Genomic DNA, 55860 nt, shown 5'->3' on the forward strand with positions numbered 1-55860 from the left:
CTCACAGGCGTCGAACATCGTCTCTCACAGCGCGATCCGAAAGGTGGCGTCAGAACACCGCTTACAACTCCTCGCTTACGGGCGAGGTGGTCCTAAATCCGGGCATGGCTCAGGTGCCGAAGCCGGAATCGCCTTCTACGAGTGCGCCTGTCGAGACCGAGACTGCAGTCGAAATCGCCTATTGGGAGACCATCAAGGACTCGGCGAACAAGAATTTCTTTCAGGCATATCTCGAGCGATATCCAAATGGTGCATTCGCGGCGCTTGCGAAGTTAAAGATCGAAGCCCTGGACGAGGAAAAAGGTCGCTTGCAAGAGGGGGCAGCAGCAAGGCTGTCAGATGACGCCAAGGCTATGAGCAGACGTGACGATGAGGGCTTTGGAGATCTGGCGCTTTCCACCCAGAGAGAGTTGTCACGTGTCGGCTGCCTTGTCGGCCAAATCGATGGAAAGTGGGGCCTTGCCAGCAAGAAGGCGTTGCAAGATTTTGCGCGACGCCGAGGAATTAACCTCGCGTCGGCCGAGCCCACACCGGATCTTCTCAAAGGGCTAAAGGGAGTTCGAGAAACAGTCTGCCCACTTTCCTGTCCTGACGGAATGGAGGCGCAAGAGGGTCGTTGCCAGAGTGCAGTTGCTGGATTCGATGGAATGTGGGCTTTGACGAGACGTGCCACGAATCCGTCGTGCGGATGGCGTGAGCTCACATCAAACATTTTGATTACAGACGGTCAAATCCTCTCCCCTACCTGGGAGGGAAAGGTCGCGGGCGATGGCGCCTCGACAATAATACTTAGATTTGTCCACGAAGGTCGAAATGAAAGGAATATCTTGTATGTAAGGCTAAACGGCAAAAGAGGGTCTGGAAAATTCTATCACGTGGGTGGCGAATGCGCGGGAGTCGTTGAATTGCGAAAACTGTAGCTAGCTCTGGGTGCCCCCCTGTGGTCATGATCTGACCTGTCTCCAGTCGAATGAGTTTGGGCAGTGCCGCGGCTATCCGGTTCTTCGTTCCCTGTTAGACCGCGATCATTTCCCTGTTAGCCCGCGTAGGGAACCTTTCACTAAGACATTGAATCTGCCGCAGGATTTTAGACCAGAATTGACCCAGGCGCACAGAATCACCGGAAATTCGCTGTTTTTCGGCCCTTAACAGGGATTTCGGGCAGAGACTGGTTCGCTGGAGACTGCCAGCACCACCGAAACACGTCTAATATATTGATTTCTTTATATTTTTATCAACGGGCCCAAAACGTGGACTCGAACCCCCTTCCGGAAAAGCAAACAGAGCACCACATTCCCCCTACCAAGCCGGCGATGAAGCGGGCTGCCAGAGGCTGCCTTTTCGGATGTCAAGGCGATCCATCACTCGGCGTCCTCACTGCCGAAACGGCTCAGCGGGGTCGCGTAAGTGCGCTTGGATTGCGTACTTTGTCGGTCGCAGCCGACAGAGTAGTCCTATTCGTAGATGAGGCCCTTGCGTCGCAGGCGCTCACGCATATCGTTGACATCGAGGCTCAACTTGCCGGCGGCGTAGAGGCTTCGCTTTTCTTCTTCCATCGCCTCGCGCTTGCGGGCGATTTCGAGGACCTTTGCAGCGGTTTCGCGTGGCACGACGCACACGCCGTCGTCGTCGGCCACGATTACGTCGCCGGGCCGGATGTGGGCGCCGGCGCAGACGATCGGGATCTGGACGTTGCCCAGCGTCTCCTTGACGGTCCCCTGTACGCTGATTGCCTTCGACCAGACCGGAAAAGCCATGGAGCGCAGCGTCGAGACATCGCGCACGCCCGCGTCGATGATCAGGCCCCTGATGCCTTGCGCCTTGGCCGACTCGGCCAGCAGGTCACCAAAATAGCCATCCTCGCAAGGCGAGGTCGGGGTAACGACCAGGATGTCTCCTGGCCGCGCCTGTTCCAGCGCGACATGGATCATCCAGTTGTCGCCCGGCGCGACTTCGCAAGTCAGCGCGTTGCCTCCGATCCTGGCGCCATCGTAGATGGGCCGCAGGCGTGTGGCGAGCAGGCCTGTCCGTCCCTGCGCCTCGTGAACCGTGGCCACGCCAAGCTGGCCAAGAGCCTCGCAGGTCTCGATCGGCGTGCGCTCGGTCTTCGTGACGACTCTGGCCATCGGTGTTCTCCTGGAAAGATGAGGCGCGGCGTCTGGCCCGCGCCCGAATGGTGCTCATTGGTGGCCTAGCGCCCTTGCGCCTTCAGCCGCGTATCAAGCCTCGGAAAGACCTTGCGGGCATTGCCTTCGAACACGGCCCGCCGCTCGGTCTCGCCGAGCGAAAGCGCGTCGATGTAGCGCCGCGTGTCGTCGAAGTCGAAGCCGGTCTCCGGGTCGATGGCCTTGACCGCTCCGAGCAGTTCGGACCCGAACAAGATGTTGGCCGGACCAACGACGCGGAACAGCGTGTCGATGCCCGCCTGATGATAGACGCAGCTGTCGAAGAACACGTTGCGGAGCAGGTGCTCGCCCAGTGCGGGCCTGTCCAGCATCATCGCCAGGCCGCGATAGCGTCCCCAGTGATAGGGCGCCGCGCCGCCACCGTGTGGGATGATCAGCTTGAGATCGGGAAACGCACTGAACAGGTCGCCCTGGATCAGCTGCATGAAGACCGCGGTATCGGCATTGATGTAGTGCGCGCCGGTCGTATGCAGGCATGCGCTGCAGGAGCCGGAGACATGGATCATGGCCGGCACCTGCAGCTCGACCAGCTTTTCGAAGAGCGGATACCAGTAGCGGTCGTGGATCGGCGGCGCCGACCAGAAGCCGCCGGACGGATCGGGATTGAGGTTGCAGCCGACGAAGCCGAGTTCGACGACGCAGCGCTCGAGCTCGGCAAGGACCGGCTTCAGGTCGCCGCTCATCGATTGCGGCAGCTGGCATACGCCGGCGAAGTTGGCCGGGAACATGTCGACGATGCGGGCGATCAAGTCGTTGGAGATGCGCGACCACTCGGCATTGGTCTCGGCGCTGCCGATATGATGGCCCATGCCCGAAGCCCGTGGCGACAGGATGGTCACGTCCGAGCCTCGCTCGCGCTGCAGGCGCAGTTGGTTCTGTTCGATCGTTGCCCTCAGCACATCGTCTGCAATGCCGGGATAGGCGGGCCTTGCGTCGCGCGTGCCCTCGACGAACTCGACCTGGGCCTTGCGAAAGGCATGATGGTCCTGCGGTTCGCTCGTGTAGTGGCCGTGGCAGTCAATGATCATTTCGATTCTCTTCGCGGCGCGATCCGGCAAGCGGCGGACGCTGAGGTCCGCCGATGACGATTGTTGCGACTACGGTTCGAGCACGTAGTTGGTGAAGCCGCCGTCACCGGAAGCGACCCCGTTGATGGCCTCGTTGATCCGCTCGAGCGGATACGTCCTGGCCTCCAGCACCGAGAGATCGATCGTGCCGGAGCGAACCATCTCGGCGATCTCCATGCCCTCGGCGGTGGTCAGCCAGGCCGAGCCGATCAACTCCATCGAATTGTCCATCCACCACTTGGTGTTGAACAGCATGTCGCTGCCTGTGCCGCCGATGTTGACGATGCGGCCGCCTCGCCTGACCCCCATCATGGCGTCCTTCATGGCATTGACGTCGGCGACTGCGCCGAGGCAGTCGAGCATGAAGTCGGCTCCAATACCGTTGGTCTGCGAGCGGACCCAGTCGGCGACCTGGCCGTCCTGGTTGGAGAAGGTCTGGACCCGGTTCGGGGCAAGCTGCTTCAGCCGCTCGAGCAGGGGCTTGCCACGGGCCACGGCATAGACCGTCGAGACCCCCATGGCGAGCGCGAAGAGAGTGGCGCCGACGCCCAGCGTGCCCGTCGCGCCGTTGATGATCAGCGACTTGCCGGTCGGTACGCCGAACTTCTTGATCGCGGAATAGGATGTACCGAGGTAACCCATGCGGGCGGCCTGAGGAAAGGTCATGGTGTCGGGAATCTTGACGATCGCATTCTGGGGCGCACACATGAACTGGGCGAAGCCGCCTTCCGGATAGCGCTTGTAGATCTCCAGGCTGTTCTTGTTGAAGCCGAAATAGCCATTGAATGTGAAGTACTCGCACTTCGCCTGATGGCCGCTGACGCAGGCATGGCATGCACCGCAGGAGCGTAGCGGATTGACGTAGACGCGGTCGCCAGGCCTGATCGCCACGACTTGGTTGCCGACCTGGTGCACGATGCCCGCGGGGTCGAGGCCGAAGATCGCCGGCTTCATTGGCAGCGGCTGATGAGGGTACCAGGTTTCCCAGTTGTTCAGCACGTTCGCGAGGTTGGGCACCATCCCGCAGGCCTTGACCTCGACGACCACATCCGTGCCGGACGCCACCGGCTTCGCCACTTGCTCGACACGCATCGGCTCGTTCACGGCATGCAGCCGTGCCGCTCGCATCATGATCGTCATCGTCTGTTCCTCCCAATATGTCGGTTCGCGGAGATGCCTCATTGACATTCTCATCGGACTGCAGATACCGTACAGTATCTGGATTGAGTGACGCAAGAGCCGATTTCCTCTGACGACAGCATTTGCAGGAGATCTCGGCGTATGCCGTGCCGGTTGCGGCCCGGCGACGAACGCTTTCGCCGCGAACGTCGCTCGCTGAATGAGAGAACGTCGCGCCATCCAGGCAACAAGGACAGATGAGGGGCATCGAAGGCCCGTTCACCGTCCTACACGGAGGGATCAGTGCCGGAGTTTACGCTAACGCCAATCGATCTGCTGCGCATTCTGTGCGGACTCTGGTTCCTTCCGCATCTCGTCGGAAAGATCAGGAACTTCGAAAAGGCGACGAAGACGTTCGAGGCCGCCGGACTGAAGCCTGGAAAGCCCTTCATCGTGTTGACGATAGTGCTGGAGGTTCTTGCCGCCGTTGGAATGGTGTTCAACATTCATCCGCGATGGGCGGCCGCGTGCGCTGTGGCTGTCTTGCTGGGGGCGGCCTATGCGGTGGTGCGTATCAATGGCCCGCACTGGCGCTGGCAGCTGATGGGCCCCGAATACCCGATTTTCTGGGCGCTTGCCTGTATTGTTTCGGCCCTCTAACCTTCGGTCGATTCGGATACCAAAGGTATCCAGATAATGGGCTGGAAGGACAGAAGATGGCACGACTGACACGCGAACAGAGCCAGGCTCTGACCCGCGAGAAGCTTTTGCTGTCGGCGAGCGAGGTCGTGGCCCGCGACGGCTACTCCGGCGCGACCATCGAACGCATCGCGGAAGAGGCCGGATATTCGAAGGGCGCCTTCTATTCGAACTTCGCCACAAAGGAAGAGATATTCCTTCAACTGCTTGAGCGCCATGCCGGCGGCGACGTGGTCGAACTCACCGGCCTGCTCGACGGCTACGATGACCCAAAAGCGATCATCGACGCGATGTGCGATTGGGCCAACCAGCGGGCGAAGGACAAGCGGTGGGGAACGCTTGCCATCGACCTGCTGCGGATCGCCCGCCGGGACAACACACTGGAAGAGCGGCATCTGCGCCTGTTCAAGGACCAGTGGGTGGGTCTGGGCAAGTTGCTGTCCGGAAAGCTTTTCCCCTACGGCGGTTCCGATATCGAACCACTCTATGTGGGCGGCGTCGTTCTCGAACTCATCTACGGCGGCCTCTCCAGCTTCATGAAGGACGACTCGCCGGGCGAAATGGTCAGGGCCACGCTCACCTCGATGCACGAGGCGCATCTCTACAGGCACATGAAGCGGCCGGCCGCCCGCGTATAGGGCGCGCCGCTTCCGAGGCGCACCGGCCGGTCCTGGCCTCGCACCCGAGGTCGGCACGGCGCTCACGACGCGTGAACAGTCATTGGTCGGTCGCTGCCAGCATCGTCTGCAATTGATGAACGAGTTGCTCGGCCTCCCTTGATTCCGCGGCCGTGCCGAAAACCACATGGTCGGGCCGCACCAGGACGGCGCGTGCACGCTTCGACGTCAACCAGTCCGCCAGCACGCGGTCTTCTTCCACCAGAAGCGAAGGATAGGATCTCTCCTGCGCCACGCGATGCACGGCAACGCCCGCCTCGCGCGACTTGTCCAAAAGCCTGGGCGAGGGGTCCATTTCACCGGCGATGAGAGGCTGGAATCCGGGTGGCAAAGCGTCGTCGAGCCGCATCCGGTCGAAAGGCCCGACGACCCACGGCTGTGGACAGGGCTCGCCGGCTCCGGCTGTCGACCACCCGTCAACGCCACTGGCGACAAGTCCATGACGGATGGGCGGAAAGAGGTTCTGCCGGACCTGAACGCCCTGGCCCGCGTGCATGGCCGCTACCATCTCGGCATTGCGGGCGCGGGCCTTGCCGGGATCCAGCTCGCAGATGACTCTTCCCAGCCGCTTCGTGATCTCGATAACCTCACGTATGAATGGCCTGCGCTCGGCCTGGTAGGTGTCGAGCAGGCGCTCCGATCCCCCGCCGATCACATAGGCCAGCTTCCACGCAAGATTGGCTGCATCCTTGATGCCCTGCACCATCCCCTGCGCGAGAAATGGCGGGGTCATGTGGCAGGCATCGCCGGCAAGAAAGACGCTGTCGACCCGCCACTGCTGCGCAACAAGAGCGTGGAAATTGTAGGTCGCCGAGCGCCAAAGCCTGGCCTGGTCCGGCCGAAGCCAAGGCGAAAGCAGCTGCCGGATCCGTTCCGGTCGATTGATCTCCGCCGGATTTTCACCCGGCAGGATCATGAACTCCCAGCGTCGCAGTCGATTGGGCCCGCGCACATATGTATGCGGGCGCGCGGGATCGCAGAACTGGACGTTGGTCTCCGGCAGCGCGACGTGCCCGTCCTCCAATATCATGTCCACCACGAGCCAGGGTTCGTCGAAGTCGAGGTCTTCCAGCGCGACGCCCAGCCTGCGCCTGACGAAGCTCGCTGCGCCGTCGCAACCGACGACATAGCGCGGGGTGCGCTTTGAGCGTTCGCCGCTCACCTTGTCGTGCAAGGTCAGGACCGGTCTATCGGGGTTCTCGAGGTCGACAAGCTCCGTTGCGGTGCGTAGCGTGAGGTTGGGGAACTTCTTGCCGTTGGCGCGCAGAGCCCGTTCGAGCTCCGGCTGAAGGAAAGTCATATAGGGCGGCCAGGTAAGCGGGTAGGGCTCGGAAGGGGACTCGAACCGGCGCAATAACACGCCGTCGGCGGATCTGTATTCCGATGGGCGATATTCCCCGGTCGCCGCGGCAACGGCGTCGGCCGCGCCTATGTTCTGGAAGACCCGCATCACCTCGTGGTCCATGCCGATCGCGCGAGGCAGTGCGTAGACGTCGTCAGCGGCGTCAATGCCCTCCACCCGAACTCCTGCTGCCGCAAGAAGATTGCACAAGGTGATGCCGACCGGGCCGAGCCCGACCACCACGACGTCCGCCTCATCTTGCGTCATCTAGGAATACCCTCTGGCCGGCTTCGGTGCGGCTGCCGCGCGGCATCACTGCAGGAAAGCCGGCACCGCAAGCCCCAGCCGTGCGGCTACATCGGCGAGGTTCCTGGCGGTGCCCTTCGCCAGAGGGATGCCGTTGGCGATGCGCTCCCGCCCGGTCTGGAAGCCGCGTTCGCCTGGTAGTTTCACGCCATCGGAGCCAGCTGCCGGATCGAGCGCATGGATCGCGCCGGCGAGGCTGTCCACCGAGGCGAGAAAGGACGATGTGTCGCCGAAGGCCGCCGGATTGATGGCAAGCAGAAGGCCATTGAAGCCGCCTTTCTTCTCGCCGCGCAGGAACGGCGCGATGACAGCGTTGCCCACCAGCACGCTCGACAGAATTTCGATCATCAACGACAGGCCGGATCCCTTTGGGCCGGCCATGGGCAGTATGGCTGCCACCGCATGCGGGTCTTGCGTTTCGGTGCCGCTGGCGTCGATCGCCCAGCCCTTGGGGATCGGGCTGCCCGAATCCTTCGCCGCCATGATCTTGCCGAGCGCGACGGCGGCTGTGGACATGTCGAGTACGATCGGATCGGCGCCACCGGGCCGCGGAACGGCGATCGACAGGGGGTTCGTCGACAGCGCCTCGCCCTTTGCGCCGAAGTAGCTCATGAGCGGCCTCGACGCGGTCATGGCGATACCGATGAGGCCGCGGCCGGCCAGTTGGGTCGTGAAGTAGCCGATTGCGCCGGCATGCGATATGGCGCGGGCGCCGCACCAACCGATGCCGAACTTCTCCGCCAGATCGCCGGCCCTGCCGGCCGCGTGCATCATGGCGCCGGCGCCCGGCGCCTTTGCGTAGTCGAAGACGCAGGTCGCTCCGAATTCCCGGATCAGCTTCGGCTGTTGCCCGGTGCGGACGACGGCGGTCTTGATCATCTCGATGTAGCGCGGGATCCTGAGAACACCGTGCGAATCCGCGCCGCGCAGATTCGCCCATACCAGCAGCCGCGCGGTCTGTTCCGCCTCTTCCGGCGTATAACCGGCCGCATGCAGGAGCGCAGTCGCAAAATCGGTCAGTTCGGTTTCCTGGACGACGGGCATGCCGAATCTCTCCTGGTCTGGCTGTGCTGACCTCAAGCGACCGGCGTTGCCGGGAAGAATTTGTCGAGCCAGCCCTTGATCATCATCCTGGTGCGCGGCGCGTCCTCCGGGGCGAGCGGGAAATGGGCGGTTCCCGTGATCAGCATCAGCTCGGCTGGCTGCCCGGCCTTCTCGAACAGGCGGATGGATTGCTCGGTCGGCGTGATGATGTCGTCGGCGGTGTGGAAGAACAGGGCCGGCCGCGGCGCGATGTTGGCCACCACGTCATCCGCCCTGAAGTTCATCATGCTCCATGCGGTCTCGGTCGGGATTTCCATGATCGCCTTGGGCGACAGGTTCTTGCGCAATTTTTCCGGGATCGGCACGGCGTCGAAGCGCGAGATCCACATGCTCTCGCCCGTCGCGCGCTTGTGCTCGCGCCCCTTCTCGAGCAGGCCCATGAAACGCTCCCAGGCCTCCGGCGTCGGGTGCTGGCCGCGGAACTTCCGCTCGCCGTGACCCCAGCCGCATGAGGAGATGACGCAGGCGAACCGCTCGTCGACCCCTGCTGTATAGACCGAAACCGCGGCACCGAAGCTGTGACCGGTGATGCCAATTCGCTTCGGGTCGATCTCGGGGCGCCCGGCGAGGAAGGTCAGCGCGTTCTTCGCGTCAGCGACCTGATCGAAGCAGCGCACCTGGGCGCGCTCGCCCTCGCTCTCGCCGCAGCAGCGGAAGTCGAAGCGCAGCGCGGCATAGCCGAATGCTTCCATCATCTCCGCCTGGATCTGGGCGTGCGACTCGTCCTTGGAACCGACGAAGCCGTGGCAGACGATGAACGCCGGCAGCTTCTGTCCCGGACGGTGGCTGTCGGGAATGTGCAGAATCGCCGACAGTTTCAGGCCGTCGGACAAGAACGTCAGTTTTTCCTGCATGGCAGTCTCCTATCGGAAGCGGCGCCCCACCCGGTCGAGCCGCTTCGCTTGGTTCCTTGTACGGTGTGCCGAAGCGCGGCCGGCCGCCGCGCCTTCCCGATCAGTCGACCCTGGCGAATGGAAAATGGTGCTCGCGCCATTCCTGGGGGGCGGGCGAACCCCAGACATTCATCTGGCGGACGTTTCCAGGGCGCTCCAGGTTGGTGATGACGTTCGGCACGAAGTGGGCGTCGTCGGCTACCGTGTGCATGGCGCCGGAGCACTCGACGATCGATCCGCTGGCATCCAGGTAATAGGCGTAGGTGTTGTCGCCTGGACGATGGCGGCCCGGCCCCCAAAGGACTTGGCGGTCGAACCCGTCGAGAATGTCGCCGAGCCGGCAGTAGTCGCTGAAGTGGCTGAATTCGAAGGAATAGTGGTGAAGCCCGATCGGGCCCTTCACCAGACCCAGAATGTGATGCTGGCGGTTGCCGCCATGCATCCAGCTCAGAGCCTCGTTGACCATGCGCTCGGTGAGCTGCATGCCGCAGATTTCGGAGAGCTGCCGCCTTGTGGCGACCGGGTCGGGCGTGATGAGATTGATGTGATCGAGCCGACGCGGCTTGATGCCGTTGGTAGGATAGCGCGGATTGTACATGTCGTCGCGCGCCGGGGTGTGAACCTCGAAGCGCAGCCCTTCCGGCGTTGCGAAGGTCACGCCGGCATCGCAGCAGGCCAGACTGGGTTCGCGCGAGAGGACACGGCAGCCGGCACCGTCCACACGCGAGGCGGCTTCCGCGACAGCCTCGGCGGTCAGGGCTTCGAGCCCGATCGTGTGGCAGGAATTCTCATCGGATTGGAGAAGCACGAGCTCGGCCTTGCGGCCGTTCGAGCTCAGCCATGTCTCGCCCGCCGCCTGTTTGGTGACGCGCAGCCCGAGAATCTCCGTCGAGTCATGGATCATGGCCTCCACGTCGCGGACATTCAGCTTTATGTGACCGACCCCAAACACCAGGTGCATCACCATTCTCCTCCTGCGGCCCCTGCTTGGCCCTGGCAACCTGCTTAGATCAAACAAAGTCAGATGGCAACAAATTTCGAAAATAATATGTTATTACGAAATATTAGGAGTCGGAGCGGTCTTCTGCCACCGTGTTGCGCAGGGTTCCAATGCCTTGGATTTCGATTTCGACCTCATCGCCGGGGAAAAGAAACTCCGGCGGGTTGCGGCTGGCGCCGAAGCCCGAGGGGGTGCCAGTAACGATGACATCGCCGGGGTCGAGCGGAGCAAAGGTCGAGATGTAGGAAATCAGCCAGGGGATGTCGAAGATCATGCGGTCGATCGCGATCGACTGTCTGGTCACGCTATTGACCCGGCTCTCCAGGAGGAGCCGCGCCGGGTCCGGGATCTCGCGCGTACAGACCATCCAGGGGCCGAACGCGCCGCTTTGATAGAAGTTCTTGCCGGGCGTGAACTGGCTCGAGTGTTTCTGCCAGTCGCGTACGCTCCCCTCGTTGAAGCATGCATAGCCGGCGACGTACGCCATCGCTTCGGCGCGCGCGATCTTGTGGGCACGGCGGCCGATGATCACCGCCAGCTCGCCCTCGAAATCCAGCTTGTCGGAAGCCGCCGGCTTCAGAATCGCGCCTCCATGGCCGGTCTGTGCTTCCGCGTGACGCATGAACAGCAGCGGGAACTGCGGCGCCGTCTTGCCATCCTCGTGGAAGTTGGTGGCGACGCAGAAGATCTTGCCTGGGTTGGGAATCGGAGGGAGCAGGCTGACTTCGGCCAGTCGCACGACTTCGAGACCGCGTTCGCCAGATGCGAGATCGGGAAACCGGCTGCCGAGATAGGCTTTGAGATCCGGAGGCGCGCCGGGATCGGAATCCAGGCGCAGGATCGTTTCACCTTCGACGATTCCATAGCCGGCACCGGACCGATCAACGAAAGAAGCGAATTTCACAGGCTCACCCATTTGGGACGTGCGATGAAGGCAGGTACCTCTTGCTCGGAGTAAATCGGATTTTCGAAAATATGCAAGTCGTCGGAAGGAAGCGGCAAAGCGCCGATCTCGAGCCGAAAATGGCCTGATTGCCGATTGGGCGTGCTGCCGATTTTGTTCGTCACGATAAAGTTACGAAAAAAGATTGATATTTCGAAAAAAATGTGCGACCACCGATCTGGCCTCGGGAGGAGGCCCATGTGCGCGACGAGAAACTCGGCATGCACTGGTTTGAGCGAACGGGAGGTATCGACGTGACAGCAATTCCGCAGACGATGAAGGCCGCGCGCATGCACGAGATCGGCGGCCAGCTGAGGATCGAGGACGTGCCGGTCCCGAAGCTTGGGTCGATGGACGTGCTCGTTCGCGTCAGATCGTGCGGCATCGTGCCGAACCTCGCCAACATCCTGGCGATGTGGCCGACCTGGTTCCCCCACATGCCGCAGCCGCCGCTGCCAGCGATCTTCGGTCTTGACCCGACCGGCGAGATCGCTGCGGTCGGCAGCCAGGTCCACAATCTGAAGCCCGGGGATCGCGTCTACGTTAATCCGGGGCGCTCCTGCGGCTCTTGCCGTCATTGCCGGCGCGGCGACACGATCTCCTGCCGCCATTATGCCTTCCAGGGCTATTTCGGCTTCAGCCACGACGCGCTGCAGACATTTGAAGATTACCCGGTCGGCGGCATTTCCGAGTACATGGCCGCGCCGGCATCGGCGATCGTGGCGCTTCCCGACAACATGACCTTCGATCAGGCAGCGCGGCTCGGCTACATGGGCACCGGCTATTCCGCTCTGAAGAAGGCGCAGATCGGCCCCGGCGACACGGTCCTTGTCAACGGCATTTCCGGCACGCTCGGCATATCGATCGCGGTGTTCGGTCCGTCGTTCGGAGTCAAGAAGATTCTCGGCACCGGTCGCGACAGGAAGTTGCTGAAGCAGATCGAAGCGCTTGCTCCCGGCATTATCGAGACGCATTCGCTGGACGAGGGATCGCCCGACGAATGGGCCCGTTCCAGGACGGCGCATGGCGAAGGGGTCGACGCCTTCATCGACTGCAACGGGCCGGGCACGCCGCAAGAACCTTTCCTGGCGGGTCTCAGGGCGCTGCGCCGCGGCGGTATTGCCGTCGACATCGGTGCTGTGATGGGCGCGGTTCCCATCGACGTGCACATGATGATGGACCGCAACCAGCGTCTTATCGGTTCGGCATGGTTGACGACATCCGAGGGCCAGGAAATGGCCGACCTCGTCGGGATCGGCAAGGTCAGCTTCGACCTCCTGGAAACCCATGCGACGCCCATGAGCAAGGTCAATGAGGCCATTTCGGGCATCGCCCAGCGCCATGGCGGGTTCTCGAATTTTGTGATCCATCCGTAATTGCGTACTTTAAGGTATGCTGATACCGGATGGTATCCACATTGCTCTGGGAGGATCAAGACATGAACATTCGCCGCATCGTCACCGGAAAGAACGCCACAGGAAAATCGGTATTCATCAGCGACGGCTCTTCGCCGCGCGAGATGGCGCTGCAGCACACCCCCGGTTTCGTTTCGTCCCCGCAGTGGAAGATCGATGGGACACCGGATCTGGCCAAACGGGACAGCGCCGATCCGATGGCGGGCGAGAGCACGATGCTCGCTTCGGTCGGGGGCTCGGTGTTCTGGATGATCACCTTTCCCCCGGACAGCGTGATGATGTCGCCCGACTGGAAGCCCGAGCTTGCGGGTCCGGAGCACCTGAAGGCCGCGCCCGGCATCGCCGAGCGTTTCGAGATGGACAATCCCGGCATGCACCAGACGCCGACGGTCGACTATGTGACCGTCGTCGAGGGCCGGCTTGTCCTCGAACTCGACGATGGCAAGACCGTTGAGCTGAAGCAGGGTGATACGGTCGTGCAGCAGGGCGCGCGCCATGCTTGGCGCAATCCTTTCGACGAGCCCGTGACGGTCTCGGTCGTCATGCTCGGTGCGACGACGGCATAGGCCGCGTCGCATGCCCCGCCCGCCGGCACTCCGATGGCGGCGCCGACCTTTGTCTCTCCGGGCCTACTGTCGGCCCGGTAGGCGGTCGCCTCTTCCTGCCTCGCGCGCGTCCCCGCCACCGAGATTCTTCTCGGCGACCTCGGCCAGTATCTGGCGGGCCCAGCGGTGCAGGCCTGAGTGGTGCGTACGCTCGGTCCAGTAGATGTCGACCTGGATGAAGACGTCCATCGGGAAAGGCCGCAAGGCGAGCCTGTCCGACAGGCGACGCGCCAGCCGATACGGAATCGTCGCCACCAACTCCGAGCCTGGAATAAGCCGCTCCAAAATGTCGTGGCTCGACACGGTGACCTCCGGCTCCATCTCGACGCCCGTTGCGCGTAGCGCGGCGAAATAGAGGGCCTCCCAGCGTCCGTTATGCGTGACCGCGACATGCCGCGAGGCGCAATAGCGGTCGAGCGTCAGCGTTCCCCGCGCCAGCGGGTGCGCGGGGTCCATGACACAGGCGTAGTGATCGGTGAACAGTTTCCTGCGGTAGTAGATGTCACCGAGGATCGCGACCGGTCCCAGCACGATGTCGCATGTGTTCTGCTTCAACTGCTGCTTGCCGTCGACGGCAGACTCGAAGATGTGGATCGTCGCTTTCGGCGCCTCCTTCTGCGCCCGGCGCACGAAGTCGGGAATGACGAACATGCGCTCGTGGTGGTTACAGGAGACCGTCACGCTTCCTTCGGCCGCGGCTGCGTCAAAACCCGACGGCGAAGAAAGCGCGGCCATCTGCTCAAGGATGCCGCGCGCCTGCTGGGCGAGCTGTTCGCCCTTGTCGGTTGCCACGATCGAATTGCCCTGGCGGACGAACAGCGGATCGTTGAAGGCCTTTCGCAGCCTCTTGATGGCGTAGCTTATGGTGGACTGGTTGACGCCGAGAAGCAGGGAGGCATCGGAAAACGAGGCGCGGTCCTGGACAGCAACAAGCGTCTGCAAGGCCGCGAGATCTACACTGGCAAGCTCGTCGGGCAGCACGGCCATTCTCCTCCATGCAAATTTTCGATGACCTCTATCTAACTCATCGCATTGCTGAATACACGCGGATTTCGTACCCCGTCTCCGACAGGGAGGAAACCATGTCCGAAGCCGTGAAAGTGATCGACGACGTCTCGTTCGGAGACCTGCTTGCCAATCCGTATCCGATCTTCAAACGCGTCCGAGATCTCGGGCCGGTCGTCAAGGTCGAGGCGGCGAACATCATGATGGTCACGCGCTTCGACGACGTCATGGCCATCGAACGCGATCCCGTGACGTTTTCCTCGATCAATCCGCAGTCACTGCTGAACACGGTGATCGGGCCGAACCTGATGCGCAAGGACGGCGAGGACCATGCCCGCGAAAGGGCGGCGATGGATCCGAGCCTGCGTCCCGGCGTCGTCAAGCGCTGCTGGGCCGACCCCATGCGGGCCATCTGCGACGACGTCATTTCGCAGATCGAGCACAAGGGTGAGGCCGAGCTTTTCGAGGAACTCGCAGCGCCGATCGCGGCGCGCGCGCTGGCCGACATATTGGGCTTCGACGGCGTCGACTGGCGGACGATGGCGCTGTGGTCGCAGTCGCTGATCGACGGTTCCGGCAACTACTCGCACGACGCGGAGATCGCGCGAAAGGCGAGGGAGGCAGCCAGCGGCGTCGAGAGCGCCGTCGACAGGATGCTTTCCCATCATCGGGACAATCCAAATCCTTCGATGCTGTCTTCGATGCTCCAGGCCGATCCTGCGCAGACGGTCGAGCAGATCTACGCCAACATCAAGGTGGCGATCGGCGGCGGGCTGAACGAGACACGCGACTCGATCCTGACGCTGATCCTGGGGCTGTTGCAGAACCCGGATCAACTCGCTCGCGTTCGCGCCGAGCCTTCACTCTGGGGGCAGGCTTTCGAAGAAGCGGTGCGCTGGATCTCGCCGATAGGCATGTATCCTCGCCGCTTGGCCCGCGACGCCGAGATTTCGGGCACGCTGGTCCGCAAGGGCGAGCAGGTGGGTCTGTGCGTCGGCGCTGCCAACCACGACGACCGCCGTTTCAGCGATCCGGAGAAGTTCGATGTCTTCCGGGAAAAGAAGTCCCACCTGGCGTTCGGCGCCGGATCGCATTTCTGCGCCGGCACCTGGGTGTCGCGCGCGCTGGTGAGCCAGATCGCCGTGCCGATGGTGTTCGAGCGGCTGCGCAATCTTCGGCTCAAGGATCCGGAACTCGTCCGCATCCGCGGCTGGGTGTTTCGTGGCCCCACGCACATGCCCGTTGTCTGGGACGCTTGAGGGAGAGAGTCATGCCAACGATCAGGTTCCTGCTCACGGACGGCGCGGAGCTCGCCGTCGAGGCCCAGAACGGCCGCAGCTTGATGGAAACCGCGCTTGAACACAGCGTTCCCGGCATCATCGCCGAATGCAATGGCTCGGCGGCGTGCGCCACATGCCATGTCGTGCTTCCGGAGGAAATACTGTTGGCGCTCGAACCGATCAGCGAGCATGAAAACGACATGCTGGACTTCGCCGAGGCGCCGCGCGAATCCGGAAGCCGGCTGAGCTGCCAGATCAAGGTCAGCGACGCGCTGGACAATATTTCCGTCCGCATTCCGGCCGCCTAGCGGTTGAGGCCGATCATGTCCCTTGATGCCGATCATCCCGCCGCGGCCAAGCCTGGCGACGAAAGCAGCATCGTCATCGTCGGTGCCGGACAGGCCGGCCTGTCCACGACCGAAAAGCTGCGGGTGAATGGCTTCGCGGGTTCGATCACCCTGATCGGGGAGGAACCGGATGCTCCCTACCAGCGTCCCCCGCTGTCGAAGGCCTATCTTCTGGGCGAACTTGAACGCGACCGCCTGAAGCTGAAAGCGGAGGACTGGTACGCAAAGAACCGCATCGCGTTGCGACTGGGAATGCGCGTTGCATCGATCGACCGTGCGCGGCGGCGCGTCTGTCTGGCCGATGGCGCCATGCTTGACTACGATCGTCTGGTGCTCGCAACCGGGGCGACCGCCCGAAAGTTGCCGCAGGCGATCTCGCGCGGCCTTGCGGGCATCTTCACCATCCGCACGCTCGCCGACATCGATGCGTTGCGGCCGGCGCTTGAAATGCACGGCAAGCTCCTCGTCATCGGCGGCGGATATATCGGGCTCGAGATTGCCGCCGTCGCACGCGGGCTCGGCATGACGGTGGATGTGGTGGAAGCCGCCGATCGCCCGCTCGCGCGGGTGGCCTCGGCGCAAACCGCCACGGCGGTCGAGGCGCTCCACCGCTCCAGGGGCGTGACGTTTCATCTCGGCAAGGCGGTGAGTGAGTTGCTAGGCGCGGACCGGGTTGCCGGTGCCAGGCTCAGCGACGGGACGATCGTCGCCGCCGACGTCGTCGTGGCAGGAATCGGCGGCATGCCGGAAACGTCGTTGGCGGCTGAGGCGGGTCTCGCCATCGACAACGGCATCACCGCCGACGCGTACGGGCGCACGGACGACCCGTTCATCTGGGCCGCTGGCGACTGCGCCAACTTCTCCTTGCCCGAAGGCGGGCTGCGGATGGAGAGCGTCGGCAACGCGATCGACAGCGCCGACGTGGTCGCCCGCAACATCATGGGCGCGCGCCAGCCCTACAGACCGAAACCGTGGTTCTGGTCGGATCAGTTCGATCTCAAGCTGCAGATCGCCGGCCTGTCCCGACCGGACGATACGGTGGTTGTCAGGCAGGGCGCGGGACCGGGACGGTCGCACTGGTACTACCGCGAAGGGCAGCTCGTCGCGGTCGATGGGCTGAATGCGCCGCGCGACTATCTGATCGGTAAGCGCCTCCTTGCCATGTCGGCCAGCCCCGATCCCGCTCAGGTCGCGGATCCGGTGCTGGCACTCGAGGTCTTGGCGAGTGCCGCGAAATGAGGCGGCGCCCGGGCGAGGCAAAGGCGTTCCGTGTCGCCTGCGGCGGACAAATGGGACGAGCCGGCAGACTTCTCGGCATTGACATTCGTAGGCGTATCTGCATACTATAAAGTATCTTAAATGATGCAGTGCGGAACCGGTTTTCCGCAGTGCAACCAAATCAGCAACGATCGGGGCCAACGGCGGCACCACGGGGCGACAGGAAATATCGTCACTTGGAGAAAATAACGAAAATATGTAAGTTTACGAAATTTGCTGGATCGTCGGAGGAAAATGGCCTAAGCAATTTCGCTAGGGGATCGGTCGACCAACTCGCTGGGAGGCGAGGGGAGGCCAACACAACCAGAACTGGGAGGAATTTCGATGTTGCGACGCAGTTTCAACGTACTCATGCTTTCGGCGGCCCTGGCGGCCGGCACGTTCAGCGCGGCCTTTGCGCAGGATCCGGTCAGAATCGGCGTCAGCGCATCCAAGACCGGTCCGCTTGCGGGCGGCGCGTCAGGTGTGCTTTGGCCGAACATCAAGCTGTGGGCCGAGAAGGTGAACAAGGCCGGTGGCCTCAAGGTCGGCGATCAGATGCGGCCGATCGAGATCGTCGAATATGACGACAAGTCGTCGCCGGAAGAGGCGGTCAAGAACATCCAGCGTCTCGCCACCCAGGACCAGGTCGACCTGATCATCCCGCCGTATTCGACAGGCCTCAATCTCGCGACCGCTCCGCTGATCGCGAAATATGGCTACCCGCAGATCGTCTCCACCGGCAATGCCAACGATCTCGATCAATTCGTCAAGCGCTGGCCGAACACCTTCTGGCTGCTCGGCCCGGCGCAGGGCATCGCCGACGGCATCGTCGGCACGCTCAAGGATCTCCGCGACGCCGGCAAGATCGGCAACCGTGTCGCGGTGGTCAACGTTTCCGATGCCTTCGGCCTCGAGATGATCAAGACCGGCAAGCCCGCGCTCAAGGAGGCCGGCTTCGATATCGTCTACGAAACCTCCTATCCGCTCGGCAATCAGGATGTCGCTCCCGTAATCGCCAGCGCCAAGGCGGCCGACCCCGACGCCTTCATCGCCTATTCCTATCCGCCGGACAGCTTCGCTCTCACCGAGCAGGCGCAACTGCAGAAGTTCGACGTCAAAGCGTTCTTCGTCAGCGTCGGCGGCAATCTCGACGGATACGGAAAGCGCTTTGGCGGCGCTGCCAACGGCATCCTGATCATGGGCGGCGTCAATGCGAGCGACCCCGTCTTCCAGGCCTATCGCAAGGAGCACCTCGCGGTGACCGGTCAGGAAGCCGACTGGTGGGCGAGCCCGGTGGCCTATGCCAGCCTGGAGATCCTGCAGCAGGCCGTCGAGCACGTCGGCAGCCTGGACAAGCAGGCGCTCAACAAGGAAATCCAGTCAGGCACGTTCAAGACCGTCATCGGCGATGTCCACTTCGACAACAACATCAACAACAACAACTGGACGGTCGGCCAGTGGAGCGATGGCGTCGTGCAAGGCGTCAGGGCGACCGGCAACCTCCAGGGCGCACAGCCGCCGGTGCTCAAGCCCGCCTGGCGCAGCAACTGATCCGATCCTCCCCAGGGGCCTGGCGTCCTCGTGACGCCGGGCCCGTGACTGCGAGAGTACAATGCTCATCCTGCTGACAGGCCTACTCCTTGGGGGCACCTATACGCTCATCGCGCTCGGGCTCACGCTCCAGTACGGCGTGGCGCGGATCATGAACCTCGCCAATGGCGAGACGCTCGTTGCCGCGTGCTTCGTCACCTTCTGGCTGTATACAGGCTTCGGGATCAATCCGCTGCTGGGCCTGCTGGTGATCGGCCCCGTCGCCTTCGTCGTCAACTGGCTGATCTACACCTGGCTGATGCAGCCACTGGTGAAGCGGGCCAGGAATCGCGGCATGCTCGAGGTCGATTCCATCCTGGCGACCTTCGGACTGCTGTTCCTGTTCCAGGGGCTGATGCTGCAGGCATTCGGCGGGTCCTACTTCAACTACGAGTTCCTCGCCCGGCCATTCTCGATCATGGGCAACTCGTTCGGCCTGAACCGCGTCGTGGCCTTTGTCGCCGCCGCCGTGATCGCAGTGGCTCTCTACCTCTTCCTCTACCATACCGACCGTGGCACGGCGGTTCGCGCCGTCGCCGTCGATCCGCGCGCGGCAAGGCTCGTGGCGATCGACGTGCGCAAGACCGCGGCCTTCGCCTTTGCGCTCGGAGGAGCGATCACGGCCTGCGCCGGCACGCTGCTGTCGACCTTCTACACGTTCAACACGTCGATGGGCGTGATCTTCACCATGAAGGCGCTGATCATCGTGATCATGGGCGGCGTCGGCGACGTGCGCGGCGCTGTTCTTGCGGCCCTCGTCCTCGGCGTGACCGAGACGCTCGTCGCCAGCCTGCTGGATCCCGGACTGACGCTGGCGGCCAACTACACCCTCTTCATCGTCGTTCTGCTGTTCCGGCCGCAGGGCATCTTCGGAAAGCGGCCGGCATGATGAACATCCCGCGCAACGAACTCCTGGCTCTTGGCGCCGGCCTTGCGGGCGCGGCCGTGCTGGCCTTCCTCCCCCTGGTGACCGAGGGGTTCTGGCTGTCGCTCAGCGTCAACATCATGCTCTATGCCGCCATATGCACGGCCTGGGCGCTCTTTTCCGGGCCAACGCACCTTGTCTCGCTGGCGAGCGCCGCCTTCTTCGGGGTCGGAACCTATTCGGTCGCGATCTTTATCGACGTCCTGCCTTTCCCTGCTCTTATCCTCATCGCGGTCGTCGCCGGCGCCTTGCTGGCCACACTGGTCGGATTGGCGACCCTCAGGCTCTCAGGGGTCTATTTCGTGATCTTCACCCTCGGCCTTGCCGAACTCCTCGGCCAGATCGTGACCTGGGTGCAGACCAATTTCGGCGGCGCGATCGGACTCTACGTCTTTACCGATTTCACCGAGACGCATCTCTACTGGATGCTGCTTGCGCTGACGGTAGTCGTCTTTCTGACCGGGTGGCTCATTAACAGATCCAGGCTCGGCTTGGCCTTGCGCATCATCGGCAATGACGAAGCCGTGGCGCGCCATGTCGGCGTCGATACCGCTCGCGCAAGGATCATCCTCTTCGCCGTTTCAGGGGCCTTCATTGCCGTGGCCGGCGCGATCATGGCGCCCCGCTACAGCTACATCACACCAGATGCGGCGTTCAACCCGATGACGTCGTTCCTCGTGGTCATCATGGCACTGCTCGGCGGCACACGCCGGCTTTGGGGACCCCTGGTCGGCGTTGTTCCTTTCACCGTGGTGATGGACTTCATCTCGGGCCACTTCCCGAACCAGACGGCGGTGATCATGGGACTCGCATTTCTGGCGATCGTCTATGTGCTTCCCGACGGCGTCACGGGACAGCTGGAAAGCCTGTTCCGCCGTCGCCCAACCGACAAAAGCTTGCTGACGACAACTGTCGAGGAGGGCAGATGAGCGTTCCTCTACTGACCATCAATCGGGTACGCAAAGCCTTCGGCGGTCTTGTCGCCGTCAACGATGTGAGTTTCGCAGTCGCCAAGGGCGAACTGTTGGGACTGATCGGCCCGAACGGCTCGGGCAAGACCACGATGCTCAACCTTATATCGGGAGCGCTATCGCCGACGTCGGGCAATATCTTGCTGTCCGGTCAACCCATCGCCGGACGTCCGGCCCACAAGATCGCCCGCATTGGGGTCGCCCGAACCTTCCAGCTGGTGCGCGTCCTGCCGTCGATGAGCGCGCTGGAGAACGTCGTCGCCGGCGCTGTCTTCGGGCACAACAGGCTCTGGGGCGCCGAGGCGCTTGCGCTCGCCCGCGATCTGCTGGAGCGGGTCGGGTTGAAAGGCCGCGAGGAGGTTCCCGTCGCGGCGATGACCTACATCGACCAGAAGAGGATCGAGCTCGCCCGTGCGCTTGCGGGAAACCCTCATGTCCTGCTGCTCGACGAATGGCTCGCCGGCCTCAACCCGAGCGAGTTGAGGGTCGGCATAGAACTCATCCGCGAGATCAGCGCGCAGGGTCGGACGATCATCATGGTCGAGCACGTGATGGATGCCATCCGTTCGCTTTGTTCACGCTGCGTGGTCATGAATTCCGGCACGAAGATCGCCGATGGCAGGTCGGCCGATGTCCTGGCCGACCCGGAGGTCGTCCGTGCCTATCTGGGAGACGACGATGCTTGAGGTCTCCAATCTCGGTGTCCGCTACGGACGGCACGTCGCGCTCGAAGGTGTTTCCGCGTGCGTTTCCAAGGGCGAGATCTGCGTTGTCCTGGGCGCCAATGGCGCTGGAAAGTCCAGCTTCCTCGGCGCGGTTGCAGGGCTTGTCGGGACGGAGCCCGGCACCAGCATCGTCATGAACGGCAAGGATGTCACGAAACTCGACGCCCATCTGATGGTGGAGGAGGGGATCGCGCTCGTTCCGGAAGGCCGCGGCATCTTTGGCGAACTCACTGTGGCGGAGAACCTGTGGCTTGGAAGCCATGCCAGGCGCGCGAAAGCCGATGCGGGCAAGATGCTTGATTTCGTCTACGGCCTGTTCCCCCGGCTTGCCGAACGCCCTCGCCAACTGGCGCAGACCATGTCCGGCGGCGAACAGCAGATGGTCGCGATCGGCAGGGCGCTGATGTCGAAGCCGGACATCCTGATGCTGGACGAGCCCTCGCTCGGACTGTCGCCGCTACTTTCCAAAGAGCTGTTCAAATCACTGGCCACCATCGCCGGCGAAGGCTTCGGCATCCTGCTTGTCGAGCAGAACGCGCGGCTGAGCCTGAAGACCGCCGATCGCGGTTACCTGATCGAGACCGGAAGGATCGTCGGCGAGGACACGGCGCCGAATTTGCTCAACGACCCAAAGGTCATGAGCGCCTATCTCGGCGCCGTCGCGCATTAGCGCGCTGCCGCACCCCAAACACAAATCTAGTCCACGAATGAGGATGCTCCATGCGCTTGCTTGAAACCGAGATCGTCATCGACGCGTCGCCACAGACTGTGTGGGCCGTGCTGGACGACATCGGGCGTTACCCCGAATGGAATCCAGCCTTGCCGGCGCTGCGCGGACGCACGACGGTTGGACAGCGCGTCGTCGGAACGCTGCGCCAGCCCAATGTCCCCGAGCGCGAGGTCACGCCGACCATCACCCGCATCGTGGGGGCGCGGGAACTTCGCTGGCTGAGCCAGGCGCCCGGCGGCGTGTTCAGCGCGGAACACATTTTCATCCTGGAGCCGACTGAGAATGGCGGCACGCGGGTGCGCCACAACGAGATCTTCGAGGGTCCGATGGCTGACGAGCGCTGGCCCAGCATCGATACCAACCTGCGAACGGCCTATCACGACTTGAACCGCGCGCTGAAGGCACGCGCGGAAGCTTTGCGTGGCGAGACCGTCGAGCTGCACCCGGCCGTCGAGCGGGATATATCGGCTTCGCTGGTCGGCGCGTTCACCGCGCGCTGCAAATGTGCCAGCGAGCCGGTGGAGATCGCGGTGGATCAGGCCGTGACGCACAATCATCTGTGCGGCTGTTCGAAATGCTGGAAGCCTGCCGGTGCCGCCTTCGCGCAGATCGCGGTCGTGCCGGCGGGCTGCGTCGAGGTGAAGGCGCATGGCGACAAGCTCGAGGCCGTGGACGCCACGCAGAAAATCGAACGCCACCGCTGCAGGTCCTGCGGGACGCATATGGTCGGCAAGGTGTCCGATCCGGATCACCATTTCTACGGCCTCGAATTCGTGCATCCCGAACTGGCGACGGATGAGCGCCAGCCGAAGATCGAGTTCGCGGCCTTTGTGTCTTCGCTCGTCGAGACCGGGATGCCGGCGACCAGCATGGCTAGCGTGCGCGGCGCGCTGGCCCAGGCGGAGATTCCCGCCTATGACGCGTTCTCGCCGGAACTGATGGACATCATCGCCTGGCACAAGGTGAAGCTCGCGCAGGCGGCAGGCTAACGGCCACCGTGCCGCATTGGCCTGTCGTCGGCAGGCCGGAATCGATCGAAATTGGAGAATGCACATGAAAACGCGCGCCGCAGTCGCTGTTGCCGCCGGAAAGCCGCTGGAGATCATGGAGGTCGACCTCGATGGTCCGCGCGACGGCGAGGTGCTGGTCGAGATCAAGGCGACCGGCATCTGTCACACCGATGAGTTCACGCTGTCGGGCGCTGATCCCGAGGGCCTGTTTCCAGCCATCCTCGGCCATGAGGGCGCCGGCATCGTCGTCGATGTCGGCAAGGGCGTCACCTCGGTCAAGAAGGGCGACCACGTCATTCCGCTCTATACGCCCGAATGCCGGCAATGCCCGTCCTGCCTGTCGCGCAAGACCAATCTGTGCACCGCCATCCGCGCCACGCAGGGACAAGGGCTGATGCCGGACGGCTCGTCGCGCTTCTCGATCGGCAAGGACAAGCTCTTCCACTATATGGGTTGCTCGACCTTCTCCAACTTCACCGTGCTGCCCGAGATCGCGCTGGCCAAGGTCAACCCCGACGCCCCCTTCGACAAGATCTGCTACATCGGCTGTGGCGTCACCACCGGCATCGGGGCGGTGATCAACACGGCCAAGGTCGAGCAAGGTGCGACGGCCGTCGTCTTCGGCCTCGGCGGCATTGGCCTCAACGTCATCCAGGGCCTGAAGCTCGCCGGCGCCGACATGATCATCGGCGTCGACTTGAACAACGACAAGAAGCCGTGGGGCGAGAAGTTCGGTATGACGCACTTCGTCAATCCGAAGGAGATCGACGGCGACATCGTCCCGCATTTGGTCAACATGACCAAGCGCGGCGCCGACCAGATCGGCGGCGCCGACTACACCTTCGACTGCACCGGCAGCACCAAGGTGATGCGCCAGGCGCTGGAAGCCTCGCATCGCGGCTGGGGCAAGTCGGTCGTCATCGGCGTTGCCGGCGCCGGCCAGGAGATCTCGACCAGGCCGTTCCAGCTGGTCACCGGGCGCACCTGGATGGGCACCGCCTTCGGCGGCGCGCGCGGCCGCACCGACGTGCCGAGGATCGTCGACTGGTACATGGACGGCAAGATCCAGATCGACCCGATGATCACCCACACGCTGAAGCTCGAAGACATCAACAAGGGCTTTGACCTCATGCATGCCGGTGAGAGCATTCGCAGCGTCGTGGTCTATTGATCGGTATGAGCCACACGCCGCGCTGAAAGCTCTATGTTGCAAAATACGGTGCTTCTCCAGGACTGGCGGAAGCCGCACGGCCATTCCGGACGATCCGTTGGTCGATCCACCAAGCTTGCTGCAATCACGAACGCTGCGGTAGATACCCCGGCCAGGGTTGGCGTTTGGCGGAGAAGGAACACATGCCACAACAGATGAAGCTGATTTCCGCCGCCAAATCACATGGCGGTATCCAGGGGGTCTATTCCCACGCTTCGGATGCCTGCGCCTGCGAAATGACGTTTGCCGTTTTCGTGCCCCCTCAGGCAGCGCAAGGTCCGCTGCCGGTCGTCTGGTACCTGTCAGGCTTGACCTGCACCCATGCCAACGTAATGGACAAGGGCGAGTACAGGCGCATGGCCGCCGAACTCGGCCTGATCGTCGTTTGCCCTGATACCAGTCCGCGCGGGGCCGATGTTCCGGATGAAAAAGACAACTGGCAGTTCGGCTGCGGCGCAGGCTTCTATCTCGATGCGACGCAAGAACCCTACGCCGGGAACTATCGCATGTATTCCTATGTCACCGAGGAATTGCCGGCGTTGATCGCATGGGAATTTCCCGCCGACATGACGCGCCAGGCGATCTTCGGCCATTCGATGGGCGGGCATGGCGCGCTGACGATTGCGTTGAAGAATCCCCAGCGCTTCAAGAGCTGCTCGGCGTTTGCGCCGATCGTGCAGCCAACCACCGCCGGCTGGTCGCGGCCAGCATTCGAAAAATATCTCGGCGGCGACGAGGCGGCATGGCGCGGGCACGACGCCTGCGCGCTTGTCGAGGACGGCGCGCGCTTCCCGGAATTCCTGGTCGACCAAGGTACGGCCGATGGGTTTCTCCAGGACGGTCTGCGGCCGTGGCTGTTCCAGGAGGCGTGCGACCGGGCGGGCATCAGGCTCGTCCTGCGCATGCAGGAGGGCTACGATCACTCCTACTTCTTCATTTCGACCTTCATGGACGATCATCTGCGCTGGCATGCCGAGAGGCTGTTGTCCGACCGCTAAGTTCAATACGCCCTGTTCTTCCCCGTCGGCCGGCGGGTACCCGCGCGCAAAGGGCGACAGGTTTGATTATTTCGAAAATCCGCAGTAATCTCCGCGCTAATTCAACGCGGAGTCGTATGCATGAGCACTACCCTCAAGCCCGCCGGAGAGACACGCGCCGGGGACGTGTTGGCGCGCATGCGGAGCGACATCATCAGCTGCGCCTTGAAGCCGGGAACCAAGCTGCGCTTCGAAACGCTGAAGGAACTGTATGAAGTAAGCTTCTCCACTCTGCGCGAGGCCCTCTCGCGGCTGGTGGCCGAAGGTCTGGTTGTCGCGGAGGGGCAGCGCGGTTTCCTGGTCGCGCCGGTCTCGCTCTTTGACCTCAACGATCTGACGGATGTCCGCGTGCTCATCGAACGGCAGTGCATCAAGCTGGCGATCGATTGTGGCGACGATCGCTGGGAGGCGGACATTATGGCCAATTTCCATCGGATGGATCGCCTGCAAAGCCGGCTTGGCGCCAGCTACTACCTTTCCGACGAATGGGCTTCGCTGCACGGTGCGTTCCACCTTTCCCTCGTCGCGGCGTGCGGCTCGCCGAACCTGCTTGAAATCCGGCAGAAGCTGTTCGAGCGTGCGCATCGCTACCGCAGGATGTCCTCGCAGTTTCGCCCGCAATGGCGGGCAAAGGACGTCGAGCACAAGATGATCATGGATCGGGTCATCGCGCGCGACACGGCCACGGCCCAGGATTTGGTCGACCGGCATATCCGCGAGACGACCGAGAATGTCATCGCCCATGCAAGCCACCTTTTCGCGCAAGGCGGCATGGGCGATTCTTTCAGGCGTAAAGATCCCGTGGCGGCGGAATAGGCCACGGCAAGTCTCACCGACGCAATCCGCCGACGAGAGTTTCTCAATCGGCCGGAAGGAGGCGGACCGCGCCGATGCGCTCCGCTTCACGCCATTGCGCAGAATCGAGGTTCCCGGCAGGCCCGTTGCCTGCCGGAAAGTCGCCGCTGTTTACGAACGGGCGCGCCCTTCGACCTGAATAACGAGGCTCACATCGTCGCCGATCATTCCGAGTGCGGCTTTCATGCCGAAGTCGCTGCGTTTGATCGAAGTGCGCGCGCTGAAGCCGACGACGTGGCTCTTGTCCCACGGGTTTTGGCCTTCCTTGTTGAAGGTGACGTCCAGCGTGACGGGTTTGGTGACGCCGGCGATCGTTAGATCGCCGGCGATCGTGCCGGACTTGGCGTCGGCCGCCTTGAATTCATGCCCGACAAAAGTGATCTGCGGGAACTCCGTTGCATTGAACCAGTCCGCGCCCTGGATGTCGCTATCTCGCTGGCTATTGTTGGTCGAGATCCCTGCTACTTTCACCGCAACATCGAGGCTGCTTTCCGCCGGGCGGGCGGGGTCGAACTGGAACGAGCCCGAGAATTCCTTCGCGATTCCGATCACCTGCGAGAAGCCAAGATGATCGATGAAGAAAGCAATCCCTGAATGCACTGGATCGATATCGAAGGTCCCGGCCGCTGCCCTTTCGGCGGTCAGCGGCAGCCAGGCGATAGTGGCGGCAAGCAAAGTGGTGCGCAGTAAGTTCGACATGGTTGTAGTTCCTCCCTGTTGATGGTTCCGACAGTCCTCTCCCGGCTCATACCGGGAAGCTTGAGCCGTATCGCGCGATCACAGTCGCCAGGGATGCGCCGACAGGCAGCAGGCACATCCCGACAAAAGTGGCGATTCGAACGGCCTTGTTCGTGGCGCGGACCCGGCGCAGGACCGGATCGACGACAAAAGGCGTGACAAAGACCAAGGTGAACACGGCCAGCGCCAGCATGTCGGTCTTGCGCGTGATGAGCGTGACGGTCTGTGCGACCGCGATCATGCCTCCTGCTCCGCCAAGGAGGGATGCGGAGCGAAATCCGAAGTCCGGATTTGAAATATTGGCGGCGACAATGGCAGCGATGGTGGTTGCAAAAAGCAGGCTGAGCTGGAAGCTCGAGGACGATGCTCCCAACAGCGCGATCGGCGCGAATCCGGCGCATGCAATGCCGAGCAGGGTGGCGCGCCTCGTGCCGGATTCGTCCTCGGACTGACCTGTTCCACAGGAAAGGCCATGCATCACCAGCAGGCCCCAAAGTGCTGCCGCCGCCACTTCCGGGAGTGCATCGGGCAGGCGGGCCGTTCCAATATAGGCGGCGGACGCGATCGGCTGGGCAAGGACAAGCGCGCGACCCAGCCCGCTACGGCCCGTGGCCTCGATCAGGACACCGAGTGCTGTTCCGATCACGGCCACGAAGAAGATCTTGTTGACCGCGCCCACAGGCGGGAAAGACGGCACCTTGTTGTAGGTGAGCCAGTAGGCGACAAGGAAGCAGGCCGGCACCAGGAGGTCCGTCCAGATCCGCCCGGCGCGCAGCCAGCGCAGCAGCCCGGCAGCGACAAGCGCCAGCAAACCCACGGTCACCATGCCCAGGATCATCGCTTCCTGTGGCGATCGCGCCAGGCCGCTCATGTCAGCAATCCCGCAGTGCTTGGGACTGTTGTTCAGGGATATCGGCGAAACTCATGGTGGTGCGCATACGTCCTCCCTTCGGCTTGATCTTGCATCCAGCCGGCTCCCTTATTCGATATGTTGACATACCGATTGTTTTTTAGATACTTATTGGTATCTCAAATTATCATGCCTCTGTCAACATCGGTGGCTCCAACTGCGCGGGACCGAGCCGCATCTCGCCAGACAGAGGACCAAGTCGTTGCTGCGCTGGAAGTTTCAAGGGAGGATATCGTCATGACCGATCTGGAACCTGCCGGCCTCGCCGATCTTCGGCTCGCCGGCGGCGCGCAGGGGTTCAACTGGCTTCCCGTCTTCGTTGCCGAGGAGCAGGGCCTTTTCGAAAAGCACAGCGTGCGGATCGTCTACAAGCGCATGGGCAGCGTCGAAAAGGCCACCACGGCCGTTCTCGAGGGCGAAGCGGACCTGGCGATCACGCCACCGGAAGGCGCCGTTGCCGACTTCGTCAGGGGAGGGGAACTGCGCATCGTCGCCGCCAACGCCGTGCGCCTGCCAATGTCCATCGTGGCGCGCCCGGGCATCAACTCGCTCGCCGAGCTGAGAGGTAAAAGGATCGGCACCTCCTCGCTGACGGAGGGGACTGCGATCTACACGCAGATCATGCTGGCTGCGGAAGGGTTGCACTATCCCGGCGACTATGAATTTGCCTTGGCCGGCATTCATACGAAGCGGTGGGAGGCGCTGCAGGCGGGCGACATCGACTGCGCCCCGCAGCCTGCGCCGTGGAACTTCCTCGCCCAGGACCAGGGCTACAGCCTGCTCGGGGAGGTCTGCGCCGCGATCCCCGAGATCCTCTTCACCGCCATCATCGGAAAGGCTTCCTGGCTCGGCGCGAACCGGGACGTCGTCACCCGCTTCCTCAAGGCGCTGATCGAAGCGCATGCGCTCACCAACGAGGCGGCCAACCAAGGCATTGCCCTGCCGATCTTCCAGCGTATCACCACACCCGACAGTGAACCCCTGGCGCGACGGGGGTTGGAATACATGCGCGGCATGGGCATGTGGCCGGACGGCCTTGCCGTACCAGACAAGGCGCTCAGGGCAACGATCGACCTGATGGTCAGGGCCAACCTGCTCGACAAGTCGAAACGCGACGCGGCTGAAGGCGTCTTCGACAGGCGCTATCTGGACGGCGCCGCCTGATCAGCAGCGGCCGGCGAAATTCTCGTCGCGGGTTCATCGTGTCTGAGCACAGGCACCTCGTCTGCGGCCTCGATAGTCGAGGCTGCATTCCAAGGTGATCTGAACATGCTTTGCAGTCGGCAGTCGGCTCTCGGTCCGTGCGGTGCCGGCTTCGGTCAGCGCGTCAGTGCTTGCCGGTCTTGATGACCTTTTCGAAATAAGGTGCCGGCGCGACCTTCGCCCGGATCTCGCGGACCTGGTGCTTCTCCACTGTGTTGCGGCGCGACTCCGGCTCGCCCCACACAAGTGTGACTTCGGTTCCCGGCGGTCCATGTTCGAGGTCGACAAGCCCCAGCGAGATGAAGCGGTTGGCGTTTGCGGTGAAAGACGGCCAGGTCGAGATGCCCGCAACCTTGCCCTTCTTCATGACGGCATCGACCTGGAATGTGGCGTACATGGGCATCGGCATGTTGAGGAACTTGGCGGGGGTGCCGTTGGCGGGGAAGATGGAGTCCTGCATCACGGCGGCTGCATCCTCGTCGTTCCATTCAAGGGTCACCTTCGTGCGGCGCTGGTTGTTCGCCCTCTCCAGCAAGGCGTCGCGGCCGATGAAGTCGCGGCCGAAATCGATGACGTTCCTGTAGCCGAGCTCGATCGGATCGACATAGTAGTCCGTGATGTCGTCCGACACGAAACTGCCGCCGAGCGAAGCGACCGATTCCAGGAAGTAGTTGTTCAGCCACTCGCGGTAGGGCTTCATGTCGTCGCTGTGATAGATCGCCGGCAGCGGCATCGGCACCCAGCCGGACTCCTGTGCAGTGGTCGAGTAGGCGAGCGCGCCGATCCGGCGCAGCCCGTATTTCTCGCCGGTCTTCTCCAGCGCTTCGCGCACCGCCTGCTGGTCGTCCCAGGCTCCGTAGATCTCGAAGCCGGGTTCGCCGGCCATGCCGTGCCGCAGGGCGCGGACGGATTTGCCTGCAATCTGGAACTCACCGATGTTGAAGAATTTGATCTCCGGCAGGCCGCCGCCGGTCACCTCGCGCATCCAGCGCAAGGGCGTTCGGTCCCTGGATCTGGACGCGGAACACCTCGCGGGTGCCGGAGCGGATCGAGAAATTGTCGTCCTTTTTCGCCTCGACGTCGTAGTCGCTCTTCTGCGCGTTGTAGAGCACCCAGTCGCTTGCGAAGGGTGCGCCGACGATGCGGAAGAAGTCCTCGGCCTCCCGGAAGATGATGGCGTCGGCGATGTAGAATCCGTCGTGGCCTGCCAGTACGAGCTGTTTGGCGCGCAGGACCGGGAACGGGTCGAACTTGTTGACCGCGATCTCCGAGAGGAAGGGGATGACCTGCGACCCGCGCAGATGCAGTTCGGTCATGTGGTAGGACTGCTCGAGCAGCGCGCAGCCGTCCTTCCACGCACGCACTTCATCGCGCCAGTTCGTGAACTCCGGCGGAATGACTGGAAAGCGGTACGGCCCAAGGTTGGAGCCGCGGAGCAGGTTTACCGGTCCGCCCGCTGCTTCCAGGATGCTCTCGAGGCTCTGCAGTCCGTCATTCGTCGTTGCCATGTCGGTTCCTCCCAATAAGTATCAATGCAGAGACCGGATCCAGTGCGCCTCAAGGGCGGCTTTCAGAACAGATTCACCGCGCGAAGATACTAAGATACTATTAGGTATCCAAAAATCAATTGGAATGTCAATGCGCGATTCTCTCTGGCTGGGGGGCGTCTAAGAAGTCGCCGACAGAGCATAGCGGGTGGTTGGCAATACTTGGCCAAGGCGGCGCAGTGGGCGCCCCCAAGAGCACTTGCCCGGACGAAGTGGGGCTGCGCGAAGCCATCAAGAGCGTGGTCGGCGAGGGACGCGTCCGAGCTGCCTTTGCTGCCTAGATGCGAGTACGAGCGATGAGAGCTTCATCCTCGCAGTTCCGCGGTGGCCAGCGCCTGGCCGACCCTGTCGTTGCCGATGTCGGCGACCTCGCTCAGGCCGGTTTCGCCACCTGTGACGGCAGAGACCGCGGCGCCCCACTCACTTGCGCACCAGGGCGTAGTTGTCGGCCCCGCGCCGCGTGGCCGGTGGACGCTGACGCCACAGCGATCTTCGGGAATTTCCCACCGAAAGGGCCAGTCTCGTCGAGCTAGTTGGTCTTCAACTGGCCAACGCGGTTTTCGGCGATCCAGCGGGCGGCGAGCACCAGTGCGCCCATGCTGAAATCCTTGCCGTGCTTGGCCACCATCTCTTCCGACAGCTTGGCCAGCCGTTCGAAGAATTCGTCCTTGCTCTCATCCTCGGGGGTGGATTCGGTTTGCATTTTTTCCTCCTGTTGCATGCGCCCTGCTTTGCTATTTGAACATCTGCGAGGGAAAGGTGACGATCGCGGCGGTGCCGTCAACGGCGCCTACCGCCAGATGCTGCCCATCGCCGGACCAGGCAAGCGCGGTGACCGCGCTGCCCAGGGGCCTGACGAGGAGTTCGTCCCGCGCGCCGATCTGGGCGATGGTGATCCGGCCGTCGGCGTAGCCGGCCGCGATCAGTTTTTTCTCCGGGTGCGCCGCCACCGCCTCGACTAGGACCAGCCCGGCGCGGCCTGTCTCCAGCGCGCCCGAGGCTTCGCCGCCAACGGGCGGGGCGGCCATCGACCAGCCGGCGATCCGGAAGGCGCCCGAGGCGAACAATGCATTCACCGGCTGGCTCCAGCACACCGTGCGGACCGGTGAAGGAAATCCAGCGATGATGTCAGCCCGGCCATCGGCCAGGCTGACAAGGGCAAAACCGCCTGTTTCAAGCCCGCAGGCCAACCATGTGCCGTCGCTACTCCAATGGATCGACAGCGGTCGCGCTGGAAAAGAGATTTCGCGGATCAAGGCACCCTCGACTACCCGGATCGACAGTCCTTCACCAAGGCCGCAAGCGAGGCGCCGCCCACCTGGCGAGAAGGCAAGTGCGTCTGTCGAGGCACCGCGTCCCAGTTGCATGGCATCGCCCAGCGCGCGTGCGAGGAAGACATCATGCCCATTGCTGACGGCTGTCGTGTCCGATCTGGCGCTGTGGTCGAGGGCGACGATCGGTCCGTCGATTCTGACCGGGGATGCAGCGACTTTTCCGTCGGCGGTCAGATGCAGCACTTCGCCGCCGGCGGCGCCGACCAGAAAGCCGGAATGCGCATAGGCGGCGATCGGCACATCGCCATCTCCAAATGCGGTCGTGGCGATCAACGGCACTGGTGGTTTCTCCCTGGGCCGGATCGTCGTCTGGCCGAGATCGTTGCTCACCCTGATCCGCGACTCCGGCGGCTCGTGGTCCGCGACCGTGGCGATGGCGACGGTTCCGTCTATGGAGCTGAAAGCGACCGTCGAACCGTCCCCACTGAAGCGCAGATCGGCGATCGCCGACGGCCGCTGCCAGTTGCGGGCCAGAAGGTCGAACAAGGTCAGGTTCTGCATCGTCTGCTGGTTCACGCTGTTTCTCCCGTCAGTTTTCGTTCGCCGTTGCGGCAAGTCGGCGATCGACGTCCTCGATGTCGCCTTCGGCCGCGACGATGCGCTCCTCGCACGCCACGCATGCCTGCATGATCGCTGCCGCACTCTGCTCTGCCTCATGCAAATCCCGCACCAGTTGCGCGCCGGCGCCATTTCTGCCGATTTCCAGCCCCAGGCGCAGCACATCCATCTCGATACCGGAGCGTTTCTGGTTGAGCCGGAGCGCCTCGGCAGTGAGCGCCGAGACGTTGGCGACGAGTGCCAGGCGGCGGGCGAGCAGCGCGTCATGATTGCCGGTCTGTTTCCCCATCGGATCCTCCCGTCATTTTTCGCCCCCAGCCATCGGTCCGGGCGGTATTTCGAAAGCCGACAGCAATTTGGGCAGTGTGCCGGCTTGTGAATGGAACTGCTTTTCGGCCGCTTCGATGTGGCTCTTGAGTTGATCCCAGATGTCGACGCGGATCATCGATGTCGTATCGCCGGTGAGGCGCTCGATCTCGTCGACGCGGAACTGGCGCGTCAGCGAAACGCCGGAAAAAACGAAGTCGCGCAACAGGATCGCATGGTTCTCGATGAACAGATGGATCATCGGATGGGTTTCCGTGGTGACGCCACCGGCGGCAAGTTCGGCCCGGATGAAGTCCTGGAAATGGCTCTGCAGGCGATATTGGCTCTCGCCCATGAAGCGCATGACAAAGACCAGGTCGCGGTGCATCAGCCTGACAAGATCGCCAGTGACGCCATCAGCCTGGCTGGACATTGGCTCGGGCGACCCCCGGCTGTCTCTATCGCTCGGCATTGCCTCTCTCCAGCGCGGGGCCTGTCAATTGGCCGTCGCCTTCAAATAGTAGAGAAAGACGAAGAGTTGAATAGATGATATTCGTTTTCGTATTTGCTGCAGTTGCTAACTAAATATATCGCATTTGCGAATAGATGTTAAAATATTACAGGCGTACGTTACAACTGTAAAGGAACGTTACAGTTGGCGATCTTTTCAGATGCTGAAAGAGCGGCGATTTTGTTTTGATCCCCAGCCACGGGCGCCATTTTCAAATTGGCACGGCGCTTGCTTTGTACATTTCCATAAGAAGCCCATCGCGCTTTTGACGCGGTGCCAAAAGAACGAGGGAACGGAGGAAGCAGGTTACATCCGCTTCGATACGCCCATCGCAAATGCGGTTGGCGCCGAGGATCCCTGCCAGACGCCTCTAAAACCTTTGCCGCGATCCACTTGAATGGCCGGACCATGAGTCGCGCCTGAATGCGCAACCCTTTGTCGTGCCGTTCGCACTCTCACTTGCGGCGCCGTGCGCCGCTTCATGCCGGGGTCAAGGGACCTGCGGCTCAAACCTGGTGGAGGCTTATGACCATGACGTCTCTGACGCTCAACAAGATTACCTCGCAACGCGGAATCTCCGTCGGCGAGGCGACCAAGAAGATTGCCGATCTCGGCTGGAATCCTTCCTACGTCCAGGAAGCGATGACGTTTCCGACCGACTACAAGATCAACAAGACGCCGCGCGACCCGATGAAGCAGGTCCTGCGATCCTATTTCCCCATGCAGGAAGAGAAGGACAACCGTGTCTACGGTGCGCTGGATGCTGCATTGCGCGGCGACATGTTCCGCAACGTCGAGCCGCGCTGGGTCGAGTGGATGAAGCTCTTCCTGGCCATCATTCCTTTCCCGGAGATCTCCGCCGCCCGCTCGATGGCGATGGTCGCTCGTATCGCACCCGGCGAGGAACTCAGGACCGGCTTTACCATGCAGATGATCGACGAGTTTCGTCACTCGACGATCCAGATGAACCTGAAGAAATGGTACATGGAGAACTACATCGATCCGGCGGGCTTCGACATCACCGAGGAGGCCTTCGGAAAATGCTACGCCACGACCATCGGCCGGCAGTTCGCGGAAGGCTTCATCACCGGCGACACGATGACCGCCGCCTGCATGTACTTGACCGTGGTCGCCGAGACCGCCTTCACCAACACGCTGTTCGTCGCCATGCCTTCGGAGGCCGCCCGCAATGGTGACTATGCGCTGCCCACCGTCTTCCTGTCGGTGCAGTCCGACGAGAGCCGGCATATCGGCAATGGCCATTCGCTGCTGATGGCGGCCCTCAAGGAGCCGGAAAATCACCTCTTGCTCGAGCGCGACCTGCGTTACGCCTTCTGGCAGAACCACGCCATCGTCGATGCCGCCATCGGCACCTTCATCGAATACGGCACCACCAACCGCGACAAGAACAAGGAATCCTACGCGGAAATGTGGCACCGCTGGATCTACGAGGACTACTACCGCACCTACATGCTGCCGCTCGAGAAATACGGCATCAAGGTCCATCACGACGACGTCCAGGCGGCGTGGGAGCGCATCACCAAGAAGAACTACGTCCACAAGGTCGGTCAATTCTTCGCGGTCGGCTGGCCGGTCAATTTCTGGCGCATCGAAGCCCAGACCGACAAGGACTTCGAGTGGTTCGAGCACAAGTATCCGGGCTGGTACGCCGAGTTCGGCGAGTTCTGGAAATGGTACGCCAAGCTCAGCCACAAGGGCGAGAAGGTGCTGCTGTTCAACAGCGACGTCGGCTACGTCTATCCGCACCGCTGCTGGTCCTGCCTCGTTCCCTGCCTGATCCGTGAGGACATGGTGGTCGGCGAGATCGACGGCCAGCTCCATACCTTCGCCCACAAACTCGACAAGTGGACCGCAACGGTCGCCTTCGCCGACGAGTATCAGGGCCGTCCGACGCCCGCGATGGGCCGCTTCAGCGGCAAGCGTGAGTGGGAGACGCTCTATGACGGCTGGGATCTGGCCGATGCGATCAAGGACCTGAACTTCGTTCGCTCCGACGGCAAGACGCTCGTCCCGCAGCCGCATATGCGCTTCGACGACAAGGAGATGTGGACGCTGGACGACGTGCGCGGCAACAAGCTCGGGTCGCCGCTCAACGCGCTGCGTGCCATGTCGCCCGCGGATCGTGAGAAGCACCTGGCGGAATACCGGGCCGGCTTCACCATCAATCCCTGCAACTGATCAGGCCAAAAGGGGCGGGTTCGTCCCGCCCCTTCCTTTCACTGGAGGTCCGTATGTCGGAAACCCACACGGTCAGGCTCAGCCCGGTCGGCGTCGAATTCGACGTCGAGCATGGCGAAACGGTGCTCAACGCCGCGTTCCGCCAGGGCATCGCGCTGCCGCACGGTTGCAAGGAAGGGCAATGCTCCGCCTGCAAAAGCGTATTGCTCGAAGGCGAAGTCGACATGCTCAAATACTCGACCTTCGCACTGAACGACATGGAGAAGGAGAGCGGCCACGTCCTCTTGTGCCGCTGCATCGCCTACTCCGATCTGGAAGTCGAGCTTCTCAACTACGACGAGGAGATTTTGGCGAAAGCGATCGCCGTGAAGACGTTCAAGGGCCGGATTGCTCGGATCGAGCACCTGACCCACGACATTCGCGGCATCGAGATCGAACTCGGCTCGCCGATAAAGTTCTGGGCGGGGCAATATGTCGACATCACGGTTACCACGCAAAAAGGGGAGACGATTACGCGCTCGTTCTCCATGGCAAATACGCCGGACCAAACCCAAAAACTCTCCTTCATCATCAAAAAATACCCTGAGGGAAAATTCTCCGGAGAACTCGATTCCGGAGGCATCAAGGTCGGAGCAGAGGTCACCGTCGTCGGACCCTACGGAACCTGTTTCCGCCGGGACGAACGGCAAGGACCCCTGATCCTGGTCGGGGCCGGATCGGGCATGTCGCCGATCTGGTCGATCCTCAACGACCATCTGAAGTGCGGCGAGAAACGTCCGGTCTATTTCTTCTACGGCGCCCGTACCCGCAACGACCTGTTCTATCTCGACAGGATCGCCGAACTGGTCGGTAACCATTCCAACGTCACCTTCATTCCCGTGCTGTCGCACGCGACTGATGATGCCAAATGGCAAGGCGAGCGCGGTTTCGTGCATCAGTGTGTCGACGCCAAGCTCAAGCAACTGGCGGTCGACGGGCAGGGCGATGTCCATGCCTGTGGCCCGCCGCCGATGATCGATGCGCTTCAGCCGGTTCTGTTCATGAACGGGTTCGAGACAGAGCGGATCTTCTTCGACAAGTTCACCACATCGGCAGGTGCAACGCCGGCCCACTGAGAGGGCGGCCACGCAACTGTAACCACAACTGCAACAAGGGAGTGAAGACTATGCCAGCTACCTCGAGTTCAGTCGGATCCGGAGCCGCCGGCGCGGCGATCTTTGCCGACTCCGACAGCCGGAAGTACCGGTATTTCGACCCGAAGGGCCAGCGTGCCACCCATTACGAAGACATGACGGTCGACGTGCAGCCTGACCCGGAGCGTTACCTGATCCAGGACTGGATCATCTCCTTCGCCGACGGCAAGGGCGCCTATGTCAAGCAGAACACCGCCGCGCAGAGCTCCAACTGGCACGCCTTCCGCGCCCCCGATCAGGAATGGGAGCGCACGCATTACCAGCGCCAGTCGAAGATCGAGACGATGGTGCAGAGCGTCATCAACAATGCCCGCAAGTCCGGCGCACCGAAGACCTTCGACAAGGCCTGGGTCAAGATCCTGCAGACGCAGCTCGGCGCGTGGAAACATGCCGAATTCGGGCTCGGCACCTCGCTGATGCAGGCGCAGCGCTACGGCTACACCCAGATGATCAACAACGCGACGCTGACCAACTCCTCCTACAAGCTGCGGCTTGCGCAGGACATCACGCTCTACCTTGCCGAGATCGGCATGGATCTTCCCGGCTGGGACGACGAACTCGGCAAGAAGACCTGGCTCGAAGACAACAACTGGCAAGGCACGCGCGAAGCGATCGAAACCATCATGGGCGCGGCCGACTATCTCGAGCAGTATTTCGCCATCAACATCGTCTTCGAGCCGCTGGTCGGGGAAGCGTTCCGCTCAGGCTTCCTGATGCAGATCGCCGCCGCCAACCATGACTTCATCACGCCTGCAGTGATCTCGGCAGCCGAGGCCGACTACGAGCGCAACCTCGCCAACACGATCGACCTCATGCACTTGCTCGCCAACGACGAGAAACACGGCGCGGCGAACAAGAAGCTCTTCCAGGGCTGGGTCAAGAAACACGGCGCGCTCGCCGACAAGGCGGCCATCGGCCTGCAGCCGATCTGGTCGATGCCGCATTCCAAGCCGGTCGCGTTCGCGGACGTCCGCGCCAAATCCGAGGAACGGATTGGCCAGATCCTCGGCGAACTCGGCCTCAAGCGCTGACACAGGGAGAAAATGTCATGTCACTAGCAGCACGCGACGCTACGCATTCCAACATCTTCAAGGAGATGAAGGACATCACCTTCGAACAGACGATTTCGCATCAGTGCGGCGTCACCATGAATGACTCGGTCGAGGCCAGGGCCATCGCCGAATTCATGGGCCAGAAGCCGGGGGTGACCATCACCTACCAGCCGGCACTGATCCGTATCGACGGTGACGGCAAGCTGATCTTCAAGATGGATGCGATCGGCGAATATCTCGGCCGCGAGATTTCGGCCGAGACCTTCGAGGTCAACACCTCCACTCACTACGGCCGCATGGTTCGCGTCGACGACAACACCGTGATCCTGTTCGGCAACATGGACGAGATGTTCGAATACATCGAATAGCCGCCACAAAATCGGGCGCGCCGCCTGGTTGCGGCGCGCCGAACCGATCAACGCGCATCTTGCGGAGGGAAGAATGTTTAAGACACCGGAAGGCAAGGATATTTTCGTGGTCGACGGCCACACCCATTTCTGGGACGGCAGCCCGGAAAACCAGAAGAATATCCACGGCAAGCAATTCATCGATTGCTTCTACGCCTATCACACGGGGCTGAGCCCCAAGGATCAGCTCTGGGAGAAGAGCAAGTTCGAGAAATACAGCGCCGACGATCTCTATCGCGATCTGTTCATCGACGGCCCCGACGACGTGGCGATCGTCCAGTCCACCTACCTGAAGGATTTCTACAACAACGGCTTCAACACGATCGAGCGCAACGCCGAGGTGGCCAAGCGCTATCCGGAGCGTTTCATCGTCAACGGCGCCTTCGATCCGCGCGACGGTGAGAAGGCGCTCGAGTACATCCACTTCCTCAAGGAGACCTACGACGTCAAGGGCGTGAAGATGTACACGGCCGAATGGAACGGCGCCTCCAAGGGCTGGAAGCTCACCGATCCCGATGCCTACAGATGTTTCGAACTCTGCGACAAGCTCGGCATCAAGAACATCCACGTCCACAAGGGTCCGACGATCATCCCGCTCAGCAAGGACGCGTTCGACGTGCATGATGTCGACTACGCGGCGACTGATTTCCAAGGTCTCAACTGGATCATCGAGCATTGCGGCCTGCCGCGTCTCGACGATTTCTGCTGGATCGCGACGCAGGAAACCAATGTCTATGGCGGGCTGGCGGTGGCGCTGCCCTTCATCCACGCGCGCCCGCGCTATTTCGGCGAGGTCATCGCCGAGCTGCTGTTCTGGCTCGGGCCGGAGAAGCTCCTGTTCGGTTCCGACTACGCGATCTGGACGCCGCGCTGGCTGGTCGAAAAATTCTGGGCCTACCAGATCCCCGAGGACATCGCCGCGGAACGCGGTGTGCAACTGACCGACGAGATCAAGGAGAAGATCCTCGGCCTCAATGCCGCGCGCCTCTACAACATCGACATCGAAGCCAAGAAGAAGGCGCTCGCCGGCTCGCCCTTCAGCATCGCGGCGGAGTAGGGGCCATGGCAACCGCCAGCGTTTCCGGCGACCGCGAGAACGAACTCTGGCGGTGCCTTGGAGAGGTCAACGACCCGGAGCTCGACGAACCGATTACCGAGATGGGCTTCGTCGAGCGGGCCGCGATGACGAGCGATGGCAGCGTGGAGATAGACTTCCGCCTGCCGACCTACTGGTGCTCGCCCAACTTCGCTTTCCTGATGCTGGACGGCGTCCGCAAGGCGCTCAACCAGCTCTCGTGGGCACCTGCCTATCGCGTCAAGCTGCACGACCACATGTTCGCGGAAGAGGTCAACCGCGGCATGGAAGCCGGCAAGACATTCGGCGATATTTTCGCCGAGCTTGCTGAGGATCAGGATCTCGGCGCTTTGCGCGAAACCTTCAGGATGAAGGCATTCAAGCGACGCCAGGAGGCAGTCCTGCGCGGGCTGCGGCAGCACGGTCTGACGGATCGGGAAATCCTCGGCATGGACCTGCCGGCATACGACGTCGCGCGGTTCGAGCCGGGCGAAGCGACCAAACAGAAGCCGAGATACAGGGCAGCCCTGCTTGAGCGCTTTCCCGACCGCCGGGCGGATGATCCTGTCTTCGTGACATGGGAAGGGCAACGCATACCGCCAGGCGCACTCGGTGCCCATCTCGCCGAACTGCGCGCTGTGCGCGTCAACATGGAGTTCAACGGCGCGCTGTGCCGTGGGCTCAAGCAGACCAGATACAAGGAACTGGATGTGGTCGACGGCGAACCCACGCTGGTCGATTTCATTCTGGACCGCGTGCCGGCACGAGCCGCGCCGACCGCCTGAAGCAGAGCTGAAACAACGGCCTCCCTTGCACGAGGCCCCGAACCAACAACCCGCCCGTAAGGCGGAAGGAGGAATCATGCCCAAAATAATGCTTCACAATTCCGAAGCCCGCCGTGCTCTCGCCCGTGGAGTCTTTCGGCTGGCCGCTGCCGTCGAGCCGACACTCGGCCCCAAAGGCATGAACGCCATGATCGACCGGCCGATCGGCACGCCGATGGTGACCCGCGACGGCGTTAGCATCGCCTCCGAGATCGAGCTGCACGATCGTTTCGAAAACATGGGCGCGCAAGTGGTCCGCGAGGTGTCGATGCAGACCAACGAGGTCGCCGGCGACGGTACCACGACCGCCATCGTGCTCGCCAACGCGCTCATCCAGGGCGGTGTGGAGGCGAATGAACGTGGCGTGAAATCCGTCGATCTGTGCAAGGGCATCGACCTTGCCGTGGCGGCGGTGGTGGCGGCGCTCAAGGCTTCTGCCAAGCCGGCAAAAGGCAATGGCATCCTGGCTTCGGTCGCCAATATCGCCGCGACCGACACCAAGCTTGGCACGCTGGTGGCGGAAGCCCATCAGCGCGTCGGCGCGGAAGGCGTCATCACCACCGACTTCAGCGTAACCACCGAGACCACGCTCGACGTCGTCGAGGGCATGTCCTTCGAACGCGGCTACCTCTCGCATCACATGGTGACCGATCAGGAGAAGATGGAGGCGGTTCTCGAGCGGCCCTACATCCTGATGACCGATCTCAAGATCAAGGAGCCCGAGCAGCTCGATGCGGCTCGCCGCATAGCCGACGAGGCCGGGCGGCCGCTGCTGATCGTGTCCGAGGAAATGTCGCCGGAAGTTGTGGTGACGCTGCTCGGCAAGCAGGGACCTGGAAAATACCTCGTCGTCCATCCGCCGGAATATGGCCATTGGCGCAAGGCGATGATGGAGGACCTGGCGATCATCACCGGCGGCAAGGTGATTGCGCGCGACCTCGGCGGCCGGCTGGAGGACATCTCCGCCGACGATCTCGGAACGGCTGACCGGGTGAAGACCAGTTCATCCTACACCTCGATCATCCGCGGTGGTGGCGACCATGCGGCCATCGCATCGCGCCGCGCCCAGGTGCAGCGGCAGTATGAAGCTTCGCCACCGAACATCGACCAGGACAAGCTGCGCGAACGCCTTGCCAAGCTCTCTGGCGGCACCGCGATCCTTTATGCCGGCGGTGTCACACCGGTCGAGCAGAAGCGGACCATTCAGCTGATCGAGGATTCGCTGAATGCGGTACGCGCCGCATCCGAAGAGGGCGTGGTCGCCGGCGGCGGCTCGGCGCTTGCCCAGATCGCGCCGCTGCTCGACAAGGTTGCGGCCGGTGTCGGCGGCGAAATCGCCGAAGGCGTGCGCCTGGTGCGGTCGGTGCTGTCGCGGCCGCTCTGGCGCATCGCCGCCAATGCCGGCGCCGATCCCGAAGCAGTCGTGGCGGAAGTCACGCGCATCAACGGCGGCTACGGCTACAACGCCTCTGTCGGCAGCTACCAGAACATGTTCGAGGCAGGGATCATCGATCCGGTCCGCGTCACCTACACAGCGCTCGCCAACGCAGCTTCGGTGGCGACGCTGATCCTGACCACCGAAACGTTGATCGGTCATCTCGCCGAGGACGAGGACCCGACGGCTGGACCGGCTCGCGGCGGCGGCTCTGAAAAGCTCGGCCGCGCCTGAAGCAATCCGAACAATCTCGACGTTGAAAGGATACGACGATGAAAGCTGCCAGACTGTACGAATACGATCCGAAGATGAACGTCCAACTGAGGATCGAGGAGGTCAAGGCGCCGACGATCACCGCGCCCGACGAGGTGATCGTGCGGGTTGGTGCCGCCGGTCTCTGCCGCACCGACCTGCACATCATCGAAGGCGTGTGGAAGCCGACGATGGACCCCGAAGGTACGCTCCTGCCTTACATCATGGGCCACGAGAATGCCGGCTGGGTCGAGGAGGTCGGCAGCGGCGTCAGGTCGGTCAAGCGCGGCGACGCCGTGATCTGCCATCCGTTCCGCTCGTGCGGCATCTGCCTCAACTGCCGGCACGGCGAGGACATGTACTGCGACAACGGCCAATTCCCCGGCCTTGGTATGAATGGCGGTTTCGCCGAGTATTTCATCACCAGCGAACGCTCGCTGATCAAGCTGAACGCCAACATCACGCCGATCGAGGTGGCGCCTCTGGCCGATGCCGGAATCACTGCCTACCGCGCTGCAAAGCGTGCCGCCAAACTGCTACGGCCAGGCAGCTACTGTGTGCTGCTCGGCATAGGCGGGCTCGGCCATATCGCACTGCAGTCGCTGCATGCGATCTCGGGCTGCCGCATCATTGCCGTCGATCGCGAGCCGGCGGCGCGGGTGCTGGCCAAGGATCTTGGCGCCGACTTCGTCCTCGATGGCGGGCCGAATGTCGTCGAGGAGGTCAGCCAGATCACCGGCGGCGGCGCCCATGTCGTCATCGACTTCGTCGGCGAGCTCGGCGTCGAGAACATCTGTTGGAAGATGGTGCGCAAGGGCGGGCAACTTTTCGTCGTCGGTTATGGCGGCAACATCAACGTCCCGACCGCGCACCTCGTCATCGAGGAGATCAACATCGGCGGCAGCCTGGTCGGCAATTTCACCGAGCTTGTCGAACTGATGGAGCTCAACGCCGATGGCAAGGTGAAGATGCACTACACCGAATACAATCTCGCCAGCATCAACACCGCGCTCGACGATTTCAAGAACCGGCGGTTCACCGGCCGCGGCGTCATCGTTCCCTGAAACTTCCGGACACGGACCCGTGCTGAACGGGCGCGGCGTCTCGGGCCTCGTCATCATCTGCAAGGACAGGAAAAAATGAACAAATACGTCTGTGAATTCATCGGTACCTTCGCGCTGGTTTTCTTCGGCTGCGCGACGGTTCTGTTCATGCGCTCCGAAGTCGGCCTGCTCGGCGTCGCCATAGCCTTCGGTCTGTCGGTGGTGGCGATGGCCTATTCGATCGGACCGATTTCAGGCGCGCATCTCAATCCGGCGGTGAGCCTCGGCTTCTTCGTCTCAGGCCGCATGAGGTCCAACGACCTCATCGGCTACGTGGTCGCGCAATGCTTGGGGGCGATTGTCGCTTCCGCGGTGCTCTACGTGATCGTGCAAGGCAAGGGCGGCGGCTACGACGTGGCGGCGAATGGTTTTGCCCAGAATGGCTGGTCGGCCTATTCAGCGGCCTCTGCATTCCTGTTCGAGGCAGTCGCCACGTTCCTGTTTCTGCTCGTTATCCTTCGCGCAACTGCCGAAGGCGGCGCCGGGGCCCTGGCCGGGCTAGCGATCGGGCTGACACTGGTCATGATCCACCTTGCCGGGATCGCCGTGTCGGGGGCGTCGGTCAATCCGGCGCGCTCGCTCGGCCCGGCGCTCTTTGCCGGCGGAGCGGCGCTCTCGCAACTCTGGCTTTATGTCGTCGCGCCGTGCCTTGGCGCGGCTGTTGCCGGGCTGGCGCTGCGCACGGGTATTATCGCCGCGGGCGAAGCCGAGCCGCAGGCTGCCTGATCGGCTGTTGCCGTCATCCTGATTTTCTGGCTGGAATTCCCCCAACCCATGGCGCAAATGCCATGGGTTCTTTTCGCTGTATCAAACGAAGCCGCGGCGGATGCCGTATTGGTCGAGCTTGCGATAGAGCGTCGGCCGCGAAATACCGAGCCGCCGGGCGACCCGGCTGAGATTGCCGCCTTCGGCTGCCAGGGCGTTTTTCATCGCCTGGCGTTCCGCCTCGACGAGCGTGCCTTCGGACGCTTCCGGCGAGGCGGCAGTACCGCCGCCCGAGGTGATGCTTTGCTCAGAGTCGGACGATGTGATTTCCTCGGGGAGATCGTGAAGCCCGATATCGCGGCCGCGCGCCAGGATATGCAGCCGCCCGATGAGATTCTTCAATTCGCGTACATTGCCAGGCCAGCGATAGGCGAGCAGGGCATCGAGCGCTTCGTGCGAGAATTCCAGGGGAGCCTCACCTGAGGCAGTGGCGATCTGCCGGTTGAAATGCTCGGTGAGCAGGAGGATGTCCTCGCCGCGTTCGCGGAGCGGCGGGACAACAATCGAGACCGCGCCGATCCGATAGTAAAGGTCGCGGCGGAAGCGGCCCGCGGCAACTTCCTGTTTGAGGTCGCGATTGGTCGAGGCGACCAGTCGGATGTCCACGGGCCGACCCCGGCTGTCACCGATGCGGTGGACCACGCGCTCCTCCAGGACACGCAGCAGGAACGGCTGGATCTCGAGCGGCATTTCGCCGATCTCGTCGAGGCTGAGAACGCCACCATTGGCAAGCTCGAAAACGCCCGGCTTGCCGTCGCGTGAAGCGCCGGTGAAGGCGCCGGCGACATGGCCAAACAGCTCGCTGCCAAACAGATCCTTGGTGATGGCGCCGCAATTCATCGCGATGAACGGAGCATTCGGCGTGCTCCGGCTGCCGGCATGGATCAGCCGAGCAAACAACTCTTTGCCGACGCCCGTTTCGCCCTCGACTAGCAGCGATGCGACACTATTCGAGCGGGCGACGCGACAAGCGACGTCGACGGCGGCCTGCAACGCTTCGCTCTCGCCGACGATCATGGCGACAGCTTCTTGAAGATGTTTGTTCACCTCCCGGTGGACCACTGTCACGCTGGAAACGGTCGACACGGGTGGGAACACCAGCGCCGCGCCGCGGAGGTCGCCGTCGAGCTTGAGCGGCGTGATATGGCAGGACCGCAAATGGGCCGGTAGCGCCCTGGCAAGGTCGGCGTCGGAGCCGGACGACGGAAGGTTCATCAGCCAGCGGCCACGTCCCGGTTCCATCGGGCCGTCCATCATTTCGGCTTTCTCGCCGTCAGGCACGTTGTTGCAGAAGATCGCGCGGCCGCGATGGTCGACGATCACCAACCCGTCTTTTCGGCGGTAGCTGGGAGCCGAGGAAATGAAGGCTTCGAGCAGGCGCGTGCGCTGCTCCTGCTGTTGTTCGGCCAGCGCCTTTTCGATCTGCCGGGCCGTGGCGGCGACGAGCGCGGTGTTGTGCGGCCGGAAGATCGGCGAATAGCCCGACAGGTCGACGACGCCGATGATCTTGCCGTCCAGCGGATCGCGGATCGGTGCACCGGCGCAAGTCCAGGATTTGATGCCAGCGCAGAAATGCTCGGCCGCGTGGACGAAAGTCGGTTCCCCGGTCCACAGCGCCGTTCCGATGCCGTTGGTTCCGACGGCATCCTCGTTCCATTTGCCGCCGATGGCGAGGTGGATATCCATGCCGTCATGCAGCGTCTTCTTGTCGCCGATGGCGTCGATCAGCACGCCGTCGCTGTCGGCCAGAACCAGCATCGCGCCTGTCCCGTCCAGCAACTGGCCGAGGGAGGCGAACGATCGCCGCGCCGCCGAAAGCAGTTCTGCATTGGCCCGGGTCAGATATTCGATCTCGTCGCGATCACTGCTGAGCGGCGCTTCGATGCCTTGCGCGTTGATGCCGCCGGTGGCGCTGCGGTACCAGGAATCGTGAATGAGGGAGCGGACGTGGCTTGGGTGGACTGGATCGCGGGCACATTTGGGGTCGTCGGCCAGAAAACTTTCCCAGGCGCGCATGGTGGCACGCTCGTCATAGTCGATGTTGCCCAGAACCATTTGGCCGGCGGCTAGCGACGCACGCGCGGGAAGAGCATCGATCTTCGTCAGATTGGGGCCTAACTCGCGTTTCATTCAGTCATCACAGACCTTTTGAGGCATGCCATTTCTGTTTGCAGTCGTGTCGTATGCTGCCGCGGACTGGATGTGCAGGAGTTCGCCCAGGCGTCTGCACGGTCAGTCTATGCCGAGTTTCGCGCCGATGTCGGCGGCAAGCTGTTCTTCGGTATAGGTGGCGGCGAGTCGGGATCCGTCCAGCTCGGCGAGCGCTTCGGCGACGGTTTCGTCGACCGGCGAGAAGAAGCCATTCTGCTTCGTCGCCAGAACAAAAATCTGGTCCCCGTCCCGGTTTCGGATATCGCCGATGTGATGAAGTTGGCGGCCTGTGTTCCGATCCTTCGAGATCACGCGGCCGTTGATGGTGACCTGGATGGACGGCTTGGCTTCGGCCACAGAGGCAAGACTGCCGCCAACGTGGATGATCAGACCTTCCGCCTTCGGTTGCTGGCGTGGCTTCCTGGATGCCGAATAGCCGCCACCGCTGATCTGGTCGGCAAGGCGAACGATGGTCGAGCGGTTTTGCTCGATCAGTCTTTTGACTTGTACGTCCTCGCGCCGCTGGCCATCCCGCTTGGAGATAATCTCAACCATGAATCCTCCCAGATTCGCTCGGCGTTGCCGTTAGTACGGCTTATTTCTTCCTTGCGGTGAACCCTACACCGCCTCGTTCAAGTACGCCATTCATATCACATACCGCCGAAATTCGAGTCGCTGGTAGCAGGCGGCTGCTACACGGGAATTCCGGTAATCGGACGTTTTTGTGTAAATGCTAGCGGGTCGGGCTGGCTTGTTCGTGAATTCCGAGGTTTCGCTGACCTGCAGCGTCTCGGACAGGAGCCGCGCTTCTGGGTGATGATAGGACCTAGGTTTTGCTGACCAACTCCGCAAGTCGCGGAACTATACGGAACCAATGGGGAGGGCAATTTCGTATCAATCAAATTATCCAAAAAGCACGTTGACGGATTGTAGATAATCTGCAACTTTAGGGTCGGGAACAAGGAAGCAAAAATGCTCTCGCAAGATCTGAGCACTGAGCATTTCCGTCAGTCGATGCGGCGCGTGGCATCGACGGTCAGCGTGATCACATGCAGGCATGAAGGCTACCGATATGGCATCACCGTCACGTCGGTCACGCCGCTCAGCTTCGCTCCGATGTCGATCCTTGCCTGCGTCAACCGCAATTCGTCGATCAGCGTGCCCCTCAAGGAAGAGGGGCAGTACTGCATCAATGTGCTTCGAGCCTCGCAGGCCGACATATCCAACTCCTTCAGCGGCGGACGGCCAGCCGAGAGGCGTTTCGACATCGGCGAGTGGACCGAAAGGGACGGCATACCGTACCTGGCAAGTGCCCAGGCGAACCTGTTCTGCGAAATGGATCAGGCGATCTCCTATGCCACGCACGACATCATCATCGGACGGGTCGCGGGGGTGGCATTTGCCTCCGATGTCGACCCGCTGATCTACCAGAACGGCGCCTACGCGCTGACTTCACCCATGGTCCTGCAGAAGGCTGGATAGGACTGTTTGCCAACGTCGACAGCCGTCGCCGCGGGATCTTAGGAGCAAATGAATGCAGCTTGGTCTTTTTAACCTGATGACACTTCGCGATCATCCTGACGGCGCACAGGGCGTGATGCGCGACACGCGCAAGATGGTGGAGACCGCCGATGAGCTTGGCTTCGACGTTGCCTGGTTCGCCGAGCATCACTTCGCCAACTATTCGAGCTCTCCGTCGCCGCTGATGATGTGCTCCTACGCGGCCGGCTGGACCAAGAGGATCAAGCTAGGCCCGGGCGTTATCGTGCTGCCGCTCTACAACCCGCTTCGTGTCGCCCAGGAGATCGCGGTCGCCGATACGCAGACCGAGGGCCGCCTCATCATCGGCATGGGTACCGGCTATCAGCGCTATGAGTTCGATCGCTACAACGTCGTGCTGGACGATCGGGTCGACGTTTTCCTTGAGTATTGGGACGTCATCGAAAAGGCGCTCGTCGATGGCGAGGTCGAGTACAAGGGAAAGCACATCTCGCTCCCCAAGACCCACTTTGCGATCAGCACGCAGCAGAAGCCCCTGCCGCCGATCTTTGTCACCTCCTCCCACCCCAAGCTCCTCGAGCGCTTCAAGAAATGGAAGGCGGTCCCGTTCCTCGCAGCCAGCACGCTCGGGTCGCCTGTGCTCTACAAGATGGTCGACGGTCTCAACGACGCCTGGACGACCATTGGCGAGCAGCCTTCGACCAAGCCCTTGGCGATCATGCAGTACCTGGCCATAACCGACAGCCGCAGCGAGGCCTTGGCCGTGGCGGAGCGTGCCCGGTACGTGGGGCGTATGGCGCATTATCTGCGCCAGGCCTCACCGCCGCTGGATGACAACAGCTACATCAGTAATCAGGCGTTCGAAGGCGAGTACACGCTCGACCAGTATGCGGACAACATGGTCGTGGGCGATCCGCACACGGTGGCCGAGAAGATGGTCGCCGACATCAAGCGCCTCAATCCGAGCAACTACACCTGCAACTTCTCCTTCGGCTGCATGCCAATCGAGTTGGCGCATCGCTCAATCGTTCGATTCAAGAACGAAGTCGTGCCGCTGATCGAAAAGGAAGTGGGACCAATCGAAGCTCTCGGCGTGACACCCGGGCTGGCGAGAAAGGCGAGTTGAGCGGCCTCACAAATGCTCAGCCAACAACTTGGTCTGTAACAAGAAAAGGGGAATGAAATGAAAACGATTGTAAAGGCTCTGCTGGCGACAGTGGTCGCCACCTTGACGCTCGCTGGTCAGGCGCATGCCGAGTCGGCCCTCGACACGATCATCCAGAAAAAGCAGCTGCGCTGCGGGATCATGCTGGACAGCCCGCCCGCCGGATTTCGCGACCAGAACAACGAGCCAGACGGCTACGACGTCACCTACTGCAAGGACATGGCGAAGGCGCTCGGCGCAGAGCCGGTGGTTGTCGAGACGCCATCGCCGGATCGTATCCCGTCCTTGGTTTCGAACCGCATCGACGTGTTGATCGCATCCACCACGCCGACCCCGGCGCGGGCCATGACGGTGGCCTTCACCCAGCCGTACACCAACAACACTATGACCGTGGTGACGCGCAAGGAGACCGGGATCAGCCAGTATTCCGACCTGAAGTCCAAGAAGCTCGGCGGCGTCGTGGGCACCACGCCCGAGCAGCTCTTCAAGGACGAGCTCGCAAAGGGCTGGCAAGGTTCCGGGGCGACCTACACCGGCTATGCCAGCGATGCAGAATCCTATCTTGCCCTGCAGCAAGGCAAGGTGGATGCTATCCTGATCGCCGCAGGCGTCTTCCACGCGCTTTCGCAAAGTGGTCAGTTTCCGGAATTCGTCGCGGCGGGAACGGCGCCTCTTGCCGATTTCGGCTCGATCGCGGTTCGCCGTGACGACCAGCAATTCCTCAACTGGGCGCGGATGTTCGTCTTCCAGCAGGAGGTAAGCGGGCGCCGGGCAGAGGTCTACAAGAAGTATTACGGAGATGGTCCGTTGCCGCCGCTGACAGCCAACGGCATTAACTTCTAGCCATAGGGCTCATGCCGGCAGGAAAGCCTGCCGGCACGGGCTCGGGATGATTGGCATGAACGGCTATCAGTTCTACTGGTCCATCGTCTGGGATTCACTGCCCCTGCTGCTGGCCGGAGCCTGGGTAACGATCCAGATCACCATTCTCGCCTTCATTATCGGCACGCTGATTGCGATGCCCATGGCCGTCGCGCGCCAGCAGGGCGAGGGATGGGCCTACCGCTTTTCGACCTTGTGGGTGGAGCTGTCGCGCAACACGCCTGCCGTCTTTCAGCTCTATCTGTTTTATTTCGGGCTGGGCGCCTTCCACATCAACATCCCCAGCTACGCCGCCGTCCTCATCTCCGTTTCCTTCAACAATGCCGGATACATGACGGAAATTTTCAGGGGCGGCTTGGCCGCCATACCGCGACAGCAGCTGTCGGCGTCGCGCTCACTCGGCATGACCAGCCCGCAGAGCTTCATCCATGTGATCTTTCCGCAGATGTTCAAGGTGATCTTCCTTGCCTATGTCACACAAGGCATCTGGGGAATGCTGAACACCTCGCTTGGTATGCTGGTGGGACTGCAGGAACTCTCGGGCGCCACGCAGTACGCGCAGTCGGCATCGTTCCGGACGTTCGAGTTTTTCCTGGTCACGGCGCTGATCTATTACCTCATCGCCAAAGGGCTGCAGTTCTCGTCCCAGCTGGCCTTCCGGCTCATGTACAGGAGCTAGGCGTGCAGTTTTCGTTCGCAAACCAAGGCCTCGCCTGGTCGGATGCTTATTTCCTGGCTGAGGGGCTGCTCAACACCGTCAGGCTTGCCGCCGCGGCAACCCTAATCGGGACCCTTGGCGGGATCGTGCTTGGCTGGTTGCGCACCGTGTCCGTGACCGTGAGGGTCGCCACGGCCCCCTTCATCGACATCCTGCGCAGCGTGCCGATGATCATCCAGCTGATACTCGCCAACAGCCTTCTGTCGATCCTGGGCTTCGGCTCGTCACCCTTTTGGTTCGGTACCGTCGCGCTTAGTGCCTGGATGTCGGCAGTAACTGCCGAGGTGGTCCGGGCGGGCCTCCTCTCGGTCCCGGTTCAATACCGCAAGAGCGCTCGCTCGCTCGGCATGAACGGCTACCAGGAGCTTTTGCATATATCCATGCCGCTGGCATTCAGGACGGCACTGGCTCCGTGGATCGGGCTCGTCCTCAGCCTGATCAAGGACAGCGCTCTGGCGGGCGTGGTGGGCTACGTCGAATATATGCGTTCCACCCAAATACTCATTACCAGGACACATGAGACCTGGCTGCTGCTGATGGGTGCGGGGCTTTTCTATTTCCTTATCTGCTATCCGGTTTCCCGGTACAGCCGGCACCTCGAAAGAAAGGTCCGCGTATGATCCGCATCAGCAAAGTCCAGAAGGCCTTCGGATCGGTGGTCGTGCTCAAGGGCATCGACCTCACGATCGAAAAGGGCGAACTCGTCTGCCTCATAGGCGCGAGCGGGTCGGGAAAATCAACGCTCCTGCAATGCATCAACGGGCTCGAACCGATCCAGGGCGGCGAGATCCTCGTAGACGGCATCAGCGTCCACGATCCGAAGACGGATATCAACAAGCTGCGCCGCAAGCTGGGCATCGTGTTCCAGCAATACAACGCCTTCCCGCACCTCACGGCGCTGGAAAATGTCGCGCTGGCACCCCGGGTGGTCGCAAAGCGCAGCCGCGCGGTGGCGCGCGCACTTGCGCAGAAGCACCTCGAGCATGTGGGGCTCGGCGACAAGGGCGACAGCTTGCCATCTCAGCTCTCAGGCGGCCAGCAACAACGTCTCGCCATCGCCCGAGCGCTTGCGATGGAGCCGAGCTACATGCTCTTCGACGAGGTCACCTCCGCGCTCGATCCCGAACTTGTCGGCGAAGTGCTTGAGACCATGCGCCTCCTGAGGAGCGAAGGCATGACGATGGTGGTTGTCACACACGATATCAATTTCGCTCGGGAATCGGCGGACCGCGTGGCCTTTCTCTGCCAGGGCGAGGTCTGCGAAATCGGCACGGCCAAAGAGGTGATCGACAATCCCCGCAATGAACAGACACAGAAGTTCCTGCGACGCGAGAATCGCAAACCCCTTGAAATCGTCAGAAGCTCAGTCGCCTAGCGAATTTCATTCAATGCACCATCGAAGGCTAAACACATGATCTCGTTCAAACTCACGGGAAAGACGGCGCTCGTCACTGGCGGCGCGTCGGGCATCGGCCTTGAAACCGCGCGCATGATGGCCAAGGCCGGCGCGAAGGTCGCAATCAACTATCTGCCGGCGGACCAGCGGGGAGAGGCTGCTCTCGCCGAGTTCCAGAAGGAGGGGCTCGACATCATCGGTGCTCCAGGCGATGTCGGCGATGCCGGGCAGGCCAAGGCAATGGTACTCGAGGCGGTGGCGAGGTTCGGCCGTCTCGACCTGCTTGTCAACAACGCGGGAATACCGGGCGTGAAGGTCCCGGTGCCGATCAACGACCTCGACAGCATAACGGAGGAGCTTTGGGCAAGTCTGCTGAACGTCAACCTGATGAGCGTTTTCAGGTGCTCGAAGGCCGCGGCGCCTGCTCTCAAGGTGGCCAAAGGTTCGATCGTGAACACCGCTTCCATCGCCGGCTTCGGGGCCGTGGCCAGCACCATCGCCTATAGCGGCTCCAAGGCCGCCGTCATCAACCTGACGAAGAACCTGGCGCGTGCGCTCGCTCCCGATGTGCGCGTCAATGCAGTGGCGCCCGGCGTCGTCGAAAGCTCTTGGGCGATCGAATGGTCGGAGGAGCGTCGTCAGAGCACCGTCGCCAACACACCTCTGAAGAAAGTCTGCACCACGGCGGATGTCGCGGAACTGATCGTCTATCTCGGTTTCGCCGGCGCGCTGATCACCGGTCAGACGGTGGCGATCGACGGCGGCATCTCGATCTGATCCGCAACATGGAGACCTTTATGGAACTTGTGAAGCTCAAGTCGGGCAGCATCCTCGAAGAGAAGGAAGGCTATTCGCGGATCGTCGCCCTCGACAACTGGATCTTCATGTCGCTGACCGCAGGACGCGACTACAAGACTCGTGCGATGCCCGGGACGGCGATCGAGCAGGCAAGGCAGGCGATGAAGAATGTCGAAGGCGCGCTTGAGGCGGTAGGCAGCAGCCTTGCGGATGTGGTGCGGCGGCGCATCTTCATTCCGCGCCAGGAAGACGTCCCGGAAGTCATGGCCTATATGGGCGAGAAGTTCCGGGGCATCTCTCCGGCAAGCTGCGTCAACTGCGGCCCGCTGGGCGGACCCGAGTATCTCTTCGAAATCGAGATCACTGCGTATCGTGGTGCCGGCGCCCTTCCCGTGAAAAACCTGTCGATCTCGCTCTAGCGGCAAGTCACGTTTTCCACTTGTTCCGTAAGGATAGCTTGGCGGCAGGCTTCTCATTAGATGATCGCATTCGTATATAGTCTACATTCCGAATGCCTGTGCAGCCGATCTCCCGTGGTCGCCTTATGAGGATCTTGATGCGACACGCAAATGAAACAGGCGCCATTCTGGCTCCCATGACGCAGATGGAAAGCACGCAGTTCGCTGCGGAGCAAATCCGGAAGGCGATCATTGCGGGGCACTTCAAGCCTGGCGACCGGCTGGTCGAGCAACAGCTTACCGACATGCTGAACGTCTCCCGACATCCGGTCCGGGAGGCTTTGCGCCTGCTTGCTCGCGAGGGGTTCGTCGAGCTCAAGCGGAACAAGGGAGCATCCGTCAGGGCGGTGGACGCAGACAGTGTCATCGAAGTCTACAATATCCGGATGGCGCTGGGGAAAATTGCGCTGGATCATCTCCTCGCCGAGTCCGGTCGCCTGGCCTCGGCCGACATCAAGCGGCTTGAAAAACTGGCTGAGAATGCCGTCAAGTTCGCTAACCTTGATAGCCAGGCGGAGACCGTTCGCAACGATCTGGAGTTCCAGCAGGCGGTCATCGATGCGACGGGATTGCAGCGGACCATCCGCTACTTTTCCGAGCTGACTTCGGACGTCAGGCGCTTCAATCATCAACTGGGGGTCGTCTATACTGACCGAAAGGGCGATGCCGAGAAGTATGTCGTCAAGCTATTCGAAAGCTTGCGGGACGGAGATCTCCGTACTGCGCATGAAATCTGGCAAGCCAAGTTCTCGAAGGCTCTTGAGCGCTACCTTTCGCTGATTGCCGACAGTGAATCAGACGGGGCGAGCCGCGCCAGCGTCGGAGTGAAGGCCAGTCGACCCTCAAGTCGGTAGTAAGGCACGGCCTTGCACGAAGCATCTTGGCGCATTGATCGTCTTCTGGATTTCGATAGCCATATGCGACTCGGGCTCAATCCACCTGCATTGGGCGGAGAGCCAGGCAGAAGACGCGACTTAGGTGACCAAGCCGCTCGGGAGGCTTGCAGACGTGCGCCCTGCTCGGATGGGGTCAAAAGCGTCGGTTGCGGTCGCAATCTGGAAGCAGCCATCTTATGTGCGTTGAGCCCATGAACCATCGGACCGATTTTTGAAATGAGCAAATTAACTAAAAGGCGCGCGTTGCTGCTCCTCAATCCCAAGGCGCGGCGCGGCCAGGAGGTGATCGCGCCAGTTGTGGAGCGGCTGGAGGGAGGTGGGCTTTCCGTCACCGTCGAGACGTTCGAGGCGTTGCCTGAGATCGCTCGTGACATCGTTCGCTTACGCCATATGGCCGATCTTGTGGTTGTGTGCGGTGGCGATGGTTCGGTATCGTCGGCGGCGATGGCGGTAATGGAAAGCGGCCTGCCGATGGGCATTATTCCTATGGGAACGGCGAATGACCTCGCTCGCACACTCAATATTCCGATGGATCTCCCGCAGGCCGCCGATGTGATCGCGCGAGGCCAAACCCGGCTGATCGATGTTGGCACGGTTAATGGTCATGCCTTTTTCAACGTCGCGAGTATCGGACTCAGCACCGAACTGGCGCAAAGTCTGGACCCCGCTCTAAAGAAGCGTTTCGGCAGGCTTGGCTATGCGCTGGCGGCGATGAAAGTGTTGACGCGGGCCGCCAGGTTTCACGCGGAGATTACCGAGAAAGGCGCGGCGATCGAAGCCGAAACCTACCAGATCGCGGTTGGAAACGGTCGGCACTACGGCGGCGGCAACGTTGTGGAAGGGACGGCCGAGATCGATGACGGACATCTCGATCTCTATAGCTTGGAAATGACGAATCTCTGGAAGCTGGCGCTGATGCTCCGCTCGTTCCGTTCTGGAACGCATGGCGCCTGGCGTGAGGTGCGCACGGCCAGGTGCGTCGAGTTTGACATCGAGACGGAGAAGCCGATGCCGGTCAACACCGATGGTGAGATCGTCACCTCGACACCGGCCCATTTCAAGGTTCACCCAAAGGCGATCTCGGTCTTCGCGCCTCCGATCCTGAGCATTCCAGGCCGCACCGAAATGTTTCGTCGAGCAATCGGCGCAGACCTCGCATTGTCGGGAGATTATCCAGGTGCTGGCGCTGCGCATTAGTTTGTCGCCGGCGGGACAAAACGCCGAGGCACGCATGATCGTCATGGTCTCGACTACGGCAATCTTCGTGCAGTAGTAGCCCCACTGCTCCTCCGCCACTCGGCGAGGGATTTCGTAGGTACCTGCGGAGTGTTGAAGGCGGCTTTGAAGCGCTCGATATCATCGGAACATTCGCGCCGGATGGGCCGGAAAAGTGCAGCGGCTTCCCGTAGACCGATATGATCCCGAGGACTTGCAGAGGGTGCTGGGCGTTGACGGAGATCCGAGACCAAGCTCCGATACTCTCTCAGTCGCTTGAACAAACTCTTTCCCTTGCTGCGGCGATCGAACCCGATTGCTTCATCAGCGATATTTTGGCTGTACAAAATGCCGAAGACCGGGCGCGCAAAGCATTGCTATTCTGACGTCTGGATAGGCGAGACGTAGATTGCGCACCTGCGCTGACGTCAAGACAACGTCACCAATGTACGTTGTCTGCATAATAAGAATGACTCGATGGACGGCGTCCTTCGTGGCAACCGCCAGTCCCGATCCGCCTCTGACATTTCCGGAGAGGCGGACAGCGCGACGGTTCGCCACCTCGGCTGAAGTGCAGCGAGCCATCGGCTTCAATTCCGACGTGCTGGTTGTCTGGCAGCAGGAGGCAAACGCCCGTCCGCGGGCGTTGCAGCCCAGTTCGATGCCGCGTCTGGTCCACGACGGCCGGATCCTGGTGGAGGTGCCTCCCAGGACTGCTCCCCCAATGCGGTGCCCCGATCCGTCCTCCGTCTTCAGGTGTGGAATTCAGGCAAGATCCCAGCCAGCCCACAAGACAAGCTCCCTATCGCGCCGTCGGCAGCTTTGCGCCTCAATTTAGCCGTTGAGGTCCGTTTGTGCGTCACCTGAAAGCGGACATCCTCATCGGGTCGCAGGATGCCCGCGCCCGTAGCTGACATCTGCGTCAAATATTCTCCGGTGTGACAATTTCAAAAGGTATGGATCGCTGA

At 62.0% G+C, this 55860-nt stretch carries 57 protein-coding genes (1 of these 57 only partly in view); 37 read left to right on the forward strand and 20 right to left on the reverse strand.

The features are described 5' to 3' along the window. The first annotated feature begins 104 nt into the window (after positions 1-104). Entirely contained in the window at positions 105-920 is an 816-nt protein-coding gene (locus DH08_RS15495) for a hypothetical protein (RefSeq protein ID WP_192180128.1), read from the forward strand. Between the two features lie 534 nt (positions 921-1454). Here DH08_RS15495 and DH08_RS15500 read toward each other — a convergent pair. The 3 genes from DH08_RS15500 to DH08_RS15510 form a co-directional block, all read right to left on the reverse strand. Continuing rightward, positions 1455-2126: a 4-carboxy-4-hydroxy-2-oxoadipate aldolase/oxaloacetate decarboxylase gene (locus tag DH08_RS15500; protein ID WP_192180129.1), complete on the reverse strand. Its 672-nt coding sequence runs from the start codon at positions 2124-2126 to the stop codon at positions 1455-1457. 65 nt (positions 2127-2191) lie between these two features. Next, positions 2192-3214, reverse strand: a complete 1023-nt coding sequence (locus DH08_RS15505; protein ID WP_192180130.1) for an amidohydrolase family protein — start codon at positions 3212-3214, stop codon at positions 2192-2194. Positions 3215-3283: 69 nt separating this feature from the next. Then, on the reverse strand, positions 3284-4435 hold the full coding sequence (locus tag DH08_RS15510) for an alcohol dehydrogenase catalytic domain-containing protein (RefSeq protein WP_246800859.1): 1152 nt from the start codon (positions 4433-4435) through the stop codon (positions 3284-3286). A gap of 240 nt (positions 4436-4675) precedes the next feature. Here DH08_RS15510 and DH08_RS15515 point away from each other — a divergent pair, with 240 nt between their 5' ends. Next, positions 4676-5032 carry a DoxX family protein gene (locus tag DH08_RS15515; RefSeq protein WP_192180131.1) on the forward strand — a complete coding sequence of 119 codons (357 nt, stop codon included), beginning with the start codon at positions 4676-4678 and terminating at the stop codon, positions 5030-5032. Positions 5033-5088: 56 nt separating this feature from the next. After that, entirely contained in the window at positions 5089-5709 is a 621-nt protein-coding gene (locus tag DH08_RS15520; RefSeq protein WP_246800860.1) for a TetR/AcrR family transcriptional regulator, read from the forward strand. A 79-nt stretch (positions 5710-5788) separates the two neighbouring features. Here the strand turns inward: DH08_RS15520 and DH08_RS15525 are convergent, their stop codons facing one another. The 5 genes from DH08_RS15525 to DH08_RS15545 form a co-directional block, all read right to left on the reverse strand. After that, positions 5789-7357 (reverse strand): bifunctional 3-(3-hydroxy-phenyl)propionate/3-hydroxycinnamic acid hydroxylase, encoded by a 1569-nt coding sequence (locus tag DH08_RS15525; protein ID WP_192180132.1) that lies wholly within the window; start codon positions 7355-7357, stop codon positions 5789-5791. A gap of 45 nt (positions 7358-7402) precedes the next feature. After that, positions 7403-8440 (reverse strand): Ldh family oxidoreductase, encoded by a 1038-nt coding sequence (locus tag DH08_RS15530; protein WP_192180133.1) that lies wholly within the window; start codon positions 8438-8440, stop codon positions 7403-7405. A gap of 32 nt (positions 8441-8472) precedes the next feature. Beyond that, entirely contained in the window at positions 8473-9354 is an 882-nt protein-coding gene (locus DH08_RS15535; protein ID WP_192180134.1) for an alpha/beta hydrolase, read from the reverse strand. A 100-nt stretch (positions 9355-9454) separates the two neighbouring features. Then, on the reverse strand, positions 9455-10354 hold the full coding sequence (locus tag DH08_RS15540; protein WP_246800861.1) for a VOC family protein: 900 nt from the start codon (positions 10352-10354) through the stop codon (positions 9455-9457). A gap of 103 nt (positions 10355-10457) precedes the next feature. Next, complete coding sequence (locus DH08_RS15545) at positions 10458-11297, reverse strand: fumarylacetoacetate hydrolase family protein (RefSeq protein WP_345892399.1); 840 nt, start codon at positions 11295-11297, stop codon at positions 10458-10460. Positions 11298-11557: 260 nt separating this feature from the next. On the opposite strand from DH08_RS15545, the gene DH08_RS15550 reads away from it, so the two are divergent. Then, entirely contained in the window at positions 11558-12712 is a 1155-nt protein-coding gene (locus DH08_RS15550) for an alcohol dehydrogenase catalytic domain-containing protein (protein WP_192180190.1), read from the forward strand. Positions 12713-12774: 62 nt separating this feature from the next. Continuing rightward, complete coding sequence (locus DH08_RS15555; protein WP_192180136.1) at positions 12775-13317, forward strand: cupin domain-containing protein; 543 nt, start codon at positions 12775-12777, stop codon at positions 13315-13317. A 63-nt stretch (positions 13318-13380) separates the two neighbouring features. Here DH08_RS15555 and DH08_RS15560 read toward each other — a convergent pair whose 3' ends face one another. Continuing rightward, positions 13381-14343: a LysR family transcriptional regulator gene (locus DH08_RS15560; protein ID WP_192180137.1), complete on the reverse strand. Its 963-nt coding sequence runs from the start codon at positions 14341-14343 to the stop codon at positions 13381-13383. Between the two features lie 95 nt (positions 14344-14438). Between DH08_RS15560 and DH08_RS15565 the strand changes: the two genes are divergently transcribed. From DH08_RS15565 to DH08_RS15620, 12 genes are all read left to right on the forward strand, one after another. Next, complete coding sequence (locus DH08_RS15565) at positions 14439-15620, forward strand: cytochrome P450 (protein ID WP_192180138.1); 1182 nt, start codon at positions 14439-14441, stop codon at positions 15618-15620. Positions 15621-15631: 11 nt separating this feature from the next. Next, positions 15632-15949 (forward strand): 2Fe-2S iron-sulfur cluster-binding protein, encoded by a 318-nt coding sequence (locus DH08_RS15570; RefSeq protein ID WP_192180139.1) that lies wholly within the window; start codon positions 15632-15634, stop codon positions 15947-15949. Positions 15950-15964: 15 nt separating this feature from the next. After that, on the forward strand, positions 15965-17227 hold the full coding sequence (locus DH08_RS15575; RefSeq protein WP_192180140.1) for an NAD(P)/FAD-dependent oxidoreductase: 1263 nt from the start codon (positions 15965-15967) through the stop codon (positions 17225-17227). Between the two features lie 363 nt (positions 17228-17590). Next, positions 17591-18799: an amino acid ABC transporter substrate-binding protein gene (locus DH08_RS15580; RefSeq protein ID WP_192180141.1), complete on the forward strand. Its 1209-nt coding sequence runs from the start codon at positions 17591-17593 to the stop codon at positions 18797-18799. A gap of 61 nt (positions 18800-18860) precedes the next feature. Further along, entirely contained in the window at positions 18861-19727 is an 867-nt protein-coding gene (locus DH08_RS15585) for a branched-chain amino acid ABC transporter permease (RefSeq protein WP_192180142.1), read from the forward strand. Continuing rightward, positions 19724-20692: a branched-chain amino acid ABC transporter permease gene (locus DH08_RS15590; RefSeq protein WP_246800862.1), complete on the forward strand. Its 969-nt coding sequence runs from the start codon at positions 19724-19726 to the stop codon at positions 20690-20692. Before DH08_RS15585 ends, DH08_RS15590 begins: the two co-directional genes overlap by 4 nt. Then, on the forward strand, positions 20689-21420 hold the full coding sequence (locus DH08_RS15595; protein WP_192180143.1) for an ABC transporter ATP-binding protein: 732 nt from the start codon (positions 20689-20691) through the stop codon (positions 21418-21420). The genes DH08_RS15590 and DH08_RS15595 overlap by 4 nt, the downstream gene beginning before the upstream one ends. Beyond that, entirely contained in the window at positions 21413-22129 is a 717-nt protein-coding gene (locus tag DH08_RS15600; RefSeq protein WP_192180144.1) for an ABC transporter ATP-binding protein, read from the forward strand. Before DH08_RS15595 ends, DH08_RS15600 begins: the two co-directional genes overlap by 8 nt. A gap of 50 nt (positions 22130-22179) precedes the next feature. Further along, complete coding sequence (locus tag DH08_RS15605) at positions 22180-23178, forward strand: SRPBCC family protein (RefSeq protein ID WP_192180145.1); 999 nt, start codon at positions 22180-22182, stop codon at positions 23176-23178. Between the two features lie 64 nt (positions 23179-23242). Continuing rightward, positions 23243-24370, forward strand: a complete 1128-nt coding sequence (locus DH08_RS15610) for an S-(hydroxymethyl)glutathione dehydrogenase/class III alcohol dehydrogenase (protein ID WP_192180146.1) — start codon at positions 23243-23245, stop codon at positions 24368-24370. 182 nt (positions 24371-24552) lie between these two features. Continuing rightward, the gene (fghA, locus tag DH08_RS15615; RefSeq protein WP_246800863.1) at positions 24553-25407 is read left to right on the forward strand and encodes an S-formylglutathione hydrolase; all 855 of its coding nucleotides are present in this window, start codon (positions 24553-24555) and stop codon (positions 25405-25407) included. Between the two features lie 120 nt (positions 25408-25527). Then, positions 25528-26262, forward strand: coding sequence for an FCD domain-containing protein (locus DH08_RS15620; RefSeq protein WP_192180147.1), 735 nt, complete (start codon positions 25528-25530; stop codon positions 26260-26262). Between the two features lie 150 nt (positions 26263-26412). On the opposite strand, the gene DH08_RS15625 is transcribed toward DH08_RS15620, so the two are convergent. Both DH08_RS15625 and DH08_RS15630 read right to left on the reverse strand, forming a co-directional pair. After that, entirely contained in the window at positions 26413-27000 is a 588-nt protein-coding gene (locus DH08_RS15625) for a YceI family protein (protein ID WP_192180148.1), read from the reverse strand. A gap of 46 nt (positions 27001-27046) precedes the next feature. Continuing rightward, positions 27047-27910: a hypothetical protein gene (locus DH08_RS15630; RefSeq protein WP_192180149.1), complete on the reverse strand. Its 864-nt coding sequence runs from the start codon at positions 27908-27910 to the stop codon at positions 27047-27049. A 276-nt stretch (positions 27911-28186) separates the two neighbouring features. Here DH08_RS15630 and DH08_RS15635 point away from each other — a divergent pair, with 276 nt between their 5' ends. Then, the gene (locus DH08_RS15635) at positions 28187-29113 is read left to right on the forward strand and encodes an ABC transporter substrate-binding protein (protein ID WP_192180150.1); all 927 of its coding nucleotides are present in this window, start codon (positions 28187-28189) and stop codon (positions 29111-29113) included. Between the two features lie 163 nt (positions 29114-29276). Here DH08_RS15635 and DH08_RS36865 read toward each other — a convergent pair whose 3' ends face one another. The 6 genes from DH08_RS36865 to DH08_RS15660 all read right to left on the reverse strand — a co-directional run bounded on the left by DH08_RS36865 (position 29277) and on the right by DH08_RS15660 (position 33369). Then, positions 29277-30137, reverse strand: coding sequence for a hypothetical protein (locus tag DH08_RS36865; protein ID WP_282595039.1), 861 nt, complete (start codon positions 30135-30137; stop codon positions 29277-29279). Next, the gene (locus tag DH08_RS36870) at positions 30082-30660 is read right to left on the reverse strand and encodes a hypothetical protein (protein WP_210328754.1); all 579 of its coding nucleotides are present in this window, start codon (positions 30658-30660) and stop codon (positions 30082-30084) included. Before DH08_RS36870 ends, DH08_RS36865 begins: the two co-directional genes overlap by 56 nt. A 568-nt stretch (positions 30661-31228) precedes the next feature. Then, on the reverse strand, positions 31229-31402 hold the full coding sequence (locus DH08_RS15645; protein ID WP_192180151.1) for a hypothetical protein: 174 nt from the start codon (positions 31400-31402) through the stop codon (positions 31229-31231). A gap of 31 nt (positions 31403-31433) precedes the next feature. Beyond that, positions 31434-32549: a WD40 repeat domain-containing protein gene (locus tag DH08_RS15650; RefSeq protein WP_192180152.1), complete on the reverse strand. Its 1116-nt coding sequence runs from the start codon at positions 32547-32549 to the stop codon at positions 31434-31436. 13 nt (positions 32550-32562) lie between these two features. Beyond that, entirely contained in the window at positions 32563-32880 is a 318-nt protein-coding gene (locus DH08_RS15655; protein WP_192180153.1) for a hypothetical protein, read from the reverse strand. A gap of 12 nt (positions 32881-32892) precedes the next feature. Continuing rightward, a complete protein-coding gene (locus DH08_RS15660; RefSeq protein ID WP_192180154.1) occupies positions 32893-33369 on the reverse strand; it encodes a hypothetical protein in 477 nt (158 codons plus the stop codon). Between the two features lie 564 nt (positions 33370-33933). Between DH08_RS15660 and DH08_RS15665 the strand changes: the two genes are divergently transcribed. From DH08_RS15665 to DH08_RS15705, 9 genes are all read left to right on the forward strand, one after another. Beyond that, positions 33934-35607 carry an aromatic/alkene/methane monooxygenase hydroxylase/oxygenase subunit alpha gene (locus tag DH08_RS15665; RefSeq protein WP_210328755.1) on the forward strand — a complete coding sequence of 558 codons (1674 nt, stop codon included), beginning with the start codon at positions 33934-33936 and terminating at the stop codon, positions 35605-35607. Positions 35608-35660: 53 nt separating this feature from the next. Then, entirely contained in the window at positions 35661-36722 is a 1062-nt protein-coding gene (locus DH08_RS15670; RefSeq protein ID WP_192180155.1) for an NADH:ubiquinone reductase (Na(+)-transporting) subunit F, read from the forward strand. Positions 36723-36772: 50 nt separating this feature from the next. Then, positions 36773-37831: an aromatic/alkene monooxygenase hydroxylase subunit beta gene (locus DH08_RS15675; RefSeq protein ID WP_192180156.1), complete on the forward strand. Its 1059-nt coding sequence runs from the start codon at positions 36773-36775 to the stop codon at positions 37829-37831. 17 nt (positions 37832-37848) lie between these two features. Beyond that, positions 37849-38220 carry an MmoB/DmpM family protein gene (locus DH08_RS15680; protein ID WP_006206781.1) on the forward strand — a complete coding sequence of 124 codons (372 nt, stop codon included), beginning with the start codon at positions 37849-37851 and terminating at the stop codon, positions 38218-38220. Positions 38221-38293: 73 nt separating this feature from the next. After that, entirely contained in the window at positions 38294-39316 is a 1023-nt protein-coding gene (locus DH08_RS15685; RefSeq protein ID WP_192180157.1) for an amidohydrolase family protein, read from the forward strand. Positions 39317-39321: 5 nt separating this feature from the next. Continuing rightward, on the forward strand, positions 39322-40119 hold the full coding sequence (locus DH08_RS15690) for an iron-sulfur cluster assembly protein (protein WP_192180158.1): 798 nt from the start codon (positions 39322-39324) through the stop codon (positions 40117-40119). A gap of 76 nt (positions 40120-40195) precedes the next feature. Beyond that, on the forward strand, positions 40196-41827 hold the full coding sequence (groEL, locus tag DH08_RS15695) for a molecular chaperone GroEL (RefSeq protein WP_192180159.1): 1632 nt from the start codon (positions 40196-40198) through the stop codon (positions 41825-41827). A gap of 38 nt (positions 41828-41865) precedes the next feature. Continuing rightward, positions 41866-42909, forward strand: coding sequence for an NAD(P)-dependent alcohol dehydrogenase (locus tag DH08_RS15700; RefSeq protein ID WP_192180160.1), 1044 nt, complete (start codon positions 41866-41868; stop codon positions 42907-42909). 75 nt (positions 42910-42984) lie between these two features. Beyond that, entirely contained in the window at positions 42985-43674 is a 690-nt protein-coding gene (locus tag DH08_RS15705; protein WP_192180161.1) for an MIP family channel protein, read from the forward strand. Positions 43675-43755: 81 nt separating this feature from the next. On the opposite strand, the gene DH08_RS15710 is transcribed toward DH08_RS15705, so the two are convergent. Together DH08_RS15710 and DH08_RS15715 are read right to left on the reverse strand one after the other, a co-directional pair. After that, a complete protein-coding gene (locus DH08_RS15710; RefSeq protein WP_192180162.1) occupies positions 43756-45843 on the reverse strand; it encodes a sigma-54-dependent Fis family transcriptional regulator in 2088 nt (695 codons plus the stop codon). Positions 45844-45945: 102 nt separating this feature from the next. After that, positions 45946-46419 (reverse strand): hypothetical protein, encoded by a 474-nt coding sequence (locus DH08_RS15715; protein WP_192180163.1) that lies wholly within the window; start codon positions 46417-46419, stop codon positions 45946-45948. A 417-nt stretch (positions 46420-46836) separates the two neighbouring features. On the opposite strand from DH08_RS15715, the gene DH08_RS15720 reads away from it, so the two are divergent. From DH08_RS15720 to DH08_RS15765, 10 genes are all read left to right on the forward strand, one after another. Then, complete coding sequence (locus DH08_RS15720) at positions 46837-47346, forward strand: flavin reductase family protein (RefSeq protein ID WP_192180164.1); 510 nt, start codon at positions 46837-46839, stop codon at positions 47344-47346. 52 nt (positions 47347-47398) lie between these two features. Further along, positions 47399-48490, forward strand: a complete 1092-nt coding sequence (locus DH08_RS15725) for an LLM class flavin-dependent oxidoreductase (RefSeq protein WP_192180165.1) — start codon at positions 47399-47401, stop codon at positions 48488-48490. A 57-nt stretch (positions 48491-48547) separates the two neighbouring features. Then, positions 48548-49372 carry an ABC transporter substrate-binding protein gene (locus tag DH08_RS15730; protein ID WP_192180166.1) on the forward strand — a complete coding sequence of 275 codons (825 nt, stop codon included), beginning with the start codon at positions 48548-48550 and terminating at the stop codon, positions 49370-49372. Positions 49373-49427: 55 nt separating this feature from the next. Further along, the gene (locus DH08_RS15735; protein WP_192180167.1) at positions 49428-50090 is read left to right on the forward strand and encodes an amino acid ABC transporter permease; all 663 of its coding nucleotides are present in this window, start codon (positions 49428-49430) and stop codon (positions 50088-50090) included. A 2-nt stretch (positions 50091-50092) separates the two neighbouring features. After that, a complete protein-coding gene (locus DH08_RS15740) occupies positions 50093-50749 on the forward strand; it encodes an ABC transporter permease subunit (RefSeq protein ID WP_192180168.1) in 657 nt (218 codons plus the stop codon). Further along, positions 50746-51504: an amino acid ABC transporter ATP-binding protein gene (locus tag DH08_RS15745; protein WP_192180169.1), complete on the forward strand. Its 759-nt coding sequence runs from the start codon at positions 50746-50748 to the stop codon at positions 51502-51504. Before DH08_RS15740 ends, DH08_RS15745 begins: the two co-directional genes overlap by 4 nt. A gap of 36 nt (positions 51505-51540) precedes the next feature. Then, on the forward strand, positions 51541-52302 hold the full coding sequence (locus tag DH08_RS15750) for an SDR family NAD(P)-dependent oxidoreductase (protein WP_192180170.1): 762 nt from the start codon (positions 51541-51543) through the stop codon (positions 52300-52302). Positions 52303-52322: 20 nt separating this feature from the next. Continuing rightward, entirely contained in the window at positions 52323-52742 is a 420-nt protein-coding gene (locus tag DH08_RS15755) for a RidA family protein (RefSeq protein ID WP_246800864.1), read from the forward strand. Positions 52743-52879: 137 nt separating this feature from the next. Further along, positions 52880-53635, forward strand: coding sequence for a GntR family transcriptional regulator (locus DH08_RS15760; protein WP_246800865.1), 756 nt, complete (start codon positions 52880-52882; stop codon positions 53633-53635). Between the two features lie 258 nt (positions 53636-53893). After that, positions 53894-54874: a lipid kinase gene (locus DH08_RS15765; protein ID WP_192180172.1), complete on the forward strand. Its 981-nt coding sequence runs from the start codon at positions 53894-53896 to the stop codon at positions 54872-54874. Positions 54875-55814: 940 nt separating this feature from the next. Here DH08_RS15765 and DH08_RS15770 read toward each other — a convergent pair. Further along, on the reverse strand, positions 55815-55860 hold the final stretch of the coding sequence (locus DH08_RS15770; protein ID WP_192180173.1) for a LacI family DNA-binding transcriptional regulator. 989 nt of this gene lie beyond the right edge of the window; only the last 46 of its 1035 coding nucleotides appear in the window; its start codon lies off the right edge, out of view — the gene reads right to left on this strand; the stop codon is at positions 55815-55817.

Source organism: Mesorhizobium amorphae, from assembly GCF_014843845.1.
In the GTDB taxonomy this organism is placed as follows: Bacteria; Pseudomonadota; Alphaproteobacteria; order Rhizobiales; family Rhizobiaceae; genus Mesorhizobium; species Mesorhizobium amorphae_A.

What these genes read in the sequence shown, in the direction of transcription:
- DH08_RS15555 (WP_192180136.1), top strand. Translation starts at nt 12,775, where the DNA reads ATGAACATTCGCCGCATCGTCACCGGAAAGAACGCCACAGGAAAATCG.
- DH08_RS15595 (WP_192180143.1), top strand. Translation starts at nt 20,689, where the DNA reads ATGAGCGTTCCTCTACTGACCATCAATCGGGTACGCAAAGCCTTCGGC.
- DH08_RS15540 (WP_246800861.1), bottom strand. Translation starts at nt 10,354, where the DNA reads ATGCACCTGGTGTTTGGGGTCGGTCACATAAAGCTGAATGTCCGCGAC.
- DH08_RS15685 (WP_192180157.1), top strand. Translation starts at nt 38,294, where the DNA reads ATGTTTAAGACACCGGAAGGCAAGGATATTTTCGTGGTCGACGGCCAC.
- DH08_RS15725 (WP_192180165.1), top strand. Translation starts at nt 47,399, where the DNA reads ATGCAGCTTGGTCTTTTTAACCTGATGACACTTCGCGATCATCCTGAC.
- DH08_RS15580 (WP_192180141.1), top strand. Translation starts at nt 17,591, where the DNA reads ATGTTGCGACGCAGTTTCAACGTACTCATGCTTTCGGCGGCCCTGGCG.
- DH08_RS15730 (WP_192180166.1), top strand. Translation starts at nt 48,548, where the DNA reads ATGAAAACGATTGTAAAGGCTCTGCTGGCGACAGTGGTCGCCACCTTG.
- DH08_RS15560 (WP_192180137.1), bottom strand. Translation starts at nt 14,343, where the DNA reads ATGGCCGTGCTGCCCGACGAGCTTGCCAGTGTAGATCTCGCGGCCTTG.
- DH08_RS15700 (WP_192180160.1), top strand. Translation starts at nt 41,866, where the DNA reads ATGAAAGCTGCCAGACTGTACGAATACGATCCGAAGATGAACGTCCAA.
- groEL (WP_192180159.1), top strand. Translation starts at nt 40,196, where the DNA reads ATGCCCAAAATAATGCTTCACAATTCCGAAGCCCGCCGTGCTCTCGCC.
- DH08_RS15620 (WP_192180147.1), top strand. Translation starts at nt 25,528, where the DNA reads ATGAGCACTACCCTCAAGCCCGCCGGAGAGACACGCGCCGGGGACGTG.
- DH08_RS15765 (WP_192180172.1), top strand. Translation starts at nt 53,894, where the DNA reads ATGAGCAAATTAACTAAAAGGCGCGCGTTGCTGCTCCTCAATCCCAAG.
- DH08_RS15610 (WP_192180146.1), top strand. Translation starts at nt 23,243, where the DNA reads ATGAAAACGCGCGCCGCAGTCGCTGTTGCCGCCGGAAAGCCGCTGGAG.
- DH08_RS15575 (WP_192180140.1), top strand. Translation starts at nt 15,965, where the DNA reads ATGTCCCTTGATGCCGATCATCCCGCCGCGGCCAAGCCTGGCGACGAA.
- DH08_RS15590 (WP_246800862.1), top strand. Translation starts at nt 19,724, where the DNA reads ATGATGAACATCCCGCGCAACGAACTCCTGGCTCTTGGCGCCGGCCTT.
- DH08_RS15645 (WP_192180151.1), bottom strand. Translation starts at nt 31,402, where the DNA reads ATGCAAACCGAATCCACCCCCGAGGATGAGAGCAAGGACGAATTCTTC.
- DH08_RS15720 (WP_192180164.1), top strand. Translation starts at nt 46,837, where the DNA reads ATGCTCTCGCAAGATCTGAGCACTGAGCATTTCCGTCAGTCGATGCGG.
- DH08_RS15660 (WP_192180154.1), bottom strand. Translation starts at nt 33,369, where the DNA reads ATGCCGAGCGATAGAGACAGCCGGGGGTCGCCCGAGCCAATGTCCAGC.
- DH08_RS15735 (WP_192180167.1), top strand. Translation starts at nt 49,428, where the DNA reads ATGAACGGCTATCAGTTCTACTGGTCCATCGTCTGGGATTCACTGCCC.
- DH08_RS15625 (WP_192180148.1), bottom strand. Translation starts at nt 27,000, where the DNA reads ATGTCGAACTTACTGCGCACCACTTTGCTTGCCGCCACTATCGCCTGG.
- DH08_RS15550 (WP_192180190.1), top strand. Translation starts at nt 11,558, where the DNA reads ATGCACTGGTTTGAGCGAACGGGAGGTATCGACGTGACAGCAATTCCG.
- DH08_RS15665 (WP_210328755.1), top strand. Translation starts at nt 33,934, where the DNA reads ATGACCATGACGTCTCTGACGCTCAACAAGATTACCTCGCAACGCGGA.
- DH08_RS36870 (WP_210328754.1), bottom strand. Translation starts at nt 30,660, where the DNA reads ATGGCAACGACGAATGACGGACTGCAGAGCCTCGAGAGCATCCTGGAA.
- DH08_RS15600 (WP_192180144.1), top strand. Translation starts at nt 21,413, where the DNA reads ATGCTTGAGGTCTCCAATCTCGGTGTCCGCTACGGACGGCACGTCGCG.
- DH08_RS15565 (WP_192180138.1), top strand. Translation starts at nt 14,439, where the DNA reads ATGTCCGAAGCCGTGAAAGTGATCGACGACGTCTCGTTCGGAGACCTG.
- DH08_RS15675 (WP_192180156.1), top strand. Translation starts at nt 36,773, where the DNA reads ATGCCAGCTACCTCGAGTTCAGTCGGATCCGGAGCCGCCGGCGCGGCG.
- DH08_RS15750 (WP_192180170.1), top strand. Translation starts at nt 51,541, where the DNA reads ATGATCTCGTTCAAACTCACGGGAAAGACGGCGCTCGTCACTGGCGGC.
- DH08_RS15520 (WP_246800860.1), top strand. Translation starts at nt 5,089, where the DNA reads ATGGCACGACTGACACGCGAACAGAGCCAGGCTCTGACCCGCGAGAAG.
- DH08_RS15670 (WP_192180155.1), top strand. Translation starts at nt 35,661, where the DNA reads ATGTCGGAAACCCACACGGTCAGGCTCAGCCCGGTCGGCGTCGAATTC.
- DH08_RS15655 (WP_192180153.1), bottom strand. Translation starts at nt 32,880, where the DNA reads ATGGGGAAACAGACCGGCAATCATGACGCGCTGCTCGCCCGCCGCCTG.
- DH08_RS15755 (WP_246800864.1), top strand. Translation starts at nt 52,323, where the DNA reads ATGGAACTTGTGAAGCTCAAGTCGGGCAGCATCCTCGAAGAGAAGGAA.
- DH08_RS36865 (WP_282595039.1), bottom strand. Translation starts at nt 30,137, where the DNA reads ATGCGCGAGGTGACCGGCGGCGGCCTGCCGGAGATCAAATTCTTCAAC.
- DH08_RS15505 (WP_192180130.1), bottom strand. Translation starts at nt 3,214, where the DNA reads ATGATCATTGACTGCCACGGCCACTACACGAGCGAACCGCAGGACCAT.
- DH08_RS15705 (WP_192180161.1), top strand. Translation starts at nt 42,985, where the DNA reads ATGAACAAATACGTCTGTGAATTCATCGGTACCTTCGCGCTGGTTTTC.
- DH08_RS15760 (WP_246800865.1), top strand. Translation starts at nt 52,880, where the DNA reads ATGCGACACGCAAATGAAACAGGCGCCATTCTGGCTCCCATGACGCAG.
- DH08_RS15500 (WP_192180129.1), bottom strand. Translation starts at nt 2,126, where the DNA reads ATGGCCAGAGTCGTCACGAAGACCGAGCGCACGCCGATCGAGACCTGC.
- DH08_RS15710 (WP_192180162.1), bottom strand. Translation starts at nt 45,843, where the DNA reads ATGAAACGCGAGTTAGGCCCCAATCTGACGAAGATCGATGCTCTTCCC.
- DH08_RS15605 (WP_192180145.1), top strand. Translation starts at nt 22,180, where the DNA reads ATGCGCTTGCTTGAAACCGAGATCGTCATCGACGCGTCGCCACAGACT.
- DH08_RS15535 (WP_192180134.1), bottom strand. Translation starts at nt 9,354, where the DNA reads ATGCAGGAAAAACTGACGTTCTTGTCCGACGGCCTGAAACTGTCGGCG.
- DH08_RS15690 (WP_192180158.1), top strand. Translation starts at nt 39,322, where the DNA reads ATGGCAACCGCCAGCGTTTCCGGCGACCGCGAGAACGAACTCTGGCGG.
- DH08_RS15530 (WP_192180133.1), bottom strand. Translation starts at nt 8,440, where the DNA reads ATGCCCGTCGTCCAGGAAACCGAACTGACCGATTTTGCGACTGCGCTC.
- DH08_RS15570 (WP_192180139.1), top strand. Translation starts at nt 15,632, where the DNA reads ATGCCAACGATCAGGTTCCTGCTCACGGACGGCGCGGAGCTCGCCGTC.
- DH08_RS15510 (WP_246800859.1), bottom strand. Translation starts at nt 4,435, where the DNA reads ATGAGGCATCTCCGCGAACCGACATATTGGGAGGAACAGACGATGACG.
- DH08_RS15495 (WP_192180128.1), top strand. Translation starts at nt 105, where the DNA reads ATGGCTCAGGTGCCGAAGCCGGAATCGCCTTCTACGAGTGCGCCTGTC.
- DH08_RS15525 (WP_192180132.1), bottom strand. Translation starts at nt 7,357, where the DNA reads ATGACGCAAGATGAGGCGGACGTCGTGGTGGTCGGGCTCGGCCCGGTC.
- DH08_RS15635 (WP_192180150.1), top strand. Translation starts at nt 28,187, where the DNA reads ATGACCGATCTGGAACCTGCCGGCCTCGCCGATCTTCGGCTCGCCGGC.
- fghA (WP_246800863.1), top strand. Translation starts at nt 24,553, where the DNA reads ATGCCACAACAGATGAAGCTGATTTCCGCCGCCAAATCACATGGCGGT.
- DH08_RS15715 (WP_192180163.1), bottom strand. Translation starts at nt 46,419, where the DNA reads ATGGTTGAGATTATCTCCAAGCGGGATGGCCAGCGGCGCGAGGACGTA.
- DH08_RS15680 (WP_006206781.1), top strand. Translation starts at nt 37,849, where the DNA reads ATGTCACTAGCAGCACGCGACGCTACGCATTCCAACATCTTCAAGGAG.
- DH08_RS15630 (WP_192180149.1), bottom strand. Translation starts at nt 27,910, where the DNA reads ATGAGCGGCCTGGCGCGATCGCCACAGGAAGCGATGATCCTGGGCATG.
- DH08_RS15745 (WP_192180169.1), top strand. Translation starts at nt 50,746, where the DNA reads ATGATCCGCATCAGCAAAGTCCAGAAGGCCTTCGGATCGGTGGTCGTG.
- DH08_RS15585 (WP_192180142.1), top strand. Translation starts at nt 18,861, where the DNA reads ATGCTCATCCTGCTGACAGGCCTACTCCTTGGGGGCACCTATACGCTC.